The sequence below is a fragment of the Butyrivibrio sp. WCD2001 genome (assembly GCF_000424485.1).
Classification (GTDB): Bacteria; Bacillota; Clostridia; order Lachnospirales; family Lachnospiraceae; genus Butyrivibrio.
Genome location: NZ_AUJZ01000009.1, coordinates 1 through 57,671, shown reverse-complemented (window position 1 = coordinate 57,671; position 57,671 = coordinate 1). Strand labels below are relative to the sequence as shown.

The 57,671-nt window shown below is 41.6% G+C and carries 50 protein-coding genes; 8 read left to right on the top strand and 42 right to left on the bottom strand.

The features are described 5' to 3' along the window. Positions 1-220: 220 nt before the first annotated feature. The 5 genes from G630_RS23535 to G630_RS0110025 all read right to left on the bottom strand — a co-directional run bounded on the left by G630_RS23535 (position 221) and on the right by G630_RS0110025 (position 6,868). The gene (locus tag G630_RS23535) at positions 221-1,210 is read right to left on the bottom strand and encodes an HAD family hydrolase (RefSeq protein ID WP_049946164.1); all 990 of its coding nucleotides are present in this window, start codon (positions 1,208-1,210) and stop codon (positions 221-223) included. Positions 1,211-1,223: 13 nt separating this feature from the next. Further along, a complete protein-coding gene (locus G630_RS0110040) occupies positions 1,224-2,513 on the bottom strand; it encodes an adenylosuccinate synthase (RefSeq protein ID WP_022760511.1) in 1,290 nt (429 codons plus the stop codon). Positions 2,514-2,705: 192 nt separating this feature from the next. Beyond that, a complete protein-coding gene (locus tag G630_RS0110035; protein WP_026498493.1) occupies positions 2,706-3,863 on the bottom strand; it encodes an SGNH/GDSL hydrolase family protein in 1,158 nt (385 codons plus the stop codon). Positions 3,864-4,145: 282 nt separating this feature from the next. Continuing rightward, complete coding sequence (locus G630_RS0110030; protein WP_026498492.1) at positions 4,146-5,831, bottom strand: alpha-amylase family glycosyl hydrolase; 1,686 nt, start codon at positions 5,829-5,831, stop codon at positions 4,146-4,148. Positions 5,832-5,893: 62 nt separating this feature from the next. Next, entirely contained in the window at positions 5,894-6,868 is a 975-nt protein-coding gene (locus tag G630_RS0110025; RefSeq protein WP_022760508.1) for a hypothetical protein, read from the bottom strand. Positions 6,869-7,038: 170 nt separating this feature from the next. Between G630_RS0110025 and G630_RS0110020 the strand changes: the two genes are divergently transcribed. The 4 genes from G630_RS0110020 to G630_RS0110005 all read left to right on the top strand — a co-directional run bounded on the left by G630_RS0110020 (position 7,039) and on the right by G630_RS0110005 (position 11,832). Further along, positions 7,039-8,061: a LacI family DNA-binding transcriptional regulator gene (locus tag G630_RS0110020; RefSeq protein WP_026498490.1), complete on the top strand. Its 1,023-nt coding sequence runs from the start codon at positions 7,039-7,041 to the stop codon at positions 8,059-8,061. Positions 8,062-8,432: 371 nt separating this feature from the next. Continuing rightward, positions 8,433-9,803, top strand: a complete 1,371-nt coding sequence (locus tag G630_RS0110015; RefSeq protein WP_026498489.1) for an ABC transporter substrate-binding protein — start codon at positions 8,433-8,435, stop codon at positions 9,801-9,803. A 107-nt stretch (positions 9,804-9,910) separates the two neighbouring features. Next, a complete protein-coding gene (locus G630_RS0110010) occupies positions 9,911-10,963 on the top strand; it encodes a carbohydrate ABC transporter permease (RefSeq protein WP_026498488.1) in 1,053 nt (350 codons plus the stop codon). After that, positions 10,963-11,832, top strand: coding sequence for a carbohydrate ABC transporter permease (locus G630_RS0110005; protein WP_022760504.1), 870 nt, complete (start codon positions 10,963-10,965; stop codon positions 11,830-11,832). The genes G630_RS0110010 and G630_RS0110005 overlap by 1 nt, the downstream gene beginning before the upstream one ends. A gap of 141 nt (positions 11,833-11,973) precedes the next feature. Here the strand turns inward: G630_RS0110005 and G630_RS0110000 are convergent, their stop codons facing one another. The 14 genes from G630_RS0110000 to htpG form a co-directional block, all read right to left on the bottom strand. Then, complete coding sequence (locus G630_RS0110000; RefSeq protein WP_026498487.1) at positions 11,974-12,444, bottom strand: GAF domain-containing protein; 471 nt, start codon at positions 12,442-12,444, stop codon at positions 11,974-11,976. Positions 12,445-12,688: 244 nt separating this feature from the next. Then, positions 12,689-13,321, bottom strand: coding sequence for a hypothetical protein (locus G630_RS0109995; protein ID WP_022760502.1), 633 nt, complete (start codon positions 13,319-13,321; stop codon positions 12,689-12,691). A gap of 272 nt (positions 13,322-13,593) precedes the next feature. Then, positions 13,594-16,410, bottom strand: a complete 2,817-nt coding sequence (locus G630_RS0109990; protein WP_026498486.1) for a glycoside hydrolase family 3 protein — start codon at positions 16,408-16,410, stop codon at positions 13,594-13,596. Positions 16,411-16,592: 182 nt separating this feature from the next. Further along, positions 16,593-18,026 (bottom strand): adenylosuccinate lyase, encoded by a 1,434-nt coding sequence (gene purB, locus G630_RS0109985; protein ID WP_026498485.1) that lies wholly within the window; start codon positions 18,024-18,026, stop codon positions 16,593-16,595. Positions 18,027-18,044: 18 nt separating this feature from the next. After that, on the bottom strand, positions 18,045-19,484 hold the full coding sequence (purF, locus tag G630_RS0109980) for an amidophosphoribosyltransferase (RefSeq protein ID WP_026498484.1): 1,440 nt from the start codon (positions 19,482-19,484) through the stop codon (positions 18,045-18,047). A gap of 91 nt (positions 19,485-19,575) precedes the next feature. After that, positions 19,576-20,772, bottom strand: a complete 1,197-nt coding sequence (locus G630_RS0109975; RefSeq protein WP_022760498.1) for a hypothetical protein — start codon at positions 20,770-20,772, stop codon at positions 19,576-19,578. Then, positions 20,772-21,602: a hypothetical protein gene (locus G630_RS23530; RefSeq protein WP_022760497.1), complete on the bottom strand. Its 831-nt coding sequence runs from the start codon at positions 21,600-21,602 to the stop codon at positions 20,772-20,774. The genes G630_RS0109975 and G630_RS23530 overlap by 1 nt, the downstream gene beginning before the upstream one ends. Further along, positions 21,599-22,906 carry a DUF5716 family protein gene (locus tag G630_RS0109965; protein WP_026498483.1) on the bottom strand — a complete coding sequence of 436 codons (1,308 nt, stop codon included), beginning with the start codon at positions 22,904-22,906 and terminating at the stop codon, positions 21,599-21,601. Before G630_RS0109965 ends, G630_RS23530 begins: the two co-directional genes overlap by 4 nt. Before the next feature lie 53 nt (positions 22,907-22,959). Next, on the bottom strand, positions 22,960-26,541 hold the full coding sequence (locus G630_RS0109960; RefSeq protein WP_026498482.1) for a DUF5717 family protein: 3,582 nt from the start codon (positions 26,539-26,541) through the stop codon (positions 22,960-22,962). A gap of 149 nt (positions 26,542-26,690) precedes the next feature. Then, positions 26,691-27,908, bottom strand: coding sequence for an ABC transporter permease (locus tag G630_RS0109955; RefSeq protein ID WP_026498481.1), 1,218 nt, complete (start codon positions 27,906-27,908; stop codon positions 26,691-26,693). Positions 27,909-27,963: 55 nt separating this feature from the next. Beyond that, complete coding sequence (locus G630_RS0109950) at positions 27,964-29,178, bottom strand: ABC transporter permease (RefSeq protein WP_026498480.1); 1,215 nt, start codon at positions 29,176-29,178, stop codon at positions 27,964-27,966. Continuing rightward, on the bottom strand, positions 29,178-30,755 hold the full coding sequence (locus tag G630_RS0109945) for an efflux RND transporter periplasmic adaptor subunit (RefSeq protein WP_026498479.1): 1,578 nt from the start codon (positions 30,753-30,755) through the stop codon (positions 29,178-29,180). Before G630_RS0109945 ends, G630_RS0109950 begins: the two co-directional genes overlap by 1 nt. Positions 30,756-30,797: 42 nt before the next feature. After that, the gene (locus G630_RS0109940; protein WP_022760491.1) at positions 30,798-31,496 is read right to left on the bottom strand and encodes an ABC transporter ATP-binding protein; all 699 of its coding nucleotides are present in this window, start codon (positions 31,494-31,496) and stop codon (positions 30,798-30,800) included. 243 nt (positions 31,497-31,739) lie between these two features. Beyond that, positions 31,740-33,860, bottom strand: coding sequence for a molecular chaperone HtpG (gene htpG / locus G630_RS0109935; RefSeq protein ID WP_022760490.1), 2,121 nt, complete (start codon positions 33,858-33,860; stop codon positions 31,740-31,742). A 286-nt stretch (positions 33,861-34,146) separates the two neighbouring features. On the opposite strand from htpG, the gene G630_RS0109930 reads away from it, so the two are divergent. Together G630_RS0109930 and G630_RS0109925 are read left to right on the top strand one after the other, a co-directional pair. Beyond that, entirely contained in the window at positions 34,147-34,821 is a 675-nt protein-coding gene (locus tag G630_RS0109930; RefSeq protein ID WP_026498478.1) for a DUF3990 domain-containing protein, read from the top strand. Next, positions 34,799-35,452 carry a helix-turn-helix domain-containing protein gene (locus G630_RS0109925; protein WP_026498477.1) on the top strand — a complete coding sequence of 218 codons (654 nt, stop codon included), beginning with the start codon at positions 34,799-34,801 and terminating at the stop codon, positions 35,450-35,452. Before G630_RS0109930 ends, G630_RS0109925 begins: the two co-directional genes overlap by 23 nt. Before the next feature lie 105 nt (positions 35,453-35,557). Here the strand turns inward: G630_RS0109925 and G630_RS0109920 are convergent, their stop codons facing one another. From G630_RS0109920 to G630_RS0109810, 23 genes are all read right to left on the bottom strand, one after another. Further along, entirely contained in the window at positions 35,558-36,589 is a 1,032-nt protein-coding gene (locus tag G630_RS0109920) for a DUF3737 family protein (protein WP_026498476.1), read from the bottom strand. Between the two features lie 94 nt (positions 36,590-36,683). Then, positions 36,684-37,754: a peptidylprolyl isomerase gene (locus G630_RS0109915; protein WP_044959091.1), complete on the bottom strand. Its 1,071-nt coding sequence runs from the start codon at positions 37,752-37,754 to the stop codon at positions 36,684-36,686. A gap of 35 nt (positions 37,755-37,789) precedes the next feature. Continuing rightward, positions 37,790-39,193, bottom strand: coding sequence for an NAD(P)/FAD-dependent oxidoreductase (locus tag G630_RS0109910; RefSeq protein WP_022760485.1), 1,404 nt, complete (start codon positions 39,191-39,193; stop codon positions 37,790-37,792). 159 nt (positions 39,194-39,352) lie between these two features. Beyond that, positions 39,353-39,790: an SCP2 sterol-binding domain-containing protein gene (locus tag G630_RS0109905; RefSeq protein ID WP_026498474.1), complete on the bottom strand. Its 438-nt coding sequence runs from the start codon at positions 39,788-39,790 to the stop codon at positions 39,353-39,355. A 55-nt stretch (positions 39,791-39,845) separates the two neighbouring features. Then, complete coding sequence (locus G630_RS0109900; protein WP_026498473.1) at positions 39,846-41,840, bottom strand: 2-isopropylmalate synthase; 1,995 nt, start codon at positions 41,838-41,840, stop codon at positions 39,846-39,848. Between the two features lie 221 nt (positions 41,841-42,061). Continuing rightward, positions 42,062-42,436, bottom strand: coding sequence for a desulfoferrodoxin family protein (locus G630_RS0109895; protein ID WP_026498472.1), 375 nt, complete (start codon positions 42,434-42,436; stop codon positions 42,062-42,064). A 35-nt stretch (positions 42,437-42,471) separates the two neighbouring features. Beyond that, complete coding sequence (rbr, locus tag G630_RS0109890; protein ID WP_022760481.1) at positions 42,472-43,038, bottom strand: rubrerythrin; 567 nt, start codon at positions 43,036-43,038, stop codon at positions 42,472-42,474. Positions 43,039-43,205: 167 nt separating this feature from the next. Then, on the bottom strand, positions 43,206-44,801 hold the full coding sequence (locus G630_RS0109885) for a DUF4153 domain-containing protein (RefSeq protein ID WP_022760480.1): 1,596 nt from the start codon (positions 44,799-44,801) through the stop codon (positions 43,206-43,208). A gap of 64 nt (positions 44,802-44,865) precedes the next feature. Beyond that, entirely contained in the window at positions 44,866-45,081 is a 216-nt protein-coding gene (locus G630_RS0109880) for a helix-turn-helix domain-containing protein (RefSeq protein WP_026498471.1), read from the bottom strand. A 14-nt stretch (positions 45,082-45,095) separates the two neighbouring features. Further along, positions 45,096-45,572 carry a DUF2975 domain-containing protein gene (locus tag G630_RS0109875; protein WP_026498470.1) on the bottom strand — a complete coding sequence of 159 codons (477 nt, stop codon included), beginning with the start codon at positions 45,570-45,572 and terminating at the stop codon, positions 45,096-45,098. Between the two features lie 227 nt (positions 45,573-45,799). Continuing rightward, entirely contained in the window at positions 45,800-47,230 is a 1,431-nt protein-coding gene (locus G630_RS0109870; RefSeq protein ID WP_026498469.1) for an APC family permease, read from the bottom strand. A 146-nt stretch (positions 47,231-47,376) separates the two neighbouring features. Further along, the gene (locus G630_RS21400) at positions 47,377-48,147 is read right to left on the bottom strand and encodes a PHP domain-containing protein (RefSeq protein ID WP_022760476.1); all 771 of its coding nucleotides are present in this window, start codon (positions 48,145-48,147) and stop codon (positions 47,377-47,379) included. Positions 48,148-48,152: 5 nt separating this feature from the next. Next, a complete protein-coding gene (locus G630_RS0109860) occupies positions 48,153-48,758 on the bottom strand; it encodes a low molecular weight protein-tyrosine-phosphatase (RefSeq protein WP_026498468.1) in 606 nt (201 codons plus the stop codon). 161 nt (positions 48,759-48,919) lie between these two features. Then, the gene (locus G630_RS0109855) at positions 48,920-50,119 is read right to left on the bottom strand and encodes a site-specific integrase (protein WP_026498467.1); all 1,200 of its coding nucleotides are present in this window, start codon (positions 50,117-50,119) and stop codon (positions 48,920-48,922) included. Between the two features lie 95 nt (positions 50,120-50,214). Next, on the bottom strand, positions 50,215-50,415 hold the full coding sequence (locus G630_RS0109850) for an excisionase (protein WP_026498466.1): 201 nt from the start codon (positions 50,413-50,415) through the stop codon (positions 50,215-50,217). Continuing rightward, positions 50,412-51,281: a rolling circle replication-associated protein gene (locus G630_RS0109845; RefSeq protein WP_026498465.1), complete on the bottom strand. Its 870-nt coding sequence runs from the start codon at positions 51,279-51,281 to the stop codon at positions 50,412-50,414. The genes G630_RS0109850 and G630_RS0109845 overlap by 4 nt, the downstream gene beginning before the upstream one ends. A 63-nt stretch (positions 51,282-51,344) precedes the next feature. After that, positions 51,345-52,067: an FtsK/SpoIIIE domain-containing protein gene (locus tag G630_RS0109840; RefSeq protein WP_026498464.1), complete on the bottom strand. Its 723-nt coding sequence runs from the start codon at positions 52,065-52,067 to the stop codon at positions 51,345-51,347. Then, entirely contained in the window at positions 52,027-52,674 is a 648-nt protein-coding gene (locus tag G630_RS0109835; protein WP_026498463.1) for a hypothetical protein, read from the bottom strand. Before G630_RS0109835 ends, G630_RS0109840 begins: the two co-directional genes overlap by 41 nt. Further along, positions 52,671-52,940, bottom strand: a complete 270-nt coding sequence (locus tag G630_RS0109830) for a hypothetical protein (protein ID WP_026498462.1) — start codon at positions 52,938-52,940, stop codon at positions 52,671-52,673. The genes G630_RS0109835 and G630_RS0109830 overlap by 4 nt, the downstream gene beginning before the upstream one ends. A 6-nt stretch (positions 52,941-52,946) precedes the next feature. Next, positions 52,947-53,294, bottom strand: a complete 348-nt coding sequence (locus tag G630_RS0109825; RefSeq protein ID WP_026498461.1) for a hypothetical protein — start codon at positions 53,292-53,294, stop codon at positions 52,947-52,949. A 122-nt stretch (positions 53,295-53,416) separates the two neighbouring features. Further along, positions 53,417-54,184 (bottom strand): hypothetical protein, encoded by a 768-nt coding sequence (locus G630_RS0109820; RefSeq protein WP_196805778.1) that lies wholly within the window; start codon positions 54,182-54,184, stop codon positions 53,417-53,419. Between the two features lie 10 nt (positions 54,185-54,194). Beyond that, positions 54,195-55,277: a hypothetical protein gene (locus G630_RS0109815; RefSeq protein ID WP_196805777.1), complete on the bottom strand. Its 1,083-nt coding sequence runs from the start codon at positions 55,275-55,277 to the stop codon at positions 54,195-54,197. Further along, on the bottom strand, positions 55,270-56,376 hold the full coding sequence (locus tag G630_RS0109810; protein ID WP_026498458.1) for a DNA cytosine methyltransferase: 1,107 nt from the start codon (positions 56,374-56,376) through the stop codon (positions 55,270-55,272). Before G630_RS0109810 ends, G630_RS0109815 begins: the two co-directional genes overlap by 8 nt. 323 nt (positions 56,377-56,699) lie before the next feature. Here G630_RS0109810 and G630_RS0109805 point away from each other — a divergent pair, with 323 nt between their 5' ends. Beyond that, entirely contained in the window at positions 56,700-57,146 is a 447-nt protein-coding gene (locus tag G630_RS0109805) for a helix-turn-helix domain-containing protein (RefSeq protein ID WP_026498457.1), read from the top strand. A gap of 101 nt (positions 57,147-57,247) precedes the next feature. Beyond that, positions 57,248-57,412 (top strand): hypothetical protein, encoded by a 165-nt coding sequence (locus G630_RS24655; RefSeq protein WP_155831965.1) that lies wholly within the window; start codon positions 57,248-57,250, stop codon positions 57,410-57,412. Positions 57,413-57,671: the final 259 nt, after the last annotated feature.

Here is a 57,671-nt window from a genome sequence, read left to right as displayed (position 1 = left end):
TATAAAAAAAGTGGACTCACAAAGGAAGTCCACTTAACAATCAATCAGAATACCCGCGTAATCCAATATCTGCGGTATCTAAGATGTATTAACACCTGCAAGCTTTGCGCCACAGGGTGAGAGTGGAAACCTCTGCTTTGTTTTACATACTCGGATAATATAACACTCTTATCGTTATACTGTCAATACTATTTTTAAAAAAATAGCAAACATCTAAAGATTACATCTCAATCTTACAGGTAACCCCAAGCTTTGAAAGCTCTCTGTCTACCTGTTCGTAGTTCTCAAACAATATTGACTTCATTCCGAAATCACTTGCAGCATCTACATTTCGCTGAAGATCATCTATAAATACACACTTACCCGGAATAAGGTCGTATCGTTCGCATATAAGTTCAAAGATTTTTCTGTCGGGCTTTATTATCTGTTCCTTATAACTAAGAATTCCGCCATCAACCTCATCAAGGAATTCCTTCATAAAGGGATTGGCATCCTCAGCCTGCTTTGAATAATTGGAAAGAACAAAAACCTTAAAGCCTGCTTTCTTAAGCGCTCGTATCCAGGGAATAGTCCGCTCTCTCTTCTTCAAAAGACCACTAAGGTCAGAGAAAACATCATACAACTCCGCTTCCATGGAAGGATTGTTTTTTACAAACCCCTGTATTACTTCCATAGTATCGAGAACGCCTCTGTCGAACTCATCCCATGCAGGCGATTTAATGCTGGCTTCTGCGATTTTGTTTACTGTATCCTCAACGTAACCCTTATCCTTGATGAACTGTTCCCAGCAAAAATCAGCGAGAACTCCGCCGATATCAAAAATCACGGTATCGACTTTTCCATTGGATATCCTGTCGTGTTTCCCTGGTACCGAGGAAGTCTCGGACTCATCTGTAGATTCCTCAATATTCAGGTCTTCTGCCTTTATCTCATCCTCAGATTCGTCTTTCTCATTTCTCCCGTAAGGATCAGGAGATGCCACTGTCCTCTTCCCTGTTACGGCTGAAAAAGCCCATACAAAGAGCCATACTACTATCGGTATTGCAACAGTAGACACAGCAGCTGTCATAAATGCACCCGGCGTATCAAAGGTCCCTCGAACAGCCTTTGTGAAAAAGATACCGTTTACTCCGAGAAGAACCAAAACACCTATTATTGCCAATATGCGTCTGATAAGCGGGGTTTTATCATTATTGCCTCGTTTAGCCATGTATAATCCTCAATTATTTAATCGGGCTCTCGCGATAGATGATATCTTCTCTGGCCGGTCCGTTAGATACCATAGTGATCGGATATCCTATTTCCTTCTCGATGAACTCGATGTACTTACGGCAGTTCTCCGGAAGATCTTCATACTTCTTTATGCCACGGATATCGCTCTTCCATCCGGGAAGTGTCTCGTATACGGGCTTAGCCTTCTCAAGTAGATGTGTTACAGGGAAGTCCTTGGTAACCTCACCATCAATCTCATAACCAACACATACAGGTATCTCATCGAGATAGCCAAGTACGTCAAGAACAGTGAAAGCAACGTCGGTTGCACCCTGAAGTCTGCAGCCGTACTTACTTGCAACGCAGTCATACCATCCCATACGACGAGGACGTCCTGTAGTTGCACCGTACTCACCGCCGTCACCACCGCGTCTTCTGAGTTCATCAGCTTCTTCGCCAAAAATCTCTGATGTGAAAGCACCTGCTCCTACAGCAGAAGAATAAGCCTTGTTAACTACTACAATCTGCTTAATCTCATAAGGTGCGATACCTGCTCCGATTGCTCCGTATGCAGCCAATGTTGAAGAAGAAGTAACCATAGGATAGATTCCGTGGTCAGGATCCTTCATAGTTCCAAGCTGGCCCTCAAGAAGAACTGTCTTATTTTCCTTAATTGCTTTCTCAAGGAACAACGCAGTGTCTGCAACATAGGGCTTAACCATGTCTCTCCACTCATGAAGAGTATCAAGAAGCTCTGCAGGACTGATCTCCGGCTTGTGATAAAGCTCCTTAAGAAGGATGTTCTTTGTAACAAGAACTCTCTCTACCTTCTCCTTTAAAAGCTCCTCATCAAAAAGTTCATTAACCTGGAAACCGATCTTTGCATATTTATCTGAATAGAAAGGTGCGATACCTGACTTTGTTGATCCAAAAGACTTACCGCCAAGTCTCTCCTCTTCATACTGATCGAAAAGAATGTGATAAGGCATAACTATCTGACAACGATCTGAAATAAGAAGATTCGGAGTAGGCACATTTTTCTCAATTACTGAATTAAGCTCTCCGATGAGTACCGGAATATTAAGTGCCACACCGTTGCCGATGATATTTGTTATATTTTGGTGGAATACACCTGAAGGAAGAGTATGCAGTGCAAACTTACCATACTTATTAACAATGGTATGTCCTGCGTTCGCGCCTCCCTGAAAACGTACAACCACATCAGCCTGATCGGCCATCATATCTGTGATCTTACCTTTTCCTTCGTCTCCCCAGTTTGCTCCAACTACTGCTTTAACCATTTTATTTCTCCATTCTGTGTTACACGGTTTAGTTTACTAAAATAACCACATGATAATATACTACAGAATCCTCCATAAGTAAATTATTTTGCAAAATGGATTTCATATTATGAATAAAAAAAATCAGCAGATACAAAACCGCCTGTTTCGATCTGCTGACTTGAATTTACATTTAATTATGTATAAAAAGGTTCATTCCGCCTTATCAAGAATATAGTTCCACAGTCCTTTATTGGGCTTTGGTGAATAATGCACCCCGTCTTTCGAATCAATAGATACCTTATTTGCGATGTAGTCGTTCATTGATACGGTCTTTACCTTTTTCTTTTTTCCTGCCCAGTCCATCAGCTGGATATTAAACCTGTTTATAACTCCGGTGTTGAAAAGCGGCTGTCCGCCCTCATCAAGAAATGCGTCCCTTGTCATTCCAACAGAACAAACCACCAGCTTTTTCCCTTTCGAAACAAGCCTGTTGTATTTAACTATATAAGGCTTAAAATGACCGAAATCATTTGCTCCCATCCAGGTTATTATCATGTCGTAGTCGCTAAGATCCGAATGATCAAGTACTTCTCCAAGGAATCTCACATTTGCGCCATTCAAAGCACAGACAACTATATCGTTATGAACCTCGCCAAACACCGATTCAGCCGTTGCCGAGAACAGGTCAACGCTTCTGGAATCACCTACATAAAGTGTCCGCACAGTACTATTTGCTACAGTGACATATATATTGCACTTATAAGTTTTTTTCTTTTTTGTTTTGTAAACAACCTTAACGTTTGCCGTGCCGTACTTATTAGCTGTGATTATTCCGGCATTATTTACTGATGCAACCGACTTCTTATTGGAACTAAACTTCAAATATTTATTGTTTATCTTTTTTCCCTTAGATTTAACAACAATCTTTATCTCTTCACCGATTGCCAACTTATCATAATATCTTGGCTTTTCTGCGGGTAATTCAACCGTAAGCTTTTTTTGCCTGCCCTTAGGCGCCTGCTTTAATACGGTTTCAGATTGTCCCTCCTGCTTTCCGGATTCTGCCTGTTTCTGAGAGTTTTCCTGCTTCCCGGTAGTCTTATTCTGCTGGCTTTCCTGCTTTTTGGCATTTTCTCCTTCAGATTTCTTTTCTACCTCTTCTAAACTAATTTCCTCGCCATCATCGTCGTCTTCTTCAACATCATCTTCTTCACCTTGCTCTATTTCCTCAACTTCGCATTCCTCTTCCTCTTCTTCAGCAGCATATACTTTCACCGGTTTTGCACACGGAATCATCTGTAAAAAAATAAGCATGGCACACAGAAGCACCAATGCTGTTTTTAGCTGCTTAAACATAAATTTTCTCATTGTTACCCCCGTTCCTCCCCCGTAAAAACTGCGCCTTTTCACGCTTTTGTGGGAAATCATATTTGTTATCCATATTGTACTGATAACATATAAATATTATTGATAGAAAAATTATCAATATATAAACCCGGGGTGAATTCTTTTAGAGTACACTATTATTTTTTTGTTACGATTAATAAAGAGAAATAAAAATTGTTATAAAATAGGTATATAAAAAAAGAAAACCGGGCCAAAACGCCCGGTTTTCCTAAAGAAACACCTTCATGTAATATTTATGAAATTTTACTTTATTATTTCATAATCATAAGATGCAAAATCAGCCTTAAGCGAGATCTTGTTTCCGTTATTCTCCCATGTAAAGGTAAGAACCGAACCATCCTGTTTAAGATCAAGATTTGCATCAAAACCGAATGCCGGATCGGTATTACGAAGTCTCAAAAGTTCAAGCTGCTTCTGCACAACCGGTTTACTAAGCTTTTCCAGCATCTCCTCATTTGAAAGATTTGTGCGGTTAATCTCCTTGTGTCCGCCCGCGCCAGCTCGTTCTACTGCAGCGTAGTCGTTCTCTCCCGCAAAAAGATCGAGATACCATACCTGAGGCTTGCCCGGCATGAACATCTGAACCGCTCTCGCAAAGAGCATCTTCTTATCATCAGCACCAAGAGCGCTGTAATAAGTTGAATTTACCTGATAGTACATATTCTTCTGTCCGTGAAGATTCTTAACAAGTCCGCCTCTTCCGACAATAGTCTCTATCAGCTTCTCGATTTCCTCATCGGGAATAAGACCCTTCAGATCAAGAACCGGTATGCCATCGTGGCATCCAAGCATATTTACCACGCGGATTTTCTTATCCACAAGTTCCTTAGCCCAGCGTGCAAGTGCTTCACCGTTTTTCTGCTCCATCGCATAGATAAGAAGTCCCGGGAGGAAGAAATCATAGGTCATATAGCCCTTGCCTGCAACCTTCTCATAGATGCCGGCGCCATAGCTGTCGTGAATCTCAGGAAGGAGTCTCAAGCTGTTCTTATCTGCAATAGTCCTTACCTTCTCAAGAACATCCCAGGTATCAGGCTCGTTAAGGAAATTCTTCTTACCAGGCTCCTTAGGAGCATAAGCAAAAGCATCAAGTCTAACGATGGCAGCTCCATATCCTGAAAGCGCCTTAAGTGTATTCTCATAATGCTCCCAGACAAGATCTGATTTGATATTCAAATCCATCTGTCCGAGATATTTTCTTCCGTTTGCAAGGAATTCAAGAATTGCCTCGCGATATTTTGCATATTTACCGAAATCTATTTCCTCCGGCTTTTTCCCCTCATCAAGACCCTCGCAGACACACTTCGCAATATTCTCTGCAGTCATATACTGAATTCTCTCGGATCCCTGTCCGTTAAATTCCTCTACTGCATTAATAATGTCCTGAGCATCCGGTCTTCTGTACTGAACCTCCTGATAGAAGGTGTTCCAGTAAGGTATCTCCTTTCCGTCAGGCATTCTTACCATAAGGATCGGAAGTCCAGGCTTTCTGAAAAACATGTCCTTTATATACTTCTCATCAGGCTGGATATAACCGTCCTCGGTCATCTCTCCGCAGCCATCCCAGAATTTGTTCCAATTTATGAAAAAGTCTGCATATTTTGATTTCTCACCGTTTTTCAGAAGATCCTGGAACTGCGGTGAAAGAACTGATGCATGATTTAAGATGAAATCAAGCTTAAGGTCAATTCCAAGGGCGCGGAGTCTATCCAAATCAGCCTTTGAGCCAAGCTCCTCATTAATACCATAATCAATTACGGAAAAGCCCCTGTCCAGATCGGTATTGTAAATGCTCGGAAGGATATAGAATGAACTGAAGGTATCCTTAAGTTCATCCTTCTCAAGGAAGGTTACAATATCGCCGAGTGTACCGCCGCAGCTGTCGGGGTAAGCATTCAGCATAGGTCCGTTATCTACAAATTTACTCATTGTGTTTCCTTTCTTTTTTGCCTTCCCCACTGGAGAAGGTGCCCGAAGGGCGGATGAGTTTTTCAGATACCCATCAATTTCTTATAATCATCGTAGCTTATGATCTCACCCTGCTTGCTGACAATTATCTTAGCCTTGTGAGCCTGTGCCATAAGCTTGTTCTGCTCAAGTTCAAGAACCATCATTGTAAACGGACTGTCTACTTTGCCGTCACGTGCACGGCTTCTTCTGTGCTCAAGAGTCTCCTGAGGTGTGCTGTTAAGAAGAATCGGGATATCAACCTCTTTCATGCAGTCAGTATTGCCGTGAGTCCACTCTATGATAAGAACCTGCTTCTTTGACATATCAACTTCGTCGTACCAGAGTGTGCATTCATCTCTGCCCATTCTCTTTAGCCAGAGCTTGTCCGCACCATCTTTAAATGCGGCAAGAATACTGTCTACTTCAGCAAAATCTGTTTCTGCGGGAGTTCCGAGGTATTCGGAAAGGCCCTTTTTACCTGCTTCAAGATATGATGAAAACCAGGGATTCTCCTTTGCATGTTCTGCATTGGCATCATCGCCCTGTTCCTGCCACTCCTGAACCTTCTTTAAGTTCTCTGCGTTCATCGCACCGCCGTCTACCATTCCGCGGATAGCGCACTGTCTGAATGTGTGAAGTCTCTCCGCATCATTATACATAGGAATGCGATGAGGATAGTTGTCTCCTGACATTGTGTAGCTTCCGATACCGGACTCTTCAAGCATATAAGAAAGAAGTGAAGCAATCTCCGACTTTCCTACACCTGATCCCCCGCATACGGTAATAACCGCTCTTCCGTAAGGATTAGCTGCTGTTACCTTTGTAAGCTCCTCCAAAAGTCTGGGGAATATTGTCTTTGCCTTGGCGATGTGACTTTCGCCGATCTCTATCTTATCTCCGGGCATGTCTCCATGCGGTATATCCGAAGGAATCTGTATATCCTTTCCTCCGAGTGTGGAGGTCATGTCTGCGGTTATTGCATTCATAGGACTAATTTTGCCGTAAACAGTGTTCATTTCTACTTCCTTTCAAAAATAATTTTGGGGTGTTTTTAACTTTAACGCAAAAGTTTCTATATTTATGTGCATTTTGAGATTTTTGACAGCGCATTTTCGCTGTGTTATTTTTACACTATAATCATTTTTGAACTTTTGTAAAGTTAATTTTTTTAGTTAATGGATTTTTTATGATTACAATTAAGGAAATCGCTAAGCAACTAAATATGAGTACGACCACTGTTTCCAACGTTATACACGGAAAAACAGGTGAAGTATCTCCGGCTACAATTAAAATTGTAGAAGATTATTTGAAAAAAGTTGACTACGTGCCTAACATCAACGCACGCAATCTTGCTCAGAACGAGTCAAAGATTATAGGCGTAGCGCTCAAGGCAAGAGCCGACAAGTATGAGAATCTTCTAATGGATCCTTTTGTATCCGAACTTATAGGTGGTATTGAGGAATCGATACGAAATGCCGGCTACTTCATGATGCTCTACATCTCAAGTGATACTACCGAGATCATGAGACATGTTTCCACCTGGAACGTTGATGGTCTACTGCTCTTCGGAATGATTGATAACGACGGTATCCGCGTCAGCGAACGCTATAAAAAGCCTATCGTCTGCATTGATACCTATAGTATAGAGGGACTAAAGCACTTTATTAACGTTGGTCTTAATGACAGACAGGGATGCTTTGACATGGTTAACTATATGATCAAGCTTGGCCATAAGAAAATAGCATTTCTTTCAGATAATATGAACGGCGTAGACTATGAGCGCTTCTCAGGTTACAAATATGCTCTTGAGGGAAATGGTATTCATTATGAAGAGGACTGGTTCCTTAAAATAAGGCCGAGAAGTGATGAAATAGCGGAATCACTTGAGGAAATCTGTAAAAGAGCTCCCGAATTCGACGCCATCATGTGTGTATCCGATTTATATGCGGTTCAGCTGCTCTCCGCTCTTGAGGATCGCGGCATAAGAGTTCCCGATGATATCTCAGTTGCCGGTTTCGATGATACTCTGTTTGCACAGTTCCATCGCCCTGCCATAACCACTGTTCATCAGGATGTGAAGCTAAAGGGAATAACTGCCACCGAGACACTTCTTAAGAGAATTCGAGGTGAAAAGACTCCTAACCAGATACAATTACCGACAAAACTTAAAATAAGAGATACTGTCAAAAAAATAGAGCCTGTCGAATAAACTTAGTTTCCAAATTCGATATAAATCAAAGAAACCGGTGAAGGTGTTAACCTCTCGGTTTCTTTTTTTGTCCCAAAAAGTGTACATGTTACACAACAAAAACAGGGCTTTCTACGAAAACGATTGAGCAAAGTGCCGACAAATTATAGACAGGATTTTTATTATTTTTTTTTAAAATTTAATAATTTATATAAAGCCAGTCGTAGTCAGCTTTTGCGCGTAAGGTGTTGCAAAATCTGGAGACTTTAGAAATTTTTTACTTGCATTTTGATTATTATCGTGATATTTTAGTCTAAGCATAAAACTTATGCGCAAAAGTAACCGCCAATCAACACATTTGATTGGCAAAGTGCACAATTAAGGAGGGTAACATGAAAAAGAAAGTATTATCTATTCTTCTGGCTGGAACAATGGTTCTTAGCATGACAGCTTGCGGCGGCAACTCAGGTTCAGATGCCGACACATCTGCTGATACAGCTGAGTCTACAGAGACAGCCGCTGACACAACAGAGGCTGCTGATACAGCCGCTGACACAACTGAGGCTGCTGATACAGCTTCAGACTCTACAGCTTCTGCAGGAGCTATCCGTCTTCTTAACGGTAAGCCCGAGATCAACGATCAGCTCAAAGAGCTCGCTGAGCTTTACAAGTCTGAAACAGGTAACGAAGTTGCTATCGAGACAATCGGTGGTGACACAAGCGCAGGTGATGAGCTTAAGAAAATGTACCAGGGCGACAACATGCCTGACATCTTCGTAATCGAAGCTAACCAGGCTGCTACATGGGACGGCATGCTTGCTGATCTTGCAGGTGAGGAATGGACAGATAAGACAGGATTCGAGCTCGTTGATGCTAACATGGGCACAATCGGATTCCCTTATACAGTAGAGGCTACTGCTCTTGGTTACAACGCTGACATCCTTTCACAGTGTGACGTTGATCCTTCTTCTCTTACAAGCCCCGCTGCTTGGAAAGAAGCTTGCGAGAAGATCGACGCTAAGAAGGATGAGCTTGGTCTTACAGCAGTATTTGCATGGTGCGCAGAGCCCACAAACCTTGGATGGTCTTCAGGTACACACGTATTTGGTCAGTACCTTGATGCTGGTCTTAAGGCTGATGACACAAAGTACATCGACATGCTTAACGATGGCGGTACAATTGATGAAGCAAGAATGAAGGATTTCGCTGAGTTCGTTGGAATGATGAACGAGTACGCAGATAAGGATCACCTTCTTGTTGACGGAACATATGACGAGCAGGTTGCCGGATTTAAGGATGGCAAGTTCGCATTCATCACACAGGGTAACTGGTGTGTAACATCTCCTGATGATGTAAGCTTCGAAGTTGGTTTCGCTCCTTATGCATTTGAGGATGGTATCAACACAATCATCGCAGGACCTCCGTCATACTGGGTAGCTTACAAGGACGGCAACGTAGATGCAGCTAAGGCATTCTTCAACTGGTGCGCAGGTTCTTCTGCACAGGATATCCTTGTAAACAAGGCTGGTCTTGTATCTCCTTTCGATGATTGCGAGTTTGAAGCTACAAATCCTTTCTACAAGAGCATGAAGAGCTACATCGATGCTGGCAACTACAGCGGATGGCACACAATGCTTAAGAAGGATGGTCTTCAGAACGAGACATGTCAGGTATTTGCTGATTATGCTAAGGGATCAATCGCAGATGCTGACGAGTTCGTATCTAAGATTTCTGCAGTAATCAAGAGTTACTACGCTGAATAATCAAAGTTAAAACTGTTAGTTATCGGGCAGAGCAAATGCTCTGCCCGATTTATCTAAACCACTGAAACATCGTCACCCCATTATCCCGGAACAAAGGAGCTTCCACTATGAAAACACCTTCTACCTCAAAAGGAGTATTTTCTTTCATTTGTCTGATAGCAGGTCTTGGTCTTCTGATTTGGTCTCTTATGCTTGACTTCACGAAGTCCCAGGCTTCATTCCGTGGTGCCACACTCATCATTGGTATTATTGGAATAGTTTTAGGTTTATACTTTTTCCCGACACTTAAATATCATCGCACAATTATAAATATACTTTTCTTATTCCCTCTTCTGTTTGCCTTTTTGGTAACAGTTATCATTCCTCTTTTCCTCGGTATCGGATATTCATTTACCGATTGGGATGGTATCAGGGTTAGGAATTCCGTTGGACTCGTAAATTACACAAGTATGTTTTCACAGCCCAGTTTCCTCTGGTCTATATTTTTAACATTCTTGTTTGTTGTATGTAACATGATAATGGTTAATCTGGTTGCTTTCCTTCTTGCCCTTCTTTGCACATCAAAAATCAAGGGCCTCGGATTTTTCAGGGCAGCTTACTTCTTACCTAACCTTATCGGTGGTATCGTACTAGGCTATATATGGCAGTTCATTTTCAGTAATGTTGTAACAAAACTCTTGAATACACAGTATTCAATGATTGCCGATACAGGCACTGCTTTCCTCGCGGTAATCATCGTATACATCTGGCAGTACGCAGGTTATATAATGCTCATCTATATCACAGGTCTCAATACAATACCCGGAGATGTTCTTGAAGCATCTGCAATTGACGGAGCTAATCCCATGCAGACTCTTTTCGAGATAAAGATTCCCATGATTGCTCCCACAATCACGATTTGTACGTTCCTTACTCTTACAAGTGCTTTCAAGCAGTTCGATGTAAACCTTGCACTTACTAATGGTAAAGGATCTGTAGATATTTTCGGACAGTACCTGACAAACGGAACCGAGATGCTCGCTCTTAACATCTATAACACAGCTGTTATAAAGAACAATTACGCACTCGGCCAGGCAAAAGCCGTATTGTTCTTCATCATACTGGCTTGCGTTTCAATACTTCAGGTTCGCATATCTAACAAGAAGGAGGTGGAATTATAATGCATACCAAGGAAAAGACTTCAAACGTTATTATCCGTTTCATTATTGCAATTATAATCGCAGCTTATGTGCTGTTCCCTTTCTTCCTTGTAGTTATCAACTCTTTCAAGGATTCCAATGAGATTACAGCAAATCCCATCGGACTGAATGGAGCATCTTTTGCGAAGCTTGTTAGAAATCTTAATGATGTTATAAATAACTCCAGTTTCACATTCTGGCAGACCTTTGGATATTCAGCACTTATTACTGTTCTTTCCCTTGCACTGCTCGCTCTGTTCGGCGCTATGGCAGCATGGGTTATCTGCCGTAATAAGACTGTATGGTCAAATGTGATTTACTTCACATTCATCGCATCAATGATCATTCCTTTCCAGGTAGTTATGCTTCCTCTTATCTCTACTTTCAGAGATGTCGGAAAGTTCATTGGTATCCCGATGCTTAAGTCAGTTCCCGGTATTGTTTTCGCATACCTTGGATTCGGCGGCGCAATGACAGTATTCATTCTTGTAGGATTTATTAAGGGAATTCCTTATGATCTTGAAGAAGCAGCATCTATTGACGGATGCTCACCCGAGCAGGTATTTTTCAAGGTAATTTTCCCGCTCCTCACACCTGTTATCACAACAGTAACCATTCTTAATGGTATGTGGATCTGGAACGATTATCTTCTGCCTTCAATGATGCTTGGTCAGAACGGTCCCGTAAAGACTCTTCCTGTAGCAGTTCAGGCCTTTGTCGGTTCCTACGTTAAGCAGTGGAACCTGATTCTGGCAGCTGCACTTCTTGCTATCCTGCCCATGATTATTCTTTTCCTGATCGCTCAGAAACAGATTATGGAAGGTATGATTGAAGGTGCAGTAAAAGGCTAATAAAACCCATTCCATTCTTTTACCCCATGGCAGTTCACCTCTGCCATGGGGTATTTTATTGATAAAGCGACGGCCTTAAATTAGGGGTATAAATCTTATATTTGCTCGTGGTGGACCGGGAACTCCAAAGAGCCCTGGACATCAATTTATTGTTTTAGGGATAATATTTGATATCAGTTCCGCACATTTTTCAAGGTCTGCAGATTCTTCATTGGCTTCAGAGAAGCGGCCTTCTGTGTTGCTGTCGATGTCGAGGACTCCGATGACTACCCCGACTTTGTTTCTAAGGGGGATAACGATTTCAGAGCGGGCTTCGCTGTCGCAGGCGATGTAGCCTGAAAACTGTGATACGTCAGGGACGATGAGCGTTTTGTTTTCAGAAGCGGAAACGCCGCAGACACCGCGGTCAAGTGCAATATGAGTGCATGCCACTTTTCCCTGGAAGGGTCCAAGGATAAGTTCTTTATCGTTACCCTTATCAGTCATTAAATAGAATCCCACCCAGCTTACATCAGGGAGCTGTTGCCACAGGCAGGCTGCCACATTGGAAAGATTTGTGATGTACCAGTCATTTTCTTCTATTACTGCTTCTACATAATTTGATAATGCCATTTATCTATTCCTCCGGAATTTTCTATTTTGTACAATCTAATCAATGTCAGTATCATATCACAAATGACAAAATCATGAAACAATACACAAAAAATCACGTACCGAACTGCCCTATAGACTAATCCGGTACGTGCATATAACGTTTTAACAACGTTTTGTACTTTATTCAGTTTGTGATGAAACTTTTTTCAAACTATCCTACTAATGGTCTCCTGTTATGTAAAACGATCGTATTCTGCAAATATCAGTTTACATTAACCATGATAGCTGCTGTTCTGCCTCCCTTGTGAGCGTAGATACGTGTTGAGCCATGTCCCTGAGCTCTGATGTTACCATGATCATCAACTGCAGCAATTCCCCAGTCCTCACTCTGGAACTGTACACTACCGGTCTTGCCTTCTTCAATTGTGTATGCCCATACAGAATATCCCTCGCCGAGGTCAAGTGTTACTGCGGGCTTGCTGAGCCAAATCTTATAAACCTTGCCCTTTTCGTCAGAGCCCTTTCCGCTGCGTGCAAGATAGCTTCCCTTTGCAACGTCTACACAAACAGTTGCTGAATAGCCCTTCTTATCCTTAACCTTAATCTCAGCGCTTCCAACCTTCTTAGTCTGGATTACTCCATCCTTTGTTACTGAAACAACTGCTTTGTTGTTAGTCTTATAAGTTACATTTCCTGTTGCCTTCTTAACAATAATCTGAGCCTTTGCACCAGGCTTAAGAGTGATGCCTGCTCCACCGTTGCCGTCCTTAGTCAAAGTAACTTTGACTGTCTTATCAGCAGCCTGTGCACGAGTAGGTATTGCTATAAAGCAAAGTGTTGCAGCCAATGTGACTGCCAACATAGTTGACATAATTCTTTTGAAAGTATTACCCATAAGACAAATTCTCCTTTCACAAAAACCATCACATATCTTTTTTCTTTGCTTTTCCCCCACAGTTATATTATTAGCACTTCTATATTGAGAAGTAAACGTTTAATCCGATAACTTAACCAACATTTTAGAATTGATTTATAGTTCCTTAAAAATAACGAAATTTTAATCTATTCTTAAGTCGAAAACCCTTTTCAAAAACCAAAAACAACAAAAAAGTACCCTATAGCTCAAAGAGTTTATAGGGTACTTATGCCCATTATTATGCGTGTTTATCATAGCAGTGCCGGATCATGTCTGAACATACTCTCTATATCTTTTGTGAAAATAATTTTAGCTGACTTGATTTCAAGTCCGCCCTGTGCAAAATAGAGCTTAAGGTAGAAATTTCCAATCATCGCAGGGCCAAGGCCGATTTTAATGGTCTGCCATTCCTTATCCATTCCGGTCAGAGTAACTGATTTTACCAGCATCTTATCCTGGAATACAGAGAACGGAAGCTGGGCTACATCAGGCTGATTATTAGCTCTGATGACGAGTTCTAAATCTGTAAGACACTTTCTGGGTGTGGTTATTACATAAGTAGTTGTCTCTCCCTTTCCAACCTTTATCCTGGAAGCGTCCAGGTCAAGCTCATCGCCATCAAACTTAAGCTTTATCATATCCTGAAGGACAGCATCTTCTGCCGAAATCGCAGCTGCAAGTTCCTTATCAAGTGCGGATTCCTCTCCGAGCATATGTCTGTAGGCCGGAGTTTTCAGCAGGAATTTGCAGATATTTATTGCACTTCTTACAAGCTCTGCACGGGTAAGTCTTCCCTCTGCAATGGCCACGTCAAGATCATCCTTGTTTGAATTATCCTCTGCGCTGGTATTTACCATGTTCAGATCATTCTGGGCACGAACCTGAGCGGATACATTCTGATAGCTTCCTGCAGCACCTGCCTCGTCGTTACCCATTGCCCACCAGTCGGTCATGACGATGCCATCAAATCCCCACTCTTCTCTCAAAATTGAAGTAAGAAGGTCATAGCTGCTGGCTGTCCAGATACCGTTTAAAGGTCCGTAGGTACTCATAAGTGCACGGGCTTTTCCCTCTCTTACAGCAATTTCAAAGCCTTTAAGATAGATTTCGCGAAGTGCCCTCTCCGATACGACGTTGTCAACAAAATGTCTCTTGTATTCCTGTGTATTGCCCGCAAAATGCTTAATTACACCTGTTACATCATATTTATGAAGACCACGGAGCTGAGCTGATACAAGCTTACCAGTGAGTATCGGATCCTCTGAAAAATACTCGAAGTTTCGACCGTTCAAAGGATTTCTGTGAATGTTCATACCGGGGCCGAGAAGTGCATCGATTCTGTTTCTCCTAAGGTCAAGTGCCTCCCAGTTAAAGAGCTTTTCATTTAATTCTTCATCAAAAGTACATGCAAGGCAGGTTCCGTTCGGAAGTGAAAATGCATGGGTTCCGCAGTCCATACGTATACCGCTGGGCCCATCGGAGCAGCCTCCGACAGGAATACCAAAATCTGAGAGTCTGTCTGTCACTCCGCCGTAAGCACCTGCTATTCCCGCAGTTACCTTGGGAGAACACATTCCCTCGCCGCGCATCATAGCAATGAGGTCCTTATCGGAAAGCTGGGCTATGAAACCCTCAATGGAAACATTCTTCTCTTCCACGTCCTTAAGCTTAAAGCCTTTGTCACCGGAATAAGGAAGTGCTTTCGGAAGTCTGTCTTTTCTCTTTTTATTAGGATCAAGCGTCCTAGTAGGTGCTTTCTCATATTTTGCAGTGTAGCTATTGCCACCCTTTCCACCGGCACAAGGCTTCAATCTCTCAAATTCCTTAACCGGGGCGTAGCTCTCCTCGCACTTACAGATTACTTCGAGCTTCTTAAGCTCAAATTCACCTGCTGCTTCTGCGCTTCTGACATCATTACCTGCATAGATTCTGTAGGTTCCGGCCTCCATGACATAGGATGACTTATTTTTTGTAGCCCCACCGTCATCATAGGAACTCATCCAGTACTTTGGAATATCAAACTCCATGCTCTGCATCTGACCGGGCTTAAGGACGTCTGTCTTTGCAAAGGCTACAAGTGCTCTGGAAGGTTTGCCAAGAACACCCTGCGGAGCCTCAACATAAACCTGAACAACCTCTTTTCCTGCCCTGTCACCTGTATTGGTAACAAGAACTTCCAGTGAGGCGCCTTCTGTCGCGTCGTAATCAAACTCGCCTAAAGCTATATCAAAAGTCGTATATGACAATCCAAATCCAAAAGGATACATTACCTTGTCCTTTGCGAAGGTCTCAAAATAGCGATATCCTACGTAAATATCCTCAGACTGGAAGTTCCTCTTCTCTGAGCCGAAATTCGCTGTGGAAGCATAATCCTCGATATTATAAGCAATTGTATCGGACAGTTTTCCTGAAGGGTTCACATCCCCCGTGAGCACATCCAGAACGGCATTTCCGCCCTCCTGACCGCCCTGCCATACATAGAGAACAGCCTCGGGGTTAATCTCTGTTACCCACTTCATATCGATGATATTACCGACATTCAGAAGAACAATCGTGCGCTTAAAGGCCTTGCAGACCTTCTTCAGGGCAGCCTTCTCCTCATCTGTAAGAAGATAGCTTCCCTGCTCATTTTTATTGTCCTGATCCTCTCCGGCGGTTCTTCCGATTATAAAAACCGCAGCATCGGATTCAGCTGACGCTTTCTTTAAAAGCGCATCCTCAAGAGGCATCTCCTTCTGAAACCAGGGCTCTCCTGCCCATCCTATGCCGACATCAAAAGGATTCTCTTTTACGAATGCCTCATAGGCTTTGCGAACATCCTTGTTTACTTTGATTTTCTTTGAAGCGGCCAGAGCCTCATAGATTCCGACAACATAGTCAACGTTAACCATGCCGCCCGAACCGGTTCCACTCTTGTAGTAATTCATCTGGCTTCTTCCGAAAACAGCGATCTTTGCACCCTTCTCAAGGGGAAGAGCATTTTTATCATTTTTCAAAAGGACGATACCCTCTGCCGCAGCTGCGCGTGCAGTTTTTGCAAACTGTTTTATATCCCATGTTTTTCCCATAAAAAACTACCTCATTTTCCTGTATTCATACACCGCATTATAAACAACAATGCGGGATACTGATTTTTGCATATCATAATTATGCAACATAAAAACAAGAAAATGAAGTAGTTATATTTGTCTTTTTATGTATTTTTCAAATAGAAGTTCTGCTTCTCGCGCTGGGCCGGGCAGAACGGCTCTTATACGTTTATCTCAGCGGAGAGGCCAAGCTCATCCTTGTTGGCTTCGAGAATGGGATTCACAACCTCGTTTAAGAATCTCTCAACCTGATGTGCACTGCAGCCTGTGTATTTCTTAGGATCCATGCACTCCTTGATCTTATCCTCTGTCATGTGGAAAGCGGGATCCTTAACGATCATATCAAGAAGATCGTTGTCGAGACCGTCCTTCTTTACATGGTCTCCTGCTATCATGGAAAGCTCTCTAATCTTCTCATGAAGCTCCTGTCTGTTTCCACCAAGCTTAACGGCATCCATCATGATATTCTCGGTAGCCATGAAAGGAAGCTCTGACATGAGGCGCTTCTCGATAACCTTGGGATATACAACAAGGCCGTCTGTTACATTCATGCAAAGATCAAGAATACCATCAATTGCAAGGAAGCCCTCGGGAATTGAAAGTCTCTTGTTTGCAGAATCATCAAGTGTTCTCTCGAACCACTGTGAAATCTCGGTGATAGCGGGATTCAATGTATCAACAATTACGTATCTTGAAAGTGAGCAGATTCTCTCACTTCTCATGGGATTTCTCTTATAAGCCATAGCTGAAGAGCCAATCTGTTTAGCCTCATGGGGCTCCTCAACTTCCTTAAGATGCTGAAGAAGTCTGATATCCTGAGCCATCTTTGTAGCAGATGATGCGATTCCCGCAAGGACATTAACAACCTTCATGTCGATCTTACGGCTGTAGGTCTGACCTGAAACCGCCATACAACCCTTGAAGCCCATCTTGTCAGCTAGCATGGGATCAAGCTTATCAACCTTTGTAAGGTCTCCGTCAAAAAGTTCAAGGAAAGATGCCTGTGTTCCGGTAGTTCCCTTTGAACCAAGAAGTTTCATATTATCAAGAACATAATCAAGGTCCTCAAGATCGATAGTGAAGTCCTGAAGCCAGAGTGATGCTCTTTTACCTACTGTTGTAGGCTGTGCCGGCTGAAAATGTGTGAATCCGAGTGTCGGCAGATCCTTGTACTCATCAGCGAACTTTGCAAGGCAGCTGATAACATTGAGGAGCTTTCTGCGAACAAGCTTAAGTGCCTCGGTCATGATAATGATGTCTGTGTTGTCTCCGACATAGCAGCTTGTAGCGCCGAGGTGAATGATTCCTGCAGCCTTAGGACACTGCTGGCCGTACGCATATACATGGCTCATTACGTCGTGGCGAACTTCCTTCTCACGGGCAATGGCAACTTCATAGTTGATGTCTTCCTGGTGTGACTTAAGCTCATCAATCTGTTCCTGTGTGATGTTAAGTCCGAGTTCCTTTTCAATTTCCGCAAGTGAGATCCAGAGCTTTCTCCAGGTCTTGAATTTCATGTCCTGTGAAAAGATGTACTGCATTTCCTTACTTGCGTAACGCTCTGAAAGCGGGCTACTGTATCTGTCTGTACTCATATTATCCTCCTAAATGATTTACGCTTCGAAGTCTCCCCTGATATCTTCATCCGGCGGAGCAATGGGGTAATCTCCCGTGAAGCACCCCTTACATATATCAAACTTGTTATTTACCAGTTCACTGAGTCGTTCCTCTCTCAAATAACCGAGAGAATCAGCTCCGATAATCTTACATATCTCATCGATACTGCGGTTATAGGCGATCAGCTGCTCTCTTGCAGGTACGTCGGTTCCGAAGTAGCAAGGCCATAAAAACGGCGGCGATGATACTCTCATATGAACCTCGGTAGCTCCCGCATCCCTGAGCATTCTTACAATCCTGTCCGAAGTGGTACCGCGAACGATTGAATCGTCTATCATTATAACTCGTTTTCCCTCAACGGCGTTTTTAAGGGCATTCAGTTTTACCTGAACACTGCTCTCACGGCTCTTCTGCCCCGGCTTTATGAAGGTTCTGCCGATATACTGGTTCTTCACAAAAGCCTGTCCGTAAGGGATACCGGACTCCATTGAATATCCAAGTGCAGCGCAGTTACCTGATTCCGGAACACCGACAACCACATCCGCTTCCACCGGTGAATCCATTGCCAAAAAGCGCCCTGCTTTTATTCTGGATTCATAGACACTCACTCCGTCAAGCACGCTGTCCGGTCTTGCAAAATAAATATATTCGAATATGCAATGGCCGTGCTTAACGCTGTTGGTCATCTGAAGATTGGATTCAATACCCTTCTCCGGAGAGATGGTCACTATCTCTCCCGGCTCAACATTTCTGATGAACTCTGCGCCGATTGTATCAAGCGCGCAGGTCTCGGATGCAAGAATGTAGCTGTTATCTCTCTTACCAATTACAAGCGGTCTGAAGCCATTGGGATCCCTTGCTCCGATGAGCTTCCTGGGCGACATGATAACCAGGGAATACGCACCCTTGATCTTCTTCATCGCGTTGGCAACAGCACCCTCAACATTGGGAGTATTAAGCCTTTCTCTTGCAATATGATATGCGATAACCTCTGAATCTATCGTAGTCTGGAAAATCGCACCAGTATACGCAAGTTCCTCTCGAAGTTCCGGCGCATTTACAAGATTACCGTTGTGCGCCATCGCAAGTGTCCCCTTAACGTAATTAAGGACAAGGGGCTGAGCGTTTTCTCTGGTGCTGCTGCCGGCAGTTGAGTATCTCACATGCCCTACACCTATGTCACCATGCATCCCTGAAATGATCTCATGGTTAAACGCTTCATTTACCAGTCCCATGTCCTTATGACTTGTTACTTTTCCTTTCGGACCCATTGTTTCGCTGACAGCAATACCGCAGCTCTCCTGCCCTCGATGTTGTAGGGACAACAGTCCGTAATAAATCGAGGGTGCAACATCCCCGCCATCGAAATCATAGATTCCGAAGACACCGCACTCCTCACCTATCTTATCGTGTTCATTGTTAAAATATTTTGCCATTGAATTACCTACAAATAAATCTTTCCATACCCAACACAAAACATAGTACATTATCTCCTATTTATTAGCAATAAAAAATGAAAAAAGAATTTTATGCTCCGGGATATCTTTGTTCGAAGCGGTCGACCATGTCGAGGATTTCCTGGCGATAGACAGGATATTGGCGTACGAGCTCTTCTATCTCGTTTTTGGCATTGCCTGCCACAACATCGCGGTTGTAATCCATCTGCTTACGAAGAGACTGCCTCTGCTGCACAAGCTCGTGACGGATCTCGACCTCCTCGTTGTGATTTATGAGAGCAATCGCCTGGTGAATCCAGATCTCGGGATCCTTAATCCTGTACTTACGTAGTGCAAATACAAGCGCCTTCTGATTGGTATCCAGCTGCTTTTCTGCAATGGCATAGCGCTCGCGTTCATTTTTTTCCATAAGGTACTTATTGTACATCTGAAGCAGTTCCTTGGAATTGCTGATACCATACTTTAAGCACTCGTAATCTATAAGATTCCTGTTATTTACATAGCGGATCTTAACCGTATTCTGCAGCTGAATAAGACGTGCGATGGAATTAAGAATCACCTTCTTTTCTCTTCTCGCCTCATGAATCTTCTGATTGAGGAAAAGGAAAGCCAGCGCAGCTACCGTTATCGCCACCATATAGCCATAAATAACATTGAGCTTAAGTGCCAGAGATAAAACAGCAAGAGCTACCGTGATAACTCCAAGCGCCACAGCAACCACCAACATAAGTCTCTGCATATTGTCCAGAGATACCTCAATCTCGGCTCGTCTGAAATCGTAAGCCTGTCTCTCTCCGTCCAGTCTTCTAAGGTCATTCTTAACCTTTTTCTGGTGCTCCTCCGTCTCCTTTAGAGTTTCCGCGCTCTTCTTGACCTGATTATGAAGACGCTCCATCTTCTCAAATTCCTGGTCGGTCATTCTGCTCTTACGTCTGTTGAAGGTCTTCTGCTGCTCTTCACTGTCGAGAATACGTTGAGCACACTGATTAACCTCAGCGCGCTGCTCGGGCGGAAGTGCATCAATCTCTTCCATATCCCGCAGGTGTGAGGTAACTACACGGTATTCGAACTGAAGGTTATCCATCTCCCTGCTGGCCTCAGCCATCTGCTGAAGACAGTTTTCGATGTACTCATGCCTCTGTTCAGGGTCATCCATGTCTATATTTTTTCTTGTATAGACAATATCATTCCAGTTTTCCAGTTCGTTTTGCTGATGACGTTCTATTCGATATGTATCTTTTTTCTTGAAAAAATCAAAGAACCCCATTATTCAACCAATCCCCGATATTCTTCCTTCATATCCTTAGTAATTCTCTCCACCTCTTCGTAGTACTCGCTCATCTTAGCCCCGGAGCGGTACAATTCGAGACTTCTGACCTTGATATTCGCAGTGCTCGCATCATACAGATCATTGGCTTCATCCATGCGCTGCTCAAGCTTTAAGGAAAGATTATGTGCCTCCTTATGTGAACTTACAAAGGAAACATACTCCTTTTCATCCATCATCATACGTTTCGCGGCAAGATAACCGAGATAAGACTCGTCTGCTCCGCCGTCCTCCCATGCCTTATGGAAAAACTCCGCAGCCACGTCATACATAAAAAGATGTGCGTACATGACTCCCTGATTATGCTCTATCTTGGATTTTATATTTTTATCCATTTCCGGCATATGCTTCAAAAGATAGTCGTATTCACTGAAAGCCTGAGTGATATGCCCCTGCTTCATCAAAAACTCAGCCCTGGACATGCGCTTTTCATAGATATCCATGTCCGCATTGCTTCTGAGTGTCTCCTCTGTGCTGTCGATTTCTTCCTTCGTGGAATATCCGACATAATCAAGAATCATTCCCGCAAGGGAAACAACAGAACACTTGTGAACTATCATGTGTCTCAGCTCATCGGCAAGCTTTTCAAGACCAAGTTCATTTCCTATCCAGTCTACAAGACTCATTTCAAAAGAATCCGCATCGATAAGAAATGCGTTCTGAGTTATACAATAGCAGAGCTCTTCTATTGAATAAATACGTCTGCCGATTTTCTCAAGATAATAAGGTTTTAAAGCGTACCTTCCGGTACAAAGAATAAGTCCTCTCATACCGAAATCTCCTCGCTCCACGACAGGCCGGAATTCTCAAAAAGCTCTCCGAAGCCCATGTCCTCGATATGTATTATAACCTTGTCCGCAGCCCTCATAGAGACTTTCATGCGAAGTCTCGTGGTTCTCGGAGGACGCTCCGGCAGGTCATTAAGTTCAATAGTATGTACATGCTTCTCACCTGCAGTGAGTGATGTGATGATAATATCTATATAATTCTCATCTTCCAGAATAAGGTCAAGGCTTGTGCCGATGTCATACCAGTTTTCACCGGCATCAAGAAGGGCATGATATGCCTCCTTGCCCTGCTTTTTTACAAGAAGTCCGATATTTGATTTTAGTTTACCGCCGTCAAGGAGCACATATTTTTCCATGCGCTCACTGGGGCCCACTTTCTCTCTAGCCGCAATGCTTGCACCCTTGCTGAAGAGATTGTTTCCTTGGAATACACGCCTTGTTCTACATAAAAACTCCAGAGATTTCTGCATCCACTGATCCCTGAATCCGTCGCCCAGTAAAAATACGGAGCTGACAATTCTGCCCTCCATGGTCTTTTCGGCAAACTCCAAAAATTTCTGGTCAAGCCTTACTACCTGCTCCTCGCGCTCCTTCGCATTCTCGGAGAATCTCCCCTGCGAAAGCACCATCCCGCCGTATGTCGTTTTATCTATGGTAACAACAATGGGCTTTGTTCTGTGGTTGAGCTTCATGTCATAGACAGTCATCTCGCCGAAGCTGTAATCACAGGCGATAACCGCATGTGACAGAAGTTCATCGGGCTGATAAAGCATGTAGTGATAAAGGCTGTCCTCATAGCTCTGATAAAAGATATTCTTAACAGGAAGCGAAAGTGCTCCCGTAACCTCGGATAAAACCTCTATCATTCTGCTGTCCATGGTCCTTGTCGTAAATGCGATGGCATCTACCATGTCCATTGACAGTTCCATAGAGAGCAGGGAAAGTGTTCTTTTTACAAAAAGAGTCAGAAGCGAAACGGGATCATAGCCTGTTCCGTCTACATTCACACGCTTCCCTGATCTGGCAGCTTCAATAAGGCCGTCAACTCTGACGCCCTCCTCCGCTTCAATCTTAGCGATGGCTTCCTTTCCGTAAAACCACTGGTTAACGTCCTTGCGCTTACATAAAACAGTAGGGATATTGTAAGCCTCTGCGCCTGCAAGGGTTGAGAGTGTCTCCGGAAGGTCGGAATCAGACGCAAGAAAACTAATCTGCGAGACATCCTCTCCCAGATCGTAACCAAGTACATATCTTCTTGCGTTTTTTGATTCTTTGAAAAATTGCATTGTGCCCTCATCCGTCAGCTACGCTGACACCTTCCCCCACAGGGGGGAAGGCTTTATAACATCCTAAATAATTTATTGGTCATGAAACGCTTTCTGTAATACTCGGAAAGGAGTCTGTCCACAGTATCGTAATCCTGAAGCGTCTTGCCGATCATAATGTCGTTGATTATAGAGTAACGTCCGACAATGGTCTCCTGAACTATATCGTTCTTGGAGATAGCTCCGCTCTCCGTCAATTTCTCACCGCGGCCGTTGTAGTTCTCCTCGGTGATGTAATACTGGATCTGCTCACCAAAGAAGAGTATAAATGAGGCGTCATATATACCTCTGTACATCTCCTGCATAGGTGCGGTCTTGTACTCCTCGTTCTCGTCCTCACTGGAGATATAGTGAACGATACACTTGGTCCCCGGTGTGGTTCTGTACTCGATTATTGACTTATCGCAGAACTGCCCCATCTGCGGAAGCTCGTTCTGATAGTACATGAAAAATGAAAAGTACACATTCTGATCCAAAAGCCTCTTTAAGAAGTCCTTCACAATCTCCTTGTCAGGCTTAAGGCCTACGTGGTTAGCCTCGGTAAAGCTCCTAAGGTATGCCATTCTGCACACATCAAGTAGCTCTACGCCCTCCTTCGAAAGTGTGGCAATTCTCTCAAAAACATAGCTGTCCGTAACCATGTTGTCCACGAAGTAATCGTTGGCCGATTTTGCAAGAAAAGCTCTCTCAAGCTCATCTCCGCCGCCGCTCTTTTCCACATAGCTTCTGAAAAGAGCAATCTTATCGCCGATGTGTGCTCCGGTGTAAAGTATCTGAGTAAGAATTCTCTTAGACAGTTCAAATACATCAACACTTAGATTGTTCGCGGTTTTCCAGAGGTCTCTCATCTCCTTGACGGTTCCGCTATAGTTTGCCGCAAGGAAAGTCAGAAGCTGCTCATCATACTTCGCATGAGAGAACGCATACCAGGCTATCTTAGCATTGTCCTCAGTATTCTCGAGCGACTCATTATCCATAAGTCTGCCGAAAAGTCGCATAACAATTCTGGGATCAAGCTTGTGCGTGCCAAACCTGTGAACCAGCTTATAAGCCTTATCGTAGTTACCTGACATAACCATGAGCTCAAACATCGTGCTTCTGTCAGCAGTTCCGAGATCCTCCATAGTAACCTCATCCATGTACTCCGCAAGCTGACGCTCAAAGTTATTTTCATAATAGAACCTTATAAGGCTCTCTCTTATATGCTTTCTGCAAATGGACCTGATCTTGGGATCACTGGCAAGCTCCCTGAACCTTCCGACATTTTCCATCGTGATGGTATAAGAATTTTTCTCAATATCACAAAGGAAAAGCTCCACGCTCTCAGATCCCTTCTGGATATAAGGCGTTGCATAGGATGCAAGCTGTCCCACCAGCATGAGCTTTGAATTTATAAATGGTATGCCCTCTGCAAACCTGTTGTCATCGGAATCCGCAAGGAAAACTGAGTAATCGCTGCCATACAAAGGAACATAGGCAACTCCGCCCGCAAGCGGATACTCCACCTCTTTTTCCAGCTTGTCGTAGACAACAATCACCTTGGTCATGCGCTTGTTGTCAGTCCTTATCTCATTGCTGTATAAAATTCTCAAAACCTTGTCGGCATTGCTGGCATCAACCATCTGCCTCGTGAGCAGATTTTTATATAAATATCCGAGATCCTTGTTAATCCTACCCTTGTCCACCTGCTCTACGAGATACTTCTCAATCTGAAGCCTGTAGGAATCATAGATATCAGGATACTCGTCTCTGTGTTCATGAAGATACCTGTAGAGTATCGCATTCTTTTCATAATCAAGATTGCTCTGATAGGAAAAGAACATGAGTACCATCTTGGATATCTCGCAGGGAAGCATTCCATCCTCATCGAGATAAATGGCAGCCATATAGTACTCATAAAGCCTTGTGATATGAAGCTCCTCCTCAACACCGAGGGCATACCACTCGAAGGATTCGGGATCTGTTCTGTTCCCCTTTATCAAAAGCGAACATATTGCTTCCAGCGTAATCTTATCGGGATTAGTCTGATAGCAGGCCATGAGTATCTTGCACAGCTTCTCATTGTAGCCGCGCTCTCTGGAGCCTATGTAAACTATCTGGTCTATCAGATTCTGCTGAAGAACGCCCTTTTTCACTCCATAGGCAAGAGTCTGAAGTTCAAACTCCGAGGCCTTGGTAAGAAGTGTTGGCGACTCAAACATAAGGTTAAGTGCTTCTATAAAAATAATCGGGCTTCTGCAGCCGTCCTGGAATTGCTGCTCCATAAGCACCCATCTGCTGGTGGGGCTGTTAGCATACTCCTCCGATATGTATAAAAGAAGCCATGCGATTCTCCAGCTATCTGAATTTCTGGAGAATATACCTTCCATCATTCTGGATACTTCGTTGGTCGCATACTCATCTCTCTCAACAAGAGTAGTGAGATATAGATAATAACAGTAAAGGGTATCGTCGTCCGGATACTCCTCCTCCAGAACCGGCTTCATCTGGTCGAGTATCCATTTACCCTCGCTCACTCTCGATGCTGTAATCAGATACTGAGCTGTATATAATCTGAAAGCGGGATCCTTGGCATCCACCGCGTTCATTCTGTTAACAAGTTTTCCGCTCTCCGAAAGCCAGTCCCTTGAACCAATCTTCTTAAATCTGAAATCCTCATAGAGCTTAACAAGTTCTACTATGAGCTTTTTCTTCTCCATCTGTATGGATGAAAGGTGTTCTAATCCGAGATTCACCTTGGCGGTAACAGGAATCTTAACCTCCATATAAGGAGTTCTGAAGGTTATCAATCCAAAGTTATTGCCCTCATGCAAAAGACTTGCATCCACACGAAATTTAAAAAAGCAGTTATTTCCGATAAAATCGCTGTCGGTAAGGTCAAGAGAATCCGTGGAAAGAAAATCTCCGTCAAATTCAACTTCAACGCGCGTATACCCCCAACCGTTCCTGGAAAGCATCACGGTATGCTCCGAAACAGCTGTCGGATTATCTATTACAATCTCAGTCCTGTCGGGAATATAGCTTATCGGCTGTTTCTTTTTTATGGAAATAAGAAACTCCTCCATGTTCGCTTCGGACATGGGGACAGAAGAAAGCCCTCTGTACAGACTTTCAAAGCCACTCTCATTCTCCTGAAAAACATCGATAAATTCATCGGAATAAAAGAGTTTTCTTGCTTCATCCCAGTCGGTTTTTGCAAGATTTACAAAGTGAAACATGTTGCGAATCGGTCCCATACTGGACATCACGTGACTAATCTCCACGTTCACAACAAAAGGAAGCTGATATTCTCCCTGATTGGATATGACGGAGAACTCACCCTTGATGACATCACCGGCGCTAAGCCCCGTGCCATCAAACCTAAATCCCACCTCATATTCATAGCCGGAAAAATCAGCTGTCAGAACCTGCATACGGAGCTCAGAAGTAGAGATGAGCCCTTGCACAACCTTGTCCTTAGGTCCATAGATAATGAAGCTCCCTTCACAGACCTCCCCCGGTTTAATATTTAATTCCAGGCGCGGAAGTGAGAAGCTGAGCGTTCTTTCTATATTATCAAATTGTCCATTTAATAAGCGGTCAATTACACTATTCACGTAAAGAATTCCCCGAAAGAAAACATATTCCAAATTATTATAGCACAAAAAACACAAAGCCACCCATACAATTGAATGTATGGATGACTTAATTTACGAAAATCCTCTGTTTGTTTTTACATATATAATTATACGTTATATGGCGCACATCACTCCTGCCTGAGAGCTTCGATAGGATCCATCTTCGCCGCTCTTCTCGCGGGATAAATTCCAAAGAACAGTCCATCGGCTATCGAAATCGCAACAACCATAAGGACGTTCATCGGACTGATTACAGGCGGGAACGACATGAAATTCTCCGCAATTTTTGTAAACAGAAAGCCCATAAGCATTCCGATCATTCCGCCTATCAGTGTAATGATCGCAGACTCTGTCAGGAACTGTATCAGAATGTATGAGGTTCTGGCTCCGAGAGATTTCCTGATTCCGATTTCTCTGGTTCTCTCTGTAACCGTAACCGTCATGATATTCATAACGCCGATTCCACCGACTACGAGCGAAATTGCAGCGATGAGAGCAACTACAAGTGTCACAACATCAAGAATACTGGTATATGCTCCTGCAATGCTCGCAAAAGACTGAATCTGTACTGCTCCTTCGCCTCGAAGCTCAAGCATATTTTCGGTTACACTTTTTACTTTAAGAGCTGTCTCGTCCGCCATCCCCGGATTGGTATAAATCTTAAAGCTTGTAATCTTATCCCCGGCAAGCCCGAATCTTCCGGTCAAAAGAGCATACGGTACATAAATTGAGCAGTAGTAATAGGCCTCTTCTTTTTTCTTTATAGCTTCCTTTGCAGATTCAATGTCTTCATCACTGCTCTTTGCAACGCCGACTATCATCAGATCAACACTCTTGGCCCCGATGTCGACCGTAAATGTCTTATCAACAACATCATCCGTCCTGAACAAAAGGAGAGCATCCTGCTGAGAAATTACACATACTGCCGTTCCGGCTTCCGCCTCGTCATCCCTAAAGAATCTTCCGGCATGCATTCCTTTCGTCTCTTCATGCGAAATATCCGCAGTTCCGCCGGTAATTCCAAGTTGCCTGTCATCCTTACCATCGTTATAGGTTCCGTCCGAGCTGATGGTCAATGTTATTCCCTGCATCTCCGGAACAGCATCCTTTATCCTTTCAAGATCTTCCGGTTCCAGATATCTGTCGGTTTTCTTTGGATCTAGATTGATTGTTACTCCGCCGCTTGATATCTCATCAAGACTGCTGTTTACAAAGACCTTCATTCCGTTACCTATTGAAAGTATTGTTATAACAGAGGATATACCGATAAAGATACCAAGCATGGTAAGGAAGGTTCTTCCTTTATTCTGTTTTATACTGGAAAATGCGCTTTTTATGTATTCCAATTCTTACCCTCATCCGTCAGCTTCGCTGACACCTTCCCCCAAGGGAAGGCATCTATCAATTCCTTGCAAGTGCGTCTATCGGCTTAAGTTTTGCTGCTTTTCTTGCCGGATAGATGCCGAAAAAGATTCCTATCATCATAGAAAAGAGCGTTGCTCCTATTACAATTTTGAAGTCTATTACAGGTTCAAGATCAAGAAGTATGCATCCTACATAAGCACCCGCTATTCCAACGATGACGCCCACGATTCCGCCCATCAGGGAGATGATAGCGGATTCAGCCAGGAACTGGATCAGAATAGCCTTTGTTCTTGCACCGATTGATTTTCTTATACCTATCTCTCTTGTTCTCTCAGTCACAGTAACAAGCATGATATTCATAACACCTATACCGCCGACCAGAAGGGATATGGCCGCAACCAGTGAAATAAATGCTGTTATCGCTCCCATAATAGAGTCTACCTGGCCTGATACATCTGACATACTCATGTAATAAACCGCGTCCTGTCCGCGAAGTCCAAGTCTGTTCTCAACAAAGCGAACAATACTTTTAACAATAGTACCGGGCTGAGTATTATCCCAATATATCTCGACAGTATGGAATTCAGAGATGTCCTTACCAAAAGCTCTGGCATAGGTTGTTAGCGGCATCTCAATCATAGCTGTATAGGAGTCGGTTTCCATATCAATCATCTTGGAAATCATCTCGCTCCAGTTTTCTCTTATTCCGATAACCTCCAGCTCGATAGAACTGCCACCAACGGTTAATTCAAAAGTTTTACCAAGTGCATCGGCTGTTCCGAAAAGATGCACCGCATCATTTTTCATCATGACGCAGACTCTTGCTCCCTGATCCACCTGATCATCGGTAAAGTAGGTTCCCGTCTCAAGCTTGGTCAGTGTGGATTTCTGATAATCAGATCCGGCAGCAGTGATAAGCGTATCATAAGCACCTCTTGGTCCTGAAGAAACGCCGTATTCATTGTCATAAAATGTCGCACTGACCCCGGGGAAGTTGTCCTTGATTTCTCTTATATCGTCGTTATTAAATCCCCTGTCCGCAACCGACATATCAAGATATATATCCGCAACGTTTCCGCCTATAGCATCAACCTCGTTTCCTACATATCTTGCCATTCCGTTTCCTATGGTAAGCGCCGCTATGACCGAAGCAATTCCGATTATGATTCCCAGCATCGTAAGAGCTGTTCGCATCTTATTGCCAAGAATATTTTTTATGGCACTTTCTAAATATTCAAAAAATGTATCCATTACTCGCTCATCTCGATGACTTTGGTTCCTTCGACAAGGGTTGTGGGATCGGTGGTAACGATGGTATCACCCTCGCTGACACCTTCCTTTATCTCTGCATCTGTACTGGTGGTAAGTCCCAGAGTAACAGGCTGTCTCTTAAGAATTCCGTTATCAATAACAAATACGAAATCACCCTCAGAATCAGTTCCGATGTACTCATAAGGAAGGACAAGAACGCCCTCTGCCTTCTCGGTGTGAATCTTATTAGTTGCTTCTACTCCGAGAATAATGCTGTCATCGGGATTCTTTATCTTAATTTTGCCATCAACAACAGGAACTCCGCTTGCGTTATTCTTAGCTGTTCCGGAAATCTGTGTCACTTCGCCTTCGTACTCATTGCCGTTAATCGTGACATCCACCTTCTGTCCCTTCTTGATCTTACTAAGATCTGACTTTGAAATCTGGATATCAACTCTGACATCATCGGTACTTTCGATAGTCATGATTTTGGTTCCGGGAGCAACTGTTGAACCCTCGTTTGCACCAATCTCTGTTACTACTCCTGAAAAATCAGCTTTAATTCCGCCCTCTGCCTCTTCAATGTCAGTGATGGTATTTGTACTCTCTAGCTCCGCAAGCTCTCTCTGAGCTGCAAGTGAGCTCTTTTCACCTGAAGTAAGAGCACTCATCTCAGCGGATGACTGCTCGGAAAGATCCTGCTTTTCTTCATTCAGGGCAGTTATCTGTCTGTTCCACTCCTGAATCTCCGGATCGTTTGACAGCGCATACTGGACATCGGAAATGGCATCCTGAATCTCTAGTGCCATCTGGCTCTCGCCGTCCTCTGTTCTTCTCTCATTAGGTGCTTCGTTTTTCTGTGCAGCATCATAGCTGTCTGAAACCCTGTTCTGATCAACGTCCTGGCTTACCTTCTGAAGGTCTGTCAGAGTCTGATTCATTCTGGAAGTCTTCTCTGTAATCTTGTCATTGATTGCATCTATCTCATTTGTAATCTCGTCAAGACGATTGTTTATATCGTGAATGCTTCTTCCTTCAAGAACATCAGTCGCCTTATTGTTCTTTTCGATGCTTCCGCTGTAGCTGCCGTTTGCCTGCTGAAGATTGAGCTCAGCCTGCTTCTTTGTCTTTTCAAGATCAGCTTCATCATAGGTATAAATAACATCGCCCTTATTGACCCTGTCACCTTCCGACAAACTAAGTGTTCCGATCGGTGCCTGAAGCTTCGCGTAATAGCTCTTTGTCTCGTCAGATGCAACATTTCCGCTGATTGAAACGATGACTTCGATGTCTCCCTTTCCGACTGTAGCAGTTGTGACCGGCGTAGGAGCATTTTTTGCCTTTATATTATTGAAAACCACCCAGCCGACAATCAGCACTATAAGTCCCAGAACGATAAACTTCACAAAGCCCTTCCTCTTACCGGGAGTATAGCTTGGCGTGTCTTCTTTCACAGCATAAGTCTTGGTTTCCTGCGAAACTTCTGCCTTTACATCCTTTGCCGCATCTACCTTAGCTTCTCCATTTACTTCCTGTGTGTCCTTTGAATTCTTCTTTTTCCCCAAAACCAAATTCATAATTACTTGTCTCCTCGTAGTCTAAAAACAAAGCCTTTCATGTTACAAAGTAAAATTCTCGTTTATCTCATCCTTTGCGATTTTTCCGTCGCTTATGGTTATAATCCTCTTAGCCTGTGCCGCAATTCCCGGGTCATGGGTGATAAGTATCACCGTTCTGCCCTCGGCATACAGATTTTTAATAGTAGCAATAATCTCTCTGCTGGAACCACTGTCAAGGTTACCTGTAGGCTCATCCGCAAGAAGTATCGGCGGCGCCTGCGCTATCGCCCTTGCTATAGCAACTCTCTGCTGCTGACCTCCTGAAAGCTCCGCAGGTTTGTGCGTCATACGCTTCCCAAGACCAACATGTTCCAAAGCTGCTACAGACAACTCGCGTCTTTTTCTCTTGGGAACACCTCTGTACATAAGCGGCAGCTCAACATTTTCAAGCGCAGTAAGTGACTGAATCAGATTAAATCCCTGGAAGATAAATCCTATCTCCCTGTTTCTGACATCTGACTGTTCATCGTCACTCATATGGGAAACATCCATTCCATGGAGCAGATATCTCCCACTTGTAGGTGTATCAAGACACCCAAGCATATTCATCAGTGTAGATTTTCCGGAACCGGATTGACCGATTATGGCCACGAATTCCCCTTCTTCTATTGTAAGGCTCACATGATCAAGAGCCCTGACTTCATTCTCCCCGGGATTATAAATCTTGCATATATCCCGTACCTCAACTAACGCAGGCATTACTCCTCCCCTTTGCTTAATTGGACTGTTCAAAAAACTTTTTACATAGCAAGGTTAAAATAAACCATCTACCATAGTATATAACGAAACAACTTCTATTGTATCTTCATTTATTAAAAAATAAATGATCTTTTTTCCTGATTTCAAGGGTAAATTTATCATATATATAAATACAGACCGAAATGTACACTTATTTCGGTCTGTTTTACACTTAAAAATATTTTCCCAAAATATGAGAAATAATTACTTAGCAAGAAGCATCATGATATCATTACTTCTCTGAACGAACTTAGTCATGGACTCAGCGTCGAGAGGTGCATTCTGGATGCGGGCAAGGTCATAGAGCTGCTCGCAGATTGTGCTTACGTTCTCACCGTCCTCGTTGTCCATAACATATTTAACAAGAGGATGGTTAGCATTGAGGATAAGAGTCTGGCCGCCCATACCAAAGTCGCCCATCATCATTCCGTTTGCTGCATACATCTTCATCATATCCTGCATACGGCGGGTATCCTCAGATACAGTGAGCATTGAAGAAATCTTCTTATCCTTGAGCTTTTCAACCTTAACAACAAGCTGTTCGTTCTTAAGAGCCTTCTTCATCTTCTCGCCGATGTTCTTCTCGATCTCCTCGAATTCTTTCTCAGCCTTCTTGGATGTTCTGCTCTTAAAGGTATCTGTAAGATCAGCATCGATTCTCTGGAATCTGATGTCCTGATTCTTGGACTCAAGCTGCTGAATAAAAGGCACATCTATGTTGTGATTTAAGATGAATGCATCCATCTTCTGAGCCTTGAACATGTTGATGTACTGGCTCTGCTGCTGTTCGTCTGTTACATAGTAAATGGTGCGGGGTTCCTTTTCCTCGTCTTTCTTGTCATCGGCCTTGTCAGCTCCGTCTCCGCTTACTGTATTGCCATTCTCATCTACTACTTCAGCTTCTACTGTATTACCGTTCTCATCCTTAGCTTCCTCAGCTGCGGCAGCCTCCTCAGCCTCCTTGTTGATCTGGAGTGCTTCGGGAAGTGTGAGATATTTTCCATCAAGGTTCTTGAAGAGGATGTAGTCATTCATCTTCTCGCAGAACTTGTCGTCCTTGAGGCAGCCATACTTGATGAAAGGAGAAATGTCCTCCCAGTACTTATCATAGTTTTCCTTATCTGTCTTGCAGAGACCTGCAAGCTTCTCAGCTACCTTCTTGGAGATGTAGTCTGAAATCTTCTTTACAAAACCGTCGTTCTGAAGTGCACTTCTTGAAACATTAAGAGGCAGATCAGGGCAATCGATAACACCCTTAAGGAGCATCAAGTACTCAGGGATTACTTCCTTGATATTGTCAGCGATGAATACCTGGTTATTGTAAAGCTTGATTACGCCCTCAGCTGACTCGAACTCCATGTTGATCTTAGGGAAGTAGAGGATACCCTTTAAGTTGAAAGGATAGTCCATGTTAAGGTGAATCCAGAAAAGAGGCTCCTTGTAATCGCGGAACACCTTTCTGTAGAATTCCTTGTACTCATCATCGGTGCAATCCTTGGGAGTCTTTCCCCAGAGAGGATGTGTATCATTAAGGAGCTGAGGTCTCCTCTTGATCTTGAGTTTCTTCTCCTCTTCCTTTTTCTCCTCTGAAGTCTCGCCATCTTTAGCTTCTTCCTTCTTCTCAGGCTCGATGACTTCGATTACAACATCATCATCGCGCTTCTCGGATTCCTTGATGGTCTCTGTGCCTTCCTCGTTCTCTCTTGAAAGGTAAATCTCATAAGGCATGAATGAGCAGTATTTCTCGATTACTTCTCGAGCCTTGTACTCATTGCAGAACTCAAGGCAGTCATCTGAAAGGTGAAGAGTAATAACTGTACCTACGTCCTCCTTATCTCCATCCTTCATCTCGAAGTCTGAACCGCCGTCGCAGGTCCAGTGTACTGAAGCCGCATCTTCCTTATATGAACGAGTATCGATCTCAACATAATCAGATACCATGAAGGTTGAGTAGAAACCAAGTCCAAAGTGTCCGATAATCTGGTCTGCATTTGCCTTATCCTTGTACTTGTTAAGGAAGTCTGTAGCACCTGAAAAAGCTACCTGGTTGATGTACTCTTCAACCTCTTCAGCTGTCATACCGATACCGTTATCAATAATCTTTATTGTCTTATCCTTATCGTTAAGAACAACGTCAACACGGGGTTTAAAGCCATCGGGAAGTGTATACTCTCCCATCATGTCCATCTTCTTGATCTTTGTGATCGCGTCACATGCGTTGGAAATAACCTCACGATAGAATATGTCGTGGTCTGAATACAGCCACTTTTTGATTATAGGGAACATATTCTCTGAGTTGATTGAAAGATTACCTTTTTTCTCCATTGTAGTGCCTCCATTACTATCGCGAAGCGGGATGAAAACCGGCCCCTCCGCGTTTTTTATTAAAATATTATTGCGGCGTGTTCTACTAAATATAGAATACCCACAAATATGAGTTTAAGACTGTGAGAGACAAAAGTCAATAAAAAATTAGCACTCAATTGAAGTGAGTGCTAATAAACGGTTAATTCACGAATTGAAGGTGTATATTGCATAATATACTGCTACGGAAGTATAATTATTATATACTTCTACAGAAGTACTTTTGTGGTTTTAGGAGATTATTTTTATGGAGATGACTATATATCACGGTTCTGTGCAAGTTGTAAATAAGCCTGTTTTCGGCTATGGGAGAGATGACAATGACTATGGCAGAGGCTTTTACTGTGCAGAAGATCCTGAGCTCGCCAGGGAATGGGCAGCAATAACTGATAAAGGAGGATTCTTAAACACATATCGTCTCAATACTGAAGGTCTTAAGATCCTGCGATTGCTGAGTCCTGATTTTCATATTTTAAACTGGCTCGCCATTTTGCTTGCCAATAGAAAAATAAGATATTCAAGTCCTATAGAAAAAAGAGGCGCGGAATATATACTTGATAATTATCTTCCCAATACAAAATCTGCTGATGTTATCATCGGCTATAGGGCTGATGACTCCTACTTTTCTTTCTCGAGAGCATTCCTCAGTAATACCATAACGCTAGAGCAGCTCTCATATGCCATGAAATATGGTGATCTTGGCAAGCAGGTTGTGCTAATGAGCAAAAGAGCATTCGACAGCATCACCTTTTGGGAAGCCGCACCTGTCAACGGACTTATATACGCGCCAAAGCGTATAAAGCGCGATGCTGACGCCAGAGAATCATATCAGAAATTGTTGGGAAAGGAACAAACTGAAGGTATCTATTTAAATGAAATTATACAGAAAGGAATAAGCGATGAACAGCTGCGCATACTCTGAGTTATATTTACATGATGCCATGAGTAATCTTGGCGAGCTTGTAGAATACTTGGTTGAAGCAACTCCCGATATCAAGCCTGACGATTTTTTTCAGATGATGATTATCAGCGGCTTTGCTGAACGTTTTGAAAAGGGCGATCCCATGGTTGTCAGCGGAATGTCCGGCACTGAGCTTCATCACAGAGTTTTGGAGACCTGCGGATTCTCTGACAGAACCTGGCCTGAGCCTCTTATTCGCTTCGATACCGGGGTGGATTACTGGTGCGGATACATTCTTGCCTACTATCAATGGAAGAAAAATATCAGTTTTGCCAGAATATTTGAATCCCTAAATTACGAGAAGCTGGCAAAACTATATAACACAGGCCATACCACCTCAGACGACCACGCATTGCTTTTGATAGAAAATGTCTCATCTTCCGTTGCAAGCAAAACAGTAACACGAATCCAGGCATACAGAAAACTCATAGGTTTGTCCCAAAAAGCTCTGGCGGATGCTTCCGGTGTGAACCTGCGAACCCTTCAGCAATACGAGATACGCGATAAGGATATAAATAAAGCCTCAGCAGAAAAGGTCCTCTCTATGGCAAGAGTATTGAAGTGTAGACCTGAGGACTTAATGGAAAAGTGAATTTCTACTAGGTTATCAACTGAATATTCATTTCTATCATTTAATTACTAAAAAAAGTTCCCGAATATAAGTTTTTAGGCTTACATCCGGGAACAACCTGTAATTTTAGTATTTATAGTATTTTTTTATCTTACACTTCTTCACTTTTGTTTTCATATTTTTATTATCATAAAAAGTTCCGGTAATCTTCGTATTTTTTATTGTGAATTTTTTACCTGAATAATTGCTTACATCTCCGCCAAAATTACATTTTATAATCTTTACATTTTTAGCACTCGCCATCTTGGGTTTAGATGGGTCTTTTATAGTTTGAAATGCAAAGTACCAATTAGATGTTCCCTGCTTTACACAAGTTACTTTGGTGTTTTTAATAGTAATATTCTTACATACTTCATCTGCTGGAATTTTTCCATTTACTGCATTGGGCTCTATATTTATGCCGCAACTTGGTTGAGCACCCTTGGCCTTCAAAATCTTGCAACTATCTATAGTTACATTATCTGCATCAACTATAGCTATATTGTTTCTTCTGTTATTTGAAATCGTACAATTGGTAATGGATACTCCATCACATCCATAAAGACTATCCTCAAGGTTCATGGATCCAAGATAAATACCATCTCCCCAGTTGTTACAAATTGTCATATCAGAGATGGTAACATTCTTACAATCTATTACTCCGATGCCATGTCCATCAGCTCCGGACTTTCCATTAGATGATCTATCTCCAGTGATCTTCCCGCCAGATATTTTGAATCCATCTGCTTTAACACTTATAACGCAGTATTCACCGATAGTAGTCGGCTTCACCTTTAGTTCCGTTCCTTGGGCAAGTTGGAATGATATGTTTGGCTTAGTAATATTAATTCCAACACCGTAGCCGTCGAAATCCAAAATATTTATGTCATATGTTCCGGAATCAAAAACAATAGTCCCACCACCGGATCCTATTGTTTCGGAGATAAAGTTATTAATATCAGCCGTATCAGACTTGTTATCATCAGGCTTGATTCCATAATCAGAAAGCTTATAAGTGTTTTCCGCCTTAACCTCTCCTGCAGGTATAGATACCGCAAGCATAGGAACCGCAACAACTGCCGCCATTACCAAAGATACAAATTTCGTTCTAACCCTCATAAGAAACCTCCTTAGGAAATAACGTTGTTATTATAATATTAACAGAGGCGCATATAATGCGCCTCTTAAATAATTATGAAATTTAATATACGTTTCATTCAGAAAAATGTTTGCGATAGATATCGAAAAAATCGCTGCCACCGCCATCGGATGTTTCTGCTATATGAATTTTATCGTACAAGCCCTGGTTAAGTATCTTTGAAAGATCCGATGCAAAAGCATCATACTGCTGTCCAAATACTTCCCGCTTTCTCTCCTCAACAATCCTTACCTTGTTGGCCTCTGTTTCTTCCCTGTTGAAGGTACTTATACATTTCAATATAACGTATGAATCCTGAGCTTCAATTACCCCGCTTATCTCTCCGTTATCAAGGTTAAACGCTGCAGTCTCAATTTCGGAATCCACATCGCCCTTACCTATGGAAACAGTTCCCTCCTCAGCCTCATTATATTTTTCCATGAGAACGCTGAAGTCTGTTCCCTCTCCCAGTTCTCTTTGTATCTGAAGTGCGGTGTTTCTGACCGCTTCCTTCTCAGCGCCCTCGAGCGGAATTTTATCTCCCTTGGAATCAAGCTTCCAGGTATTAAGCACTATCTGCTCAACCGTAATGGTTCTGGCTTCGTCGTCACTTATCTCGGGATTGATGTCTCTTATAATGTAGTTATAGAGCTTATCCGCGGTGGCATACTCTGTGTACATCGCCGTCAAAGTCGCTTCGTCTATATCTCCCATCATCTTCTTTTCATCATCGCTGAGTGAAGATAAATACTCGGAAGCGGCCACTGCTGCAGTACTGATTTCGGATTCCGTGAGTTCAATTCCTTTCTCCAAAGCGAGAAGATTCATTGCTTTTATCTGAGATATTGCAACAAGGCACTTATCCTTAACATAGCTCTCCATGCTGCCGTTGCCTATGTTCACATTCCAGATTTCACTGCCAAAGCCTTTTTCATAAGTCTTCTGAGAATTATAAAGGTACACCAAAAACTCAGACTCCAGGCATGATTTGTCCTCTATTCTGAAGAGCTCATTTTCCTTAAAACCTGTGGTAAATACAACTCTGGTATTATCAAGGGCAGCGCATCCTGTCAGTGAAAAGGTCATAGCCGCAGCCATCGCAATTGCCACAGCAGTTTTCCGGATTCTGTATATTCTGTTTTTCATAATATTTCTGTTATCTCCGGTCACGACTTTTCGCATCATTTAAGTTTATTAAGAATACTCCTTGCCACTTTAAGTCCGTTAGCACTAGCCTGCTGAAGGCCTCTTGTTATTCCGGCTCCGTCACCGATTGCACGAAGGTGTCCGATGCTGGTCTCAAAGTCCTTGTTCACGATTACCTTGTTGGAATAGAACTTAACCTCAACACCGTAAAGTAGTGTCTCTTCGGAGGCAATTCCGGGAGTGACCTTATCAAGCGCCTGAATCATTTCATCAAGGTCAACCATGATTCTGTGCGGGAAAACAAGAGAAAGATCTCCGGGAACCGCATCCTTAAGTGTGGGAATCAGGTTGTTTCTTGCAAGTCTCTCATCGGTTGTTCTTCTGCCTCTTCTGAAATCTCCGTAAGTCTGAACAAGAATTTTGCCGTCGCAAAGCATATTTGCAAGCTCCGCAATTTTCCTTCCATATTCAATAGGAGTCTTGAAGGGCTTGGTGAAATTCTTGGAAACAAGCAGCGCAAAGTTGGTATTGTCTGTCTTGTAATCACTGCTCTTATAAGCATGTCCGTTTACTACCGCAAGTCCGCCCTCATAATACTCAGTCGCAACCTCTCCGGAAGGATTGGTACAGAAGGTTCTGACTTTGTCATCAAAGGTAGGTGTGTGGAAGATGAGCTTAGCCTCATACAGATTTTCATTCAAAAATTGCATAACCTCATCTCTGACTTCGACGCGGACGCCCACATCAACCGTTCCGGGCTTGGTCTCAATGCCGATCTTATCGCACACTGAATGAAACCAGTCAGCGCCCTCACGTCCAACTGCCGATACGATTTCCTTTGCATTTACAACGGTGCCGTCATGAGTCTTTACACCGGTGGCAATGCCGTCTTCCACAAGGATCTCTTCAACCATTGTATTGAACACAAGCTCCACGCCTTTTTCCTCAAGGTGCTCCTGGAGCTTCTTATAAATCTTATAGCCTTCCTCGGTGCCGAGATGTCTGATGGGACACTCTACGAGTTTAAGGTTGGCATTGATCGCCTTCCTTCTGATCTCGCGAATCTCCTCAGCCTTATCTATGCCGTATACACTCTTATCTGCACCGAATTTCAGATATATGTCATCAGATTCCTTGATGAGAGCCGTTGCCTCGTCATAACCAAGAATGTCGGGAAGCGTTCCACCTACATCAGGTGAAAGAGATAATTTTCCATCGGAAAAAGCACCTGCTCCGGCGAAGCCTGTGGTTATAGAGCAGGGTTTGCATCCCATACACTTTCCTGTTTTTCTCTTGGGGCACTCTCTTTTTTCAATGGATCTGCCCTTTTCAATAATCATTACTTTTAAATCCGGGCGCTTTTCAATGAGCTCGTAAGCGCAGAAAATTCCGCCGGGCCCCGCACCAATTATGAGTACGTCTACTTCTTTGTTTGTCATAAAAAAACCTTTCTAAAATACATTTCCCCTCATCCGTCAGCTAACGTTGACACCTTCCTCCAGTGGGGGAAGGCATAGGGATAAGAATGGCTGCCACAAAACTGTAGCAGCCATTAGTCCGTTTGATCACATGTTTTTTAAAAAGTTACCGTCTGAAAATTATTTGGTAGCTTTTTTAGCCGGAGCCTTTTTAGCTGTAGTTTTCTTTGCAGCAGGCTTCTTTGTTGCTGCTTTCTTTGCAGGAGCCTTCTTGGCAGGAGTCTTCTTTGCAGGAGCCTTCTTACCAAAGTCCTTTAAGAGCTCTGCCTTTCTGAGATCGCCCTCAGCACTGATTTTTCCTGAAAGATGCGCATTAACAAAATCTGTCTTGCCGTCAAGAATGTCCATAAGATCAGCAGCTGATGTATACACAAGAATGTCACGATCAAAATACTCATAAGGCTCAACATTCAGCTTACCGTTATCGATCTCAACATAGAAAGCGCCTTCGCCCTCACCGGAAATATTGAACTGGTAAGCAGCATGCTCTTTAACATCGCTGACATCAACATCCTTAAGTGCATCTTTTACCTTTGCTACTACTTCTTCGTAAGTCATTTTCTCCTCCACTTCATAAAAAACTTTTTCAAAACATTGTTATTATATCACAAAATTACCTACTGTTGCTACGATACTGCACAGGAGTCATTCCGTACTTTTTCTTGAAGAGCCTGTTAAAGTGCTCAACGTTCTGATAACCTGCCGCTTCAGCGACTCTCTCAACCTTCATGTTTCCGTTCTTTAAAAGAATGCTTGCCTTTTTAAGACGAATCTTTTTAACGTTCTCTCCGAAGGTCATGCCGGATTTTTCCTTGATATATTTTGAAAGATACGGCTTTGATAAATAAAACTCTTTTGAAAGATCATCAAGTGTCACTGTCAGGTAATTCTCCTGGATGTAATTGAGAATTGCACTGATTCTCTCATCCTTCGCATCTGTGCTTGCCTTTACTTCGTCAAGCTGGTTGACGGCAATTGTAAGAGCGCTCACGGATGATTTGATGATATCCTCGTCAATGCCAACTCCCCAGAATTTCTTGCCGTTGCTTGTGATACCAACATAGGTTACAGCCTTGGATGAAGAACCGCGGCTAAGCGCATGCTCCTCATAAACAGAAAGCTCATAGCTGATGTTGAAGTACTGTTTGAAAGCATTACTTACAGCATCAAGACGTCCGTTTCCGTTAGCCTCAACTATATGCTCTTTTCCTGCATGAGCAAGTGTAACCTCTGCAAGGATACCGTTTGTCTGCTTGAAGTGACAGTCTGCAACTCTGAATACAGAATCGTTGTGAACATATTTGTCTTCAAATATCTGATAGATTCTTCCGGGTGCAAGCTCAGCATGCTCTCTGTCGGAAACATCCTTTATTGTGTAGCTGATGTCTGCCTGCATCTCTCTCGGAACCATCATGCCGTAGTTGTTCTTTAATATGTAGCTTACGCCGCCCTTTCCGGACTGAGAGTTAATTCTGATAACATCGCCGTCGTACTCTCTTCCAAGATCCTTGGGGTCAATAGGAAGATAAGGAACGGTCCAGATTCCTTTGTCTTTTCCTGCTTCGTGCCATGAGAAGCCCTTGCTGATAGCATCCTGATGAGATCCTGAAAATGCTGTAAATACAAGCTGTCCTGCATAAGGCTGTCTCTCGAAAATGCGCATTCTTGTAAGACGCTCATAAGTCTCGCCGATCTCATTTATGTTGCTGAAGTCAAGCTTCGGATCAACGCCGTGCGAATACATGTTAAGAGCAAGTGTAACGATATCAACATTACCTGTTCTCTCACCGTTTCCAAAAAGTGTTCCTTCTATTCTGTCAGCACCTGCAAGACATCCAAGCTCAGCATCACTGATTCCCGAACCTCTGTCATTGTGCGGGTGAAGAGAAAGCGTTACCGCATCGCGGTACTTAAGATTTCTGTGAATATACTCAACCTGAGTTGCAAATACGTGAGGCATAGCAATCTCTACGGTTGTAGGAATATTGATGATAACCTTATTTTCCTTCTTGGGCTTCCATACATCGAGCACTGCATTGCAGACTTCGACCGCATAGTCAACCTCTGTTCCGGGGAAACTCTCTGGTGAATACTCAAATGAGAAGTTACCCTTTGTCTCCTTTGCAAGCTTGTCAAGAAGCTTTGCACCATCTACAGCTATCTGCTTAACATCTTCTTTATTCTTTTTGAAAACCTGCTCTCTCTGAGCTACGGATGTGGAATTGTAAAGATGGATGATCGCTCTGGGCGCACCCTTTACAGCCTCAAAGGTTCTCTTGATGATGTGCTCTCTCGCCTGCGTAAGAACCTGAACGGTTACATCATCCGGAATCATGTTCTTTTCAATAAGAGTTCTCGCAAACTCAAACTCTGTCTCAGACGCTGCGGGAAATCCTATCTCAATCTCCTTAAAACCAAGATTTACAAGCATTGTGAAAAACTCAAGTTTCTCATCAAGGCTCATGGGCTCTATAAGTGCCTGGTTACCGTCGCGAAGGTCAACGCTGCACCAGACCGGCGGCTTGTCAACGTAATCTTTTTTCACCCAATCATAGGTAGCCTTGGGTGGCATGAAATACTGTCTCTGATACTTCTCGTAGTTCTTCATAATGCTCCTCCTGGTTATAAAATATTCAGTATTTTCAGTCGATTTATTACAATCACTCTACCTGTTTGTAGTGGAATTAATCGGATTCTATATTGTTATCGACACAAAAATAAAAATCATCAACTAATATTGATGATTTTTATTTTAGCACTTGTATGAAATTTTAATAGTGACGGATTTAATCAGTTTTCTTGATTTATTTTAATGTAACACTTCGATTATTAAATATCTGCTTTCCAAAGTCCATGGAGATTGCAGTACTCATAAGCAGCAACTGCCTTCTCGCCATCTGCAAGAACAAACTCAGCAACAGGCTTGTCGGAAGGAGTGAGGTTTTTCTGCATGTAGCCTTTATCGGTCTCAAGCCAGATGTACTGAATATAATGGGCGTCCATCATAGGATGCTCAACTTCTCCAACCTTAACGGTTACCTTATTTCCACCAACTTCGACTACCGGAACGTGCTTCTCATGAGCGCCGTCAGAAGTTCCGGGAACGAGAGCTGTCATAGGATCACCGCAGCAAACTGGCGTGCACGCAGCATCATTGATTTTAATCACCATACTACCGCATTTTTCGCACTTGAAAATGTTCATAAAAACCTCCTTTTATATCATGTATTTTAGAAACATTAATAATTCTCAGCTTTTATCTGGAAATAAGCCTGAGGATGGTTACATACAGGACATACCTCCGGAGCGGAAGGACCGATTACGATATGACCGCAGTTTCCGCACTGCCAAATACAATCGCCATCGCGAGAGAAAACAAGCTTGTCTTCAATATTCTTAAGAAGCTTCTTGTAACGCTCTTCGTGCTCTTTTTCTATTGCTGCTACGCCCTCGAAGAGTTCTGCTATCTCATCAAAGCCTTCTTCTCTGGCTGTCTTAGCGAAAGACGGATACATCTCCTGCCATTCATAGGCTTCGCCTTCTGCAGCTTCCCTCAGATTTTCAATAGTGCTCCCAATTCCTGTCAGTATCTTGTACCAGATTTCAGCATGCTCCTTTTCGTTTGCAGCTGTCTCCGCAAAGATATTGGAAATCTGAACAAAGCCATCCTTCTTAGCCTTCGAAGCAAAGAATGTATATTTGTTTCTTGCTTCAGATTCTCCTGCAAAAGCCGCCTGAAGATTTTTCTCTGTCTGAGTTCCCTTTAAATCATCAGCTCTGCATCTCCACTTGTTGTTTTCTGCCATTTTATCCATCTCCTTCCCAATATTATTTGATTCCTACATTTCTAATAATAGCATAATCTACCGCTATAATTTATTAGATTTTTATAAAAATATTTGTCGCAATATCGTAAAATAATCAAATCTAGATTATATGTGTCAAAATGTTTTCTTGACATTATTTTGCTATATCATTTCCCACTATACAGTATCTTCCACGCTCTGTATCTGGAGAAATTGAACTTCCTTATCTCCTTATAATCCTTCTCGTAGTAGCCGCGCTTATCACTAAGTCCGGTCTCGTACAGTTTCAGCAACTCTTCGTTTCCGACATAGGCCGGAACAGCATCCTCGGATATTTCTTCAGTAAGGTATCTTGTCATTGAGCTCTCGTATCTTCCCACTGAGTCTGTGCCGCCTGAGGTTTTCATGTATGCAAGGTCATACTTTGCAACATGGTAATCAGGGTTAGCAAAAACGAACACAATATACATCGCAGTCATCGCTATCATGCAGCACTTAAATACCGGGAAGTTGTCATTATACAGTCCGATAATCAAGAACAACAGGCAAATCGCAAGCACTGCAAGAAACCATAATACAAACACTCTGAGGAAAGTAAGGTGGTAAGCTTCTATATACATAAACATTCTGAATGCACTTGAAGCTATCATTATATAAGTACAAACACCAATCAGAGTCAGAATCGCCTTAAGGACATTATTTTCTGAAAAGAGCTTCTTACACACAGTGACAATTGCAAGGTTGAGCACACTTACTGCAAGCAGCTGATAGAAGCCCTCGTGTGCATATTCTGCAAAAGTATATTTTGCGGGGAGTGTCATATTTCCCATGAAGAGGAACACAATCTGTATCACACTGAAAAGCAGATATACAATCGCAAGAAGGCTTGAAAAGGTGATGGCCACGATTGCGTTATATCCGCAATTCTTATTCTCTACAGTAACACCCTTCTTGGTAAGCACCTTAGCAACTGTATAAAAGAGCCAGAGAGTCCAGGCAAGCATCCAGAGTATTCCGATCACATCCCAGAAATTATCAGGAAGCTTGAAAAGCCCAAACACTTTACCAAGAACATCAGAGAAAATTGCATCCGCGGAAGCAAGAAGTGCAAGCACAATTGAAAGAAGCGGAACTGCAACACAGATTCCGGCAAGTACTGCTATCAGGTTCTGCTTATTCTTTGAGCTAACCTTAGCTCCGCCCACCTTGAAACACTCAACGCAGTCCAACACCGGATCAGGCAGATTAGTTAAAGGTGACACAACCACTAACAATATTCCGATAAGATTACTGATAATATCCCACTGCTTAGTATCAGCGTACAAATGTGTCATAAAGCTGAACATCAAAAGGAATATGGCAAATCCATCAACAAATAAAAGGGACTCATTTGCAGTGGTGCACTTTGAAATTGATAAGAGCATTAACGAAATTATGTAAAATAAGTTAAGAGCGCTTTTCCCGTCTCTGTCTTTAAAAAGTGACAAACCGTCGCTTTTTCTGGCAAATGCAATAAGTATAAGTGTGCCTGCCATAAAAAACGGATATGTAATTCCTGAAGTATTTCCATAAAGGCAGAAGGTATGCAGAATTGAAAAAATTACAGCCAACGCTCCATACTTTTTAAAAGAAACTGCATCTCCCTTAGCCTTAGTCTGAACGGCATCCTGCACATAACATGCAGCTCCCACAGCGGTCTCGGCCAGGCATGCCTGCTCCACACCATTCTCCTGTGATAATCCCCCATTTATTGGTCTTTCCATGGTGATTCCTCCTTTTTGTGAAATGCCATAATAGCAAATCACATTTTATTTGCGGTCATTAAATTCAAGTATCCTCATCCGGGATGAATTCGAGAATATCTCCCGGCTGACAATCCAGCTCTCTGCATATCGCATCAAGCGTCTGAAGCCGCACTGCTTTTGCTTTGTTGTTTTTCAGTATTGATAGGTTCGCCAGAGTTATATCAACCTTCCCGGCCAGCTCTGTGAGGCCTATCTTCCGCTTCGCCATCATCACATCCAAATTTATAACGATTGCCATCTCTTCCTCCATCCTTAGATCGTCAGATCGTTCTCTTCCTTGTAGCTGACTGCCCTGTCAAAAACCTTTGCCAGAACCTTGCTGAGTATTCCCGCAAAAAGAAATACCGCTGCAGTCACTAAGGAAGCAGGTGTGAAGTAGATAAAATTCCTGAGGATTTTTACCACCGCAATCGCAAATGCATAATTCCCCATTCTCGACAGGCTTTCAACATTCTCCCTGATAAAACAATTGTCCTCGATAACCGTTTTCATCATCTTTCTGAGTTCAAAAAGAATGAGTAGTGCCAGCCCACCGGCAAGCATTATGGAAATTATTGCAAAGATGTAATGGTCCATAATTTCTGCATATTCAGTCGTATCTCCGAGAACCGTCATGGTGATCTCCACTGCCTTTTTTAGTCCGAACGGCACTGCAATCTCCATGATAATTCCAACAACAAGACTGATATCCAAAAACTTCTTGAAATAAACATTTAAGCGGTCGCTCATTATTACCGGTCTCACTCCTTTTCATGCGCATATAAATAATCTTAAGATATTTTCGTTATATCACAGTCATTTTTGAGAGTCAATAATTTTTTATCGTTTTACGATAAATAGAATTTCACCACAGAAACAAACCAAGCCTATAAAAATGGATAAAAAAACTGCGCATGACCCGCTAAAAGAGCCATGCGCAGCGTAACTGCCAAATATTTTATACAGCTTTTTGTCCTTTATTTGTTCCCTGTCTTTTTCTCATTCTTTGCAATAATGGGAAGCACAACTCCGAGTGCGGTAAGCACAAGAGGAGTGATTACATTAAGTGCAAAGGTAAAAGGATCTGTATCATACATACCGAGAATGCAGCTTGCTGCAGTCACGATAAAGCACCATGCTCCAAAGAAAACTGCAACACCCTGGTTCTTGACGAATCTATACTCAGCGGGGAACTTATCACCTGCTTTTCTAAGTGCCATATACGCAAAGAACACCCAGAGATAACGAAGAGGCATACATACAGAATTGAGCTTTGTAAGCTGCTTAAGTACTGCTGCCGCACCGGGTACAAATGACTGAATAAGAATGATTGATCCTGAAAGAACTGCAACCATCTTGATTCCGTTTACATACGCACCGGCATCATTTTTCTTAAGAAGACCTGAAGGGATGAACTCTCTTGCATCCTCGTTATCAAGAAGCATACGAAGAGGTGCATCAATACTGATAACAAGAGTTGAGAGCTGGCCTATCATGTTGCATACAGCATAGATGATAAGAAGAAGATCACCTACATGATAGTAATTGCCAAGCTTCTGGAATGCCCAGTAGCTTCCGTTTGAATTGTAAGCATTAAAACTCTCTGCAGATGCGTTGATCTCAGCAGGGTCGAACATCATACCCATTGAAATAGTTCCGAGAATAGCGCATACAACTACCATGATAGCAAGTGTGATCATGGATCTGGGGAACCCTTTGCTGGGATTCTCAACCTTGTTTACATAAGGAGAAATCTTCTCGCATCCGCCAACAGCAAATACAAGGATTGAAAGTGATGTGAAGTATTTAACATCAAACTGAGGGATAAGATTTTTCATCCCAAAGTCCATTGACACAAAGCCAGCATTCGGATTGATTGCCGGAGCTGCAAACATCATAAGGATATAAAGAATAGACATCACAAACATACTTGTTCCAGCAATTGTTGCAAGCTTCTTAAGAGGATTAAGACCTCTTGATGCAACAAAGCAGAAAAGAAGAAGAATTGCAAAAGTCACAAGCTGAACAGCAAGTGTCGGGAATGTGTCGTATGTCTCACCGTTTCGGAAAATAGCCCAGCTAAGAGCCTTAAGACCGCCTGATGACTTTGACGCAATATAAGTGATATGGCATGCCCAGTAGGTCCAACCCGCGTAATAAGCAACCTTGGGACCTGTTGTACTGAGTATCCATGAGCTTACTCCTCCGCCTGATGTTTTGAAAGCGGAGCCAAGCTCACCGACCATAAGTGCATAGGGAACAAAATAAAGTGCAAACATTAGTATCCAGCTGAAGATAACCTGAATACCATTGAAGTAAACGAAACCATTTAATACGTTACCAAAGCCCCACACCGTAGAGAAGGCCATGAACGCCAAAGTGGTCCATTTCATACGTTTTGAATCCATTTCTCTAACTACCTCCTAAAAATTCATAAATCTTTCGTTTGCAAAAACAGATTCGTTTTGAGTGCAACTTTTCAAGTTTACACCCGAATTATAAAAATGTCATCACCTAGTTTCAAAAATGGTTGATATTGAATAAAAACAGACGATTAATGCATTATCACAGGAAGCGTATGCTCCTTGGAAAAAGTTGTTTGAGCAGCTGAACTCTCAACCGGTACAAATTTGGTATCCTTTGACTCGGGATTGATTCTAATCATCGGTGTTCCGTCACCCGCCATAAAAGCCTTAACATATTCATCAATGTTATTTATTTTGTAAGGAAAACTCATCGCTCCCATGGAAAGCTGCGGGAAGGAATGAATGTCGGATCCGGCTGACATAAGAAAATTGTGTTCTTTTGCAAATAGATAGCCAAGAGCATTCTGCCAGTCAGGGTTGTTGGAGTTATAAATCTCCGCTCCGTCGCAAACGGAAGGCGTCAGATGAATAGCAGACAAATAGCCCCTTTCTCTATAAGGATGCGCCTGTATCATGATTCCGCCGGCCTGATGGACGAGATCGTAGACCTCTTTTCTTGATTTCTCCATGATGTCTTCATTCTCAAGGAGCCAGTTTTTATCAACTCCGTAAAGAAGGTATTCGTCGCCCTCAAAGTTGAATTCAATGCCAAACATAACCGTGAAATCAAGCCCATCGGCAGCATCCAGCGCGTGCTCATAGCCGCTGCAATACTGCTCCACCCTGTTCTCCCAGGGCAGAACCCTTGGTATGCAGCTGTTTCCGTTAAAAAAGTGGTCGGTAACAATAAGACCGCTGTAGCCAAGGTCCATCATGTATTCAATGTAGTCACCGGCCGGCGTAATTGAACAGGCACTTGCCTCCATCGTATGCAGGTGTGTTTCGTAAAGGTATTCCATATATTTTATCCTCTCGGAAAATCATCGTGAATCAGTCCCAAGTCATAGTCCTGATCGTCATCATAATCATATACATTATTATCTTCCGAACCTACGCTATTGCCAAGTACTTTCGCATACTCAGGATTCATAAGAATCTCTCTGAAAAGTCCATGGCAGCCCTCTGAGCAGTCCCTCCAGGTATCATCAAAATTACCGGTATACCACGGATCAGACACATCTCCGCTCCTGTCGGCAAAATCAAGCATCTTATATACTTTACCCTCAGGATCATTATTGAAAAGCCGCTTCAAATCTCTGATATTGGCGCTGTCCATACCGATGATAAAGTCAAATTTGCCATAATCAGCCCTTGAAGTAAGTCTTGCTCTTTTCTCAGACACTCCCAGTTCATTATCCGGAGTTCCTATTCCGTGCTCACGAAGTTTCGCCTTAGCAGGCGGATAAACCGGGCTCCCCTGACCATTCCATATCTCATCTGTGTGAGTGGCTGAGGACTCAATATGAAAACAGTCACTTAAATGCTGCCTGCGGACAATATCCTTCATAATAAATTCTGCCATGGTGGAACGGCATATGTTGCCGTGGCAGACGAATAGTATACGAATCATATTCTAAAACCTCATGTTTACTATGTTTTTTTAGATTTTTATACCTTTTATCACGGCATATAATAACCATAAAATGGCATATTATTTCCTTCAAAAGGTATAAAGAAAGGTATAAATCTTTTCAATTTATACCTTCAATTTTTCTGCAAATATGGACATTTTTACACAACATTCATTCTGGCGATTTCTTCTTTGGCATCTTCAAAACCTACATGTGCATAGACATTTAGCGTTACACTTATATCTGAATGCCCCATGAGATATTGAAGTGTCTTTGGGTTCATTCCAGATTTTGCCATATTAGAACAATAAGTATGTCTACATACATGGGGTGTAACATCAGGCATTTGTACCTTATAAATGCTATTGTACTTTTCAACTATATGCTTAAAGTAATGTTCCCAATGAAGAGAATAGGTTATGCTTCCATCTTTATCAAAGTATAGGAAACCAGAATATCCATCAACCATAGGTTCAATCTTTGGTGGCTTTCTATTAGCAATGATTTTTCTAAAGCATTCCTCAACGTCTTGCTTCATTGGCAGAACTCTTGTACCGCTATCTGTCTTAGTCTCTTCGATATAATATCCAATTTTAGATTTCTTTTGCAACTGATGATCTATATTGATACTATGTTCATTGAAATCTATGTCTTTGATCGTAAGACCGCAAAATTCAGAAATACGCATTCCAGTTTTGAATAAAATATAGATACCTTCATAGTATCTGCTAAAGTGCTTATCCTCTTTAACAAATTTTAGGAATCTTCGTTCTTCATCCCTTGTTATAGCTTCACGACGAGCACTATCATTGATAACCACATCCACAAGTTGAAACGAAAATGGATTTTTACGAATAAGATCATCATCTACAGCAAGCTGAAAAGCTGGTCTAAGCACGCCTCTAATAGAATGAATAGAACTATAACTACGTCCATCCTTCTGCTGAAGCTTTATTAACCATGTTTTTGCATCTGACAATCTAACAGTATCAATCCTTTTTCTTCCAAAAGCATCTCTTTTTAGCACATTAACAACAGTATTATAACCCGCTTGAGTTGTTGGTCTTACTCCTGTTTTTGTGGCTATATATTTCTCGACAAGTTTTAGAACTGTCAGATTTCCACCATTAGAAACAATATGATCAAACAAATCTGCTTGAATCTGCTTTTCAAGTTCACGAAGTGAAAGAGTGCGCCTTTTTCCTAAAGGTGTCGGATCATTATGATCGAGCCTCCAACTGTAGACAACCTTCTCTAATCCGTTCGAATCAACATACTTGAATCTATATCGCCCATCAGGCATCTGCATCTCGCCATTGTGTAAAATTCGTCCTCTTTTATCTCTCCTTTTTATGCTCATTTTTTGTCTCCTTTCAGAAAAGAAGACTACCTTGGATGACTAATAGTATATCATCCGATAGCCTTCTTAACTATAGAGTTTTACTTAAGTTTTCACTATATAGCAGTTTGGTTGTTTAAAAACTCCTCAAACAAAACCCTTTTTATTCTGTAGTGCGAGCCAACCTCTAACAAGAAATCTGCATTAGGATTATCTCGAATGATTGCATATATTTTTTTAATTCCTATTCCGAAGTAGGTGGCAGCTTCTTCAATGTTCAACGAGTATTTAACATAGATTGGGATTTCTTGCCTCATATATCTGCCTCCTTCCTACTATTTTTCATTTTAACCGCTTCAATATAATCAATTCCCACGAATCCATCATAATGACTTTCAGATATTGGTTGAAAACCTTCATCATAAATACTTTTTATAATTGCTTCTTTTTCTTGTTCACACTCAACATTCCATGTTTTAACTATAGGTTTGGGTATGTTCTGTGAAGAAAAATATCTATGTCGATTATGCGCTATCATTGCGCTTTCCTTGGTAAAATACTTAGTGACATATTTAGCAAGTTTTATGGATGTCATTGAATCGGTTTCAATTTTAATTGCTGTACTAAAGCCATACTTCCAACTCTCTATGTTATATATCGTTTTCCCGGTCTTATCTTTATGATTACTATCTACCAACGATAAGTCGCCATAATCGCACAAGATACAATGCATATGCCAGGAAGATAGGTCACTATGTAGTTCTGGCACGCATAGAAATGATAAATTATCAGCCCCAATATTTTTTCTTTGATTTTGCAACCATATCCTTGTTTTTGAACAACACTTCGAAAAATCGCTTCTATTGACTTTGGCATTATCGAAAGTCAATGTGACGAAAAGAGCATTTTCTAAATTCATAGACCGTATTATTGTTAATACATTTCTTTTTGACCTCTGTACCGATTTCCGTAAACTATCCTGTTTTTTATAAAATATATCTTCGTCACTCTCGATTACAGTTACTTCTGTATTTGTGAACGGTTCTATAACAACATTCTTCTTTTCTTTTGATATATTAGGATTAGGTGGACGAGCATATCCATCATCGAATCCCACCAAATCATCGAAGACGGAAATTGTAACAGTATCGTTATATTTAACACATTTCAAATTAAATCTCATTGTATTGACCTCCGTATCTGATATAGAGAAATGTTGCCTATATCAAGTAAGGCAACATTCCCGCTATGCTTTCCAGCTCCGCTTTCGCTTCGCTGTCAGCATAGCGTTCATGAGCCAAACATCATACGTTGGCGCTATAAATGCATAGATACAATCATCAATCATTACAATGCCATGTCCTGTTCGAGATATATGTTCTTGCGGGATTTCAACCTCATCTATCTCAAGCATGGTTCTTATTGATCTCGATACTTCACCCATAACGATTTTTACGAAGTAGTTTTCACGTGCATTACCAAAATATTCAGCATTTGGCTTTTGTAATATTGTCCACATATATGCACCACCATTTTTCCCAATTCTTCTGCCCATCATCAATATCTCCGCAACTTGATCCATAGCCTTCTTGGCTAGCTTCTTATCAAAAGACGTTAACCATATAAGAAAAGCGGCGTATTCGTCAAATACGCAGACAATCTTATCTGATAAATTTTTTTCTTTTATCTCAATAAATCTTCCATAGAATTTATCAAGCATATCAATACAATCTTTACCGTAGCTTAAATGTGACGAGTCAACGAAATCATAATCGCCAGAATTCTTAAAATCCAAGCAAAAAACTTCGCAATCTGTCTCAAAAAGAGACGATAGAAGATATGTGGTCTCATAGCTTTTACCTGAACCAGAAGCCCCGACAATCAATAGGTGCGGATATTTCTCCAAATTGAATGAAAAAGCAATACTACTATTCCCTATTATCCTGTATCCGATTTTTATCGTACTCATTTCTTTCTCCAAAGGCCTTTAACTTTTCATCTAATTCGTCGTCATGTACTTCTATGGCAGAATTACCTATAGCATTCAATTCCGAATTCACCTGTATCTTTCTAAATGAATCCTGCTCAGAAGCAGTACGAGCATATCGAACCATGCACATTCGATATCCTGAAATTATCCATTCCAAGTAACTTATATCAACATCCGTTATAGTACAATGCATATTTGTAAGGCACCGCTTTCCTAACATTTTTATCAACTTATCATATGAAGATTTGTTATCGTCGATCCATGGAATAGCAAATTTATAATATGCAACTCCTTCCATCACACCAGCTTCTTCAGCAACAGTTGAATTCATTTGCAAGACTCCTTCCCATTGCTTTTTGGTATCATCTGGAAGAAGGTTCATAATATCTTCCTTAAGCATTAAAGGAAAATAAGAATTGTGAAGCCATGACTGTGATCGACTATAAATAAGATCTTTACACATCTCTGAAACAAACCAAATAGCACTATCGTAAGTGCAATTATGTATTCTTTTGATAATAACAACCGCTAGTGCCAAGGCTCCAAAAGGAGCCAGGGCAATAGCAATAATAAAAACTATGTTCATTCTTTTACCGCCTTATTATTTGATGCTCTGCTTATTCCGGTAATAATTGGATTAAAATAATCATCAAACCCAAGTGATACCGAAATAGGTGTATCTTCAAAAAGACCATCCTTAACCATCTGCTCGCCAGCCTCAGTTGATATAAAAAACTCCTTTGATATCGGCTTTCCTTCCGAATTATGTGCCTTTAATGTAGCTTTGTACCACATTCCTTTTCCATTCTTTTTATTCCCAGAAGTTAGACACACAAGCATTATGTTCATCATGTATTTTTACCTCCTATTTATGTTGTCAAATCGATTAATTGAACTAACACCTTGCAGATATTTTTTATCAGCACCGTCACGGCAATATCGAACCACGATATAAACCAAGCCTTTGCCATCATCACATAAATCAACAAGAATATCTGTCGGATAAAAATTCTTCCTCAAATATTCAATTGTTTTATTACATATTTCAAAAGCACAACGCTCTACATCTGCTGTGTTTTGTACTAAAAAAGATACCGAATTGGGGCTAGCAATGCTTTCGGTACTGTATTGTATAATTAGATCCTTAATACAGCTGGGTAATGTTTCAAAAATTGTTTTTGCATTAATCTTTTTTCTTTTAAACACGCTTTTCCTCCTTCCTCAGACGGCGTCCCATCTGAAACTTGTATACTGTACCTTAAGTATAGGTCCGCTTTTTGACACCGTATATCGATAACCAAATAATCGATAATAAAAAAGGAAGCGGATTATTCCGCTTCCTCCATCAGTATATTTAGAAAATCATTCAACGCTTTCTCTTGTGCACTATCTATTATTGTATCTCGTTGAGCAATAAAGACAGGTATTTCTTTAATTTTATTCTGGGATACATTATTTAATTTAGAATAGAACGCCTTTATGTCTCGCTCCTCAGAAGATATAAAGATATTGACTATTCGTTCAAAATCAATATATTCATTTTGACCTTCAAAACTATAGTAAACCCCAATTCCATTTCTTAAAATACTAATGTCAAATCCATATCTAGCACATATAAGATAGAATTCATCTAGTTTCCGCATACTATTAATAACTTTAGTGCCTGCATAATTTCTGCTTTTATCTATATCATCATAAATAGCTTTATATGGAGCAGCAAAAGACTTATTATTATACTTTTTATTTGCCCAAGAGAAAAAATCGGTTTCGGACAACTGAGTAGCAATTTGACCAATTGTATCTCCTGAAAAAGCAGTAATAGCATCCAAAAGGATTCGCAAATATAAGCCATTACACTTGTCTATTTTAGCCCAATTTTCTTTGTCCCACTTGGCACACATCTTAGAAATGGGATGATATTTTCCGAAAGCCTTTGACATAATGTTTTTTACGTTATCACTTTCGTTAATTACCCTTATTCCAAAAAGAGCATCAGGATATTCAAAATCTATATGCTTATCAAGTCCGAGAATAATACCTTTGTGCGTTATGTAATGGCGATATTCCTTACCTTCAAATAAATAGTTTTCACTCAAATCCATCACCTTACCCTGACACAACAACTTTCTCCATATAACAATCGAGGAATTCCTCTGTCACCCCATGAAGATGTCTTTTCTGACATATTGCAAATAGTTCTTCAACAGCACTATAAGGGAAATAGCGAGCATCTAGTTCTCTAAATATTTCCTTATTCGCTTCCTGTACCACATGATCCCGGTCTTCATCTGGCGCAACTATTACATATCTTGTCTTTATTGGTGGAATTTTCTGAGCAAAATTAAGCATTCTCGTCAATCCGCTAGTAACACCAGTAGTATGTTCCACCTCAAGCACCGCCGGCATAAGTCTACCATTTTTAAACCAAATACAATCAATAAAAAGTCCAGCATCAACAGCACCTTGATAGGGTGCTACAATATTCTCGTTATTCAATTCCTTAACTATACCGTCATGTTCAACAAGTGGTATATCATTATATTTTATGCCTTTATCATTTTGTGCAATCCAAGTCCTGAAGCCTAATTGTAGCCCTATAAGATATAATGCTATTTGAATCTGAGTATGCCGTCTAGCAATTTCTATAGTCAGTCCACCTTCAATAATAGTATCCGGCACATATAGTGAATCATATACAGCAGAAGCCATTGGTATTTCAGATATTGCTACTTCAGTTTCAGCCTCAACCAAAACTCCATTCTCATGAGGCTCGCTAGGTTTCCATAATATATGCTTATGACCATGCTCAACCTCAGTATTTCCGGCTATATCTTTAATCCGGCCAGGATAACAGTAATAAAACTCCGGAGTAAGGGCAACCAGCGTCTCAAGAACTGATCGAGTATTATAACTAGCACCTAGTATTCTATCAATATTGATAGGTGCATTTTCCGAAAATGCATTTGCCACTCTCCAAATCATTTCTCTTGATATAGTTTCAACCTTTGCGGTATTTTCATTTTCTCCCTTTGCCGGAATCCATCTTTTAATTGAAATCGGACCATCAGGCAATTTTACATCTAGAATTTTTATAAGTCCCTTGTTCTTTGGATTTATATAATTATATGATCGGTTCTTTGGGAGTTGATTGATAAATGATGCCAAATTATAACCTGTTATCTTATTCATTCAGATTTTCCTCTAAATAGTCATAAATGGTCTTAGCAACACCACTACTCATAACATAAGGAACACCATTACCAACAGTTTTGAATTTATCTGTTAATGTCATTTCTTTAGGTAAACAAAAATCTTTTGGTAATGATTGAATAGCTAAAGCTTCAGCAACAGAAATGCGTCTTTCTTTATATGGATGTAAATGTACTTCATTATTACCGTATGCCGCAGTAGGAGAGTATCTCCATCTATGTAGACGTTTATATGATTTCTTTGAATCATCGCCTTCTTCAACTGTCTGCATTCTAATCAACCCTTGCCTAGGAATAAAGAAATCGTCTTTATTCATATGGTTTTCAACTTTGTTTTTGTTAAACCAATATTGTACAGTTAATTCTTTAGGAATTCCGTTAGGGCACTCTGTAACACTATCCTTTATAAAAGGATTTCTAGTCGGCCACTTTATAGCTTTTACTTGTTCTATTGAATACTTATGATATTTGTCCCAAGGAAAATCATCTATATTATCTGAATCAATTAATGTCCTTTTGATACCAAATAATAAAATTCTATCTCTATCTTGCGGTACACCATACTCTAAAGCATTAGTCAATCTCTCCGTCATAACATAGCCGGATTTCTTTAGTATCTCTTTTAACTCTTCATAAAACTCTCTGTGTCTTGCAGTTCGCCATAACCCTTTAACATTTTCAAATAGGAAAAAATCCGGCTTAAATTCTGAGATAACACTTATATAAGATAATGATAGTTTACCATTATCACCATTACGACCTTTATTCTTGCCAGCCACAGAAAAATCCGGGCATGGCGGTCCACCAATAAATCCAACTATATTTCCTTGTTTTTTTTCTTCTGAAATATAACCTCTCAACAGTTCCACTTGATCGGCTAGATATACATTGATATCAGTATTATTATAGCCATAATTTGGCTTTCTAAGCTTCATCATTTCTCTAGAATACTTATAAGCATTAATGAAAGATGTCGAAAATTCATTTACAAATTCAATATCAAACCCATTTTTTTCAAATCCCAAGTCCAAAAAACCACTTCCTGAAAAGAAAGAAAAAATCTTATATCTACTACTCATTTTTTTACCTCTATAATTTTCTAAATTAAATTATATCAAATAAAATAGGCGGGTGAAATGGCACACTTCACACCGCCGTTACAATTTTTTCCAAGATAGTCTTCAAATATCAATAGGTATAATTTCGGTATAAAATACCTACTTGCTTATATCAACGTCAATGACTATAAGTATTACATCACCATCTGCATATGTTCCCGTGGCAGACGAATAAAATACGTATCATTCAATCTCTCTTTCCGAATATGCTCTCTTATGCGCTAAAAAGCGCTTATTTGCGCGGTCGATATTTAACCAATTCATTGTACATAAAATCATTCAAAATGGATTTAATAGAGCGAACACAAAGCAGCGATTATGATCTGACAGAAGAAGTCATATCGTATGTAGCAAATAATTGTACCGAAAACATATCTTTGCAGACTGTTTCCAGAGAATTCGGCGTAAGTCCCTACAAAATTTCGCGAATATTTTCAGGAATAGTTAAGACCTCCTTCCCTGAATACGTCAAGATTCACAGAAAAAACAACGCTGAATTTCTTCTTGTAAATACGAATAAGGATATAACGAGCATCGGATTGGAATGTGGCTTCAACAACCAGCAAAACTTCAACAAAGCCTTTAAAGAATGCGAGGGAATAACACCTTCTGAGTTCAGGAAGAGAATAGCCAAAAATATCAGCAACAGCGGTCATGTGCCGCCCATTCCCAAGGAGGCTGTAATAGAGTCTACCAATAAGACAATTCAGACATTGTCAATATCAGGGTAAAATGAAGGGCTTTAATTCAAGATATTGTGTAATTTTTCCTACTCATAAGATATAATTAAGAAAATTATTTTCCATAGATGCAATAATGAGGTATTTAAAGAATGGGTAAGAAAAGGCATAACATAGCTTTGCTGGTAGCCGGATTTGAAAATACTTTTGTTCGGCAGCTCTGCACCGGTGCCATGACTGCGGCAACAGAGACAGACAGCAATCTTGTGGTTTTTCCGGGAAAATTCATAAATCCCCCCTATTATGATAAAAATTAGGCGTTTGCGAAACGCCAAAAGCCGCATAAATACGGCATTTTTCTAGCAATAAAAATGAATAACCCCTCACCGGATATGGTACAATAGAATTGACAAGAAACCACTGACCAACACCAAGAAAGGAGTTATTCTGATATATATGATACCATACAAACAGCTTTCTTTGGCTGATATCTTTGCAGATTGCCAAGATAAACTTGAAAATGACAAACCTGCTTTCCTGTCTCTATTAGAAACACATATCGACCTTGATGAAATT

Coding starts and splice junctions, on each gene's coding strand:
- G630_RS0110010 (WP_026498488.1), top strand. CDS start 9,911: ATGAAAACACCTTCTACCTCAAAAGGAGTATTTTCTTTCATTTGTCTG.
- G630_RS0109880 (WP_026498471.1), bottom strand. CDS start 45,081: ATGGCAATCGTTATAAATTTGGATGTGATGATGGCGAAGCGGAAGATA.
- G630_RS0109915 (WP_044959091.1), bottom strand. CDS start 37,754: ATGAAAAACAGAATATACAGAATCCGGAAAACTGCTGTGGCAATTGCG.
- G630_RS0109850 (WP_026498466.1), bottom strand. CDS start 50,415: ATGAGGCAAGAAATCCCAATCTATGTTAAATACTCGTTGAACATTGAA.
- G630_RS0109855 (WP_026498467.1), bottom strand. CDS start 50,119: ATGAGCATAAAAAGGAGAGATAAAAGAGGACGAATTTTACACAATGGC.
- htpG (WP_022760490.1), bottom strand. CDS start 33,860: ATGGAGAAAAAAGGTAATCTTTCAATCAACTCAGAGAATATGTTCCCT.
- G630_RS0109995 (WP_022760502.1), bottom strand. CDS start 13,321: ATGGGTAATACTTTCAAAAGAATTATGTCAACTATGTTGGCAGTCACA.
- G630_RS0110005 (WP_022760504.1), top strand. CDS start 10,963: ATGCATACCAAGGAAAAGACTTCAAACGTTATTATCCGTTTCATTATT.
- G630_RS0109925 (WP_026498477.1), top strand. CDS start 34,799: ATGAACAGCTGCGCATACTCTGAGTTATATTTACATGATGCCATGAGT.
- G630_RS0109810 (WP_026498458.1), bottom strand. CDS start 56,376: ATGAGTAGTAGATATAAGATTTTTTCTTTCTTTTCAGGAAGTGGTTTT.
- G630_RS0109870 (WP_026498469.1), bottom strand. CDS start 47,230: ATGGATTCAAAACGTATGAAATGGACCACTTTGGCGTTCATGGCCTTC.
- purB (WP_026498485.1), bottom strand. CDS start 18,026: ATGAGTACAGACAGATACAGTAGCCCGCTTTCAGAGCGTTACGCAAGT.
- G630_RS0109920 (WP_026498476.1), bottom strand. CDS start 36,589: ATGAGGGTTAGAACGAAATTTGTATCTTTGGTAATGGCGGCAGTTGTT.
- G630_RS0109860 (WP_026498468.1), bottom strand. CDS start 48,758: ATGATTCGTATACTATTCGTCTGCCACGGCAACATATGCCGTTCCACC.
- G630_RS0109845 (WP_026498465.1), bottom strand. CDS start 51,281: ATGAGATTTAATTTGAAATGTGTTAAATATAACGATACTGTTACAATT.
- G630_RS0110015 (WP_026498489.1), top strand. CDS start 8,433: ATGAAAAAGAAAGTATTATCTATTCTTCTGGCTGGAACAATGGTTCTT.
- G630_RS0110025 (WP_022760508.1), bottom strand. CDS start 6,868: ATGAACACTGTTTACGGCAAAATTAGTCCTATGAATGCAATAACCGCA.
- G630_RS0110030 (WP_026498492.1), bottom strand. CDS start 5,831: ATGAGTAAATTTGTAGATAACGGACCTATGCTGAATGCTTACCCCGAC.
- G630_RS0109835 (WP_026498463.1), bottom strand. CDS start 52,674: ATGAACATAGTTTTTATTATTGCTATTGCCCTGGCTCCTTTTGGAGCC.
- G630_RS0109905 (WP_026498474.1), bottom strand. CDS start 39,790: ATGACTTACGAAGAAGTAGTAGCAAAGGTAAAAGATGCACTTAAGGAT.
- G630_RS0109895 (WP_026498472.1), bottom strand. CDS start 42,436: ATGAACATTTTCAAGTGCGAAAAATGCGGTAGTATGGTGATTAAAATC.
- G630_RS0109875 (WP_026498470.1), bottom strand. CDS start 45,572: ATGAGCGACCGCTTAAATGTTTATTTCAAGAAGTTTTTGGATATCAGT.
- G630_RS0109945 (WP_026498479.1), bottom strand. CDS start 30,755: ATGAATTTGGTTTTGGGGAAAAAGAAGAATTCAAAGGACACACAGGAA.
- purF (WP_026498484.1), bottom strand. CDS start 19,484: ATGGCAAAATATTTTAACAATGAACACGATAAGATAGGTGAGGAGTGC.
- G630_RS0110020 (WP_026498490.1), top strand. CDS start 7,039: ATGATTACAATTAAGGAAATCGCTAAGCAACTAAATATGAGTACGACC.
- G630_RS0109950 (WP_026498480.1), bottom strand. CDS start 29,178: ATGGATACATTTTTTGAATATTTAGAAAGTGCCATAAAAAATATTCTT.
- G630_RS0109805 (WP_026498457.1), top strand. CDS start 56,700: ATGGATTTAATAGAGCGAACACAAAGCAGCGATTATGATCTGACAGAA.
- G630_RS0110035 (WP_026498493.1), bottom strand. CDS start 3,863: ATGAGAAAATTTATGTTTAAGCAGCTAAAAACAGCATTGGTGCTTCTG.
- G630_RS0109885 (WP_022760480.1), bottom strand. CDS start 44,801: ATGGAAAGACCAATAAATGGGGGATTATCACAGGAGAATGGTGTGGAG.
- G630_RS21400 (WP_022760476.1), bottom strand. CDS start 48,147: ATGGAATACCTTTACGAAACACACCTGCATACGATGGAGGCAAGTGCC.
- G630_RS0110040 (WP_022760511.1), bottom strand. CDS start 2,513: ATGGTTAAAGCAGTAGTTGGAGCAAACTGGGGAGACGAAGGAAAAGGT.
- G630_RS0109830 (WP_026498462.1), bottom strand. CDS start 52,940: ATGATGAACATAATGCTTGTGTGTCTAACTTCTGGGAATAAAAAGAAT.
- G630_RS24655 (WP_155831965.1), top strand. CDS start 57,248: ATGGGTAAGAAAAGGCATAACATAGCTTTGCTGGTAGCCGGATTTGAA.
- G630_RS0109975 (WP_022760498.1), bottom strand. CDS start 20,772: ATGGGGTTCTTTGATTTTTTCAAGAAAAAAGATACATATCGAATAGAA.
- G630_RS0110000 (WP_026498487.1), bottom strand. CDS start 12,444: ATGGCATTATCAAATTATGTAGAAGCAGTAATAGAAGAAAATGACTGG.
- G630_RS0109910 (WP_022760485.1), bottom strand. CDS start 39,193: ATGACAAACAAAGAAGTAGACGTACTCATAATTGGTGCGGGGCCCGGC.
- G630_RS0109965 (WP_026498483.1), bottom strand. CDS start 22,906: ATGCAATTTTTCAAAGAATCAAAAAACGCAAGAAGATATGTACTTGGT.
- G630_RS0109840 (WP_026498464.1), bottom strand. CDS start 52,067: ATGAGTACGATAAAAATCGGATACAGGATAATAGGGAATAGTAGTATT.
- rbr (WP_022760481.1), bottom strand. CDS start 43,038: ATGGCAGAAAACAACAAGTGGAGATGCAGAGCTGATGATTTAAAGGGA.
- G630_RS23535 (WP_049946164.1), bottom strand. CDS start 1,210: ATGGCTAAACGAGGCAATAATGATAAAACCCCGCTTATCAGACGCATA.
- G630_RS0109900 (WP_026498473.1), bottom strand. CDS start 41,840: ATGAAGAACTACGAGAAGTATCAGAGACAGTATTTCATGCCACCCAAG.
- G630_RS0109930 (WP_026498478.1), top strand. CDS start 34,147: ATGGAGATGACTATATATCACGGTTCTGTGCAAGTTGTAAATAAGCCT.
- G630_RS0109815 (WP_196805777.1), bottom strand. CDS start 55,277: ATGAATAAGATAACAGGTTATAATTTGGCATCATTTATCAATCAACTC.
- G630_RS23530 (WP_022760497.1), bottom strand. CDS start 21,602: ATGAGAGGACTTATTCTTTGTACCGGAAGGTACGCTTTAAAACCTTAT.
- G630_RS0109990 (WP_026498486.1), bottom strand. CDS start 16,410: ATGGGAAAAACATGGGATATAAAACAGTTTGCAAAAACTGCACGCGCA.
- G630_RS0109940 (WP_022760491.1), bottom strand. CDS start 31,496: ATGCCTGCGTTAGTTGAGGTACGGGATATATGCAAGATTTATAATCCC.